Below are 54,267 nucleotides of genomic sequence, written 5' to 3' on the forward strand. Positions count from 1 at the left end.
CCTTCAACAGTTGTGTAGATACCTAGGCTGCGATTGCATCACCTGAGTGTGACTGACACACCACGGCGCCTGCATCGCGGGCAAGCCCGGCTCCCACATAAGCCGCCTTTCAAATTGCAAACGCATGCTGCGTCTGGCCCTGGTGATAACGCAACCGACTCACCTGCCGTTCTGGTTTCAAAAAGCCCACCACCGCGTCCCGGCTGTCCCTGCAGGCCGCCTTGTGCTCCATGTCCAGAAAATGCCCGGTCGCCTGGATGGTGCTGAAGCTGCTGTTGGCCACGTGCTGGCCAAATAGCTTGGCGTCCTCGGCGCTGGTGTACTCATCCCATTCGCCATTCAAAAACAGCACCGGAATGTCGATCTGCCTGGCGGCTTTGAGGTAGCACAGCCGGTCGCTGTTGAGCACATGGCTGATGTGGAAGTGCATCTGCCCGTATTCATGCTCGGCCAGGCCGCTCACATGCTTGTAGTTGAAGCGCTTGAACAGTGACGGCAGGTGTTTGCCGATGGTGCTGTTGACCAGGTGGCCGATGCTGTGGCGATCGAGGTTGCCGAGGTAGTCGACGCCGCGTTCGAGGTAGTCGCGCATGGGCGTGTTGATCACCGGCGAGAATGAGCTGATCACAGCCTTTTCCACCCGGCGCGGCCGGTGGGCGAGGGCGACCAGGGCAGCGGCGCCACCCCAGGAGAACGACAGCACGTGTTCGGCGCCGAAGTGCTCGATGAGTTCCAGCAGGATCTGGCCTTCGGCTTCCTTGGTCAGCATGTGCTCATGACGGTTATGGATTTTGGAACGGCCAGCGTAGGGCTGGTCATACAAAACCACATTGAATTGCGGGTACAGGCTTTTCACGGTTTGAGCGAAGGATGCCGTGGTGGCCATGGAGCCATTGACCAGGATGATGGTCTTTGCAGCAACGTCCGCGCGATAGAACTCCGTGTAAACCCGATACTGACCCTGTATATCCAACACAGCGATTTCTGGCCTCATGTCGTAAGACTCCTGGCAAGCGGGTAGGGCGCGCAGATCACTCTGCACGAGCTTTATGACAGGTAGGCATACGCCTGGAAGATGAGGCCCATGTCGGTCCGAATACGGCTGGCCGACGGCTGTTGTTATGGCGGGCTGTTTGCCTGGGAGGCCCGTAGATCAAGCGCGGGCGGGGCAAGGTGTTTCTTGGAGGTTATGGGGCGACTCGTCAGTCATAATTTGGCTGACGTTTTGATTCAAGCAGCACAGGCGCCAGCTCGCAAGGCGCCAAGCTGGTTTTTTGCCATCACCGGCCGAACGGTCGTCAGACCTGTCGGATTTCTTCGTCGGTCAGTTCCCGATATTCGCCCGGCGCAAGGGTGGCATCCAGCACCAAAGGCCCCATCCGTTCACGGTGCAGGCCGATTACCTTGTTATCAAAGTGCCCGAACATGCGCTTCACCTGGTGGTAGCGGCCTTCGATGATGCTCAGGCGTGCAGTCCTTGGGCCGAGTAGCTCAAGTTCGGCGGGTTGGGTGGTGAGGTCTTCGAAGGCGAAATACAGGCCCGCAGCAAAGGTCACTGCATACTCAGGACCAATGTCCTGCTCGGTTTCAACGAGGTAAACCTTGGGCAGTTTGGTCTGGGGTTGGGTCAGGCGCCGCGACCATTGGCCGTCGTTGGTGATCAGCATCAGCCCGGTGGTGTTGAAATCCAGACGGCCGGCAATGTGCAGCTTGTGTTTGTCCGGTTCATTCAGCCAATCGAGAACGGTGGGGTGCACTGGGTCTGCGGTAGCGCTCACGCAGCCTTGGGGTTTGTGCAGCATGAAATAACGCGCCGGTTTGCCGGCTTGCAGTACCTCATCATCGACACAGACGCGGCTGAATTCTCGCACGTCATGGTGCGGATCACTGACGGCCAGGCCATCGACGGTTACCCGTCGCTCAACCAGCAGCACACGCACTTGTTGGCGATTGAAACGTGGCAGGTTGCTGAGGAAACGATCAACGCGCATTACGGCTGTTCAGCCCCACGCAATTGCGCATCTACCTGCGCACAGCGTGGGCACAGGCAGGCCTTATTGCGCAATTCATCGGGCAGCGCTTCGAGCACCGCCGGGTCGATGGTGACGGTGTAGCACCAACAGGCTTGGTCGGCGGTGCGTGGGTCGGCCAGGGTGCAGTCGTTGCGGGCACCGCAGGCAGGGCAAAGGGCGGGTGTGGTCATGTCGGTTCGGGCTGTATCGCGCAATTCCCTGCACGATACAGCGCCGCCCTGCTATTGCAAGCTGCGCAGGTAGCCGCGCCAGCTGCCGAAGTGGCTGATGTCCACGGCGCCGGTCAAGCCGTAGGGCTCGCAGATGAAGCTGGTTTCCCAGCGGCCATCGGCCAGTTGCACCTTGCCCAAGCCCAACGGTGCCGGGATGCCGGTGAGAAATGAGCCCAATTCACGGCTCGGCAGCTCCCACACTTCCACCTCAATGGCCACACCGCCTTCGCTCACCCGCAGCATGCCGGGGCGATAGGGCGGCCCACCGGCCAACGCGAACAACTGATAGTCGGCCGAGCTGTGGGTGCGCTCCAGCAGGCGCGCACCACGCCGCACTAATTGGCTGTTAAGCGCCAGCCCCTGCAGGTGCGCGCCGCACACCACCAGCCGCGTGAAGTCATGACCCGCGTTACCCACAGGCACAGGCAGCGACGTATCGTGCTGGCGCTGCAATGCATCCGCCACACCCAGCAGGTATTGATCGGTAAATACCCGGCCAAACAACGTCACACCCCAAGGCAAACCGTTGCGCATAAAGCCGCTGGGCACGGCGACGGCAGCGTAATCCAACAGGTTCATGAAGTTGGTGTAGTAGCCCAGTTCGGCATTGCGCAACACCGGTTCGGCGTGCAGTTCTTCCAGCGTCACCGGGCGGCCGATGGTGGGCGTCAGCACGCAGTCGAGCCCCTCGAGCAAGCCATCGCACTGCGCTTTCAAGGCTTGCAGGCGGTACTGCGCGCGAAAGGTGTGCACGCCGCTGACCGCAGGCGCTTGGGCCAGCACCGCACGAATCACCGGCAGCACGGCCTTGGGATTCTGCTCCAGCAGTTCACCGGCCACGCTGTAGCGTTCGGCTACCCACGGCCCTTCGTAGAGCAGGCGCGCGGCTTCAAGGAATGGCGACAGGTCCAGCGTTACCGGCTCGCCACCCAACGCCGTCAAGCGGTCGATGGCCTGCGCAAACAACTGCGGGCCTTGCTCGCAGCCGAAGTACTCCAGGTCTTGCTCGCGCGGCACGCCAAAGCGAAATGCGCGGGGTGCGCCAAACGCCGACGCATCGTTCCACGCCGGATTTGCTCGGCTGTACGCATCCAACGGATCGAGCCTGGCGGTCAGTGCCAATAACTGGCTGGCCTCGCGCGCGGTACGGGTAAAGGTGGTGACGCAATCCAGCGTGCGGCACGCAGGCACTACGCCAGCCGTGGAGATCAAGCCTTTGCTCGCCTTGAGCCCCACCAGGTTATTCAGCGCCGCCGGCACCCGCCCGGAACCGGCTGTGTCGGTGCCCAGGGCAAAACTCGCGACACCCAACGCGACGGCCAGCGACGACCCGGCGCTGGAGCCGCCCGACGGATACTCCGGTACCACGCTGTTGGGGCAGGCGCCATACGGCGAGCGACTGCCATTGAGGCCAGTGGCGAACTGGTCGAGGTTGGTCTTGCCCACTGGCACCGCGCCCAACGCGATCAACTGCTCGACAATGGTCGCGCTGCGTTGCGGCACATAGGCGAACGCCGGGCACGCGGCGGTGGTGGGGATGCCGGCTAAATCGATGTTGTCCTTGATCGCAAACGGCACGCCGAACAATGGCAATTGGGCCGGGTCACGCGCGTTCAATGCGGCCAGGTAGGGCTCCAGTTCCGCTTCGGTCAGCAGGTGGATGAACAGGTGGTAATCGGGGTTCAGGTGCACGGCTTTTTCGCGCAGGTGCCGCAGCACTTCACGGGGCGTGGTATCGCCGCTCAGGTAGGCATTGCGCAGGTTGTCCAGTTGCAGGTTCATGGCTTGTCCGCCTGTAGAAATAAAAGAGTCAGTCACGTTCGAGCACCACCACCCGTTGCCCGGCGCCGATGCCGCAGCCGGGTTGCACGGGGATCTCGCGCACGGTGCCGGCGAACGGCGCCACCACCGGGATTTCCATTTTCATCGACTCCAGAATCACCAGCACATCGCCAGCCGAAACCTGTTCACCCGCAGTCACCTGGACTTGCCAGAGGTTGCCGGCGATAGGGCTGTCGACACTGATCTGGTTGGCCTGTAACGGTGTGTCTGCACCTTGTGGCGCCGCGAGTTCTTCACTGTCGAAATGCGCCTGGCCGCTGGCAATCCAGCGCTCACGCTCGGCATTGAACGCGTGCTGCTGATGCTCACGAAATGCGCCAATGCTTGCGGCTTCGCGCGCGAGAAAATCCTGATACTCCGCGAGGTTCAGCAGGCTGTGTTCGATGTTCAATTCAAAGCGCCCCAGCGGGAAATCGCGCCGGATCTGCACCAGCTCATCGGCCGTCACCGGGTAAAAACGGATCTGGTCAAAGAACCGCAACAACCACGGCTTGCCATCAAACGCCGCGACCTCGCGGTAGCGGTTCCACATCTGCAAGGTGCGCCCCACAAACTGATAACCGCCTGGGCCTTCCATGCCATACACGCACAAATAAGCGCCGCCAATGCCCACCGAATTCTCGGCGGTCCAGGTGCGCGCCGGATTGTATTTGGTGGTCACCAGCCGGTGGCGCGGGTCCAGCGGTGTGGCCACCGGGGCGCCGAGGTAGACGTCACCCAGGCCCATCACCAGGTAGCTGGCATCGAACACCGTGTGGCGCACTTCGTCGAGGTTGGCCAGGTCGTTGATGCGACGGATGAACTCCAGGTTGCTCGGGCACCACGGCGCGTCCTTGCGCACGGTGGTCATGTATTTTTCGATTGCCAGTTGGCACGCCGGGTCGTCCCACGACAGCGGCAAGTGCACGATGCGCGAGGGCACTTGCAGGTTGGGGGTGGCGCACACGGCAGCCCATTGCGTGGTGATCAGCACCAGCAAATCGGCCAACGGCAGTTGTTCGGGCTGGTAGTGGATTTGCAGGGAACGGATGCCTGGGGTCAGGTCGATGACGCCGTGCAGGGCAAGGGTTTCCAAGGCTTGCATCAGCGCGTGGGCACGAAAGCGCAGCACCAGGTCCAGCTCGGGGGCGCCGATTTCCAGCAGTAGGTGAGTGTCGCCGGCGAGGCGGGCGATGAGGCGGGTGTCGCCATGGCCTACATTCAATACCACAGGCGACTCGGTCAAGTGTGGGAGCGGGCTTGCTCGCGAATACGGTGTGTCATTCAACCCATCTGGCGACTGTTCCACCGCCTTCGCGAGCAAGCCCGGCTCCCACATTTGATCCCATTTCAAGGCGAGATTACGCGCGGCTTTTAGGTTCACCGGTTCGAACCGCAGCTTGTCCCCGGCCTTGAGTTGCCCCAACTGCCAAAGGTCCGCCTCGATCACCGTCACCGGGCACACAAACCCGCCCAGACTCGGTCCATCCGGCCCCAGGATCACTGGCATGTCCCCAGTAAAATCCACCGCACCGATGGCATAGGGGTTGTCATGGATATTCGACGGATGCAGCCCCGCTTCGCCACCGTCCGTGCGCGCCCACAAAGGCTTCGGCCCGATCAACCGCACGCCGGTGCGGCTCGAGTTGAAGTGCACTTCCCATTGGGTCGCGAAGAAGGTGTCGATGTACTCAGGCAGGAAGTACTCCGGCGCACCATGCGGGCCATAAATCACCCTTAGCGTACGGACTTCAGGCAGCGTTTCAGTCATCAATTGCTGCCCGGAGCCGACGTCTGTCAGTGGCAGCAAATGCAACACATCGCCCGTACGTAACGCGCGCCCGGCGTGCCCGCCGAACTGGCCGAGGGTGAAGGTGCTTTTGCTGCCCAGGTAATCCGGCACTTGCAACCCGCCGCGCAGGCACAGGTAGCTGCGCGCACCTGCTCCAGCAATAGTGCCAAGGCTCAACGTCGAGCCTGCTTCAACCAACAGCGCGGTGTTCATCGGCACGGGCTGGTCATTCAGCAACAGCGTAATGGCTGCACCGGTAACGGTGACAACCGCCGCGCAATTGAAGCGCAACAGCGGCCCATTCATGGTGATTTCCAGCGCCGCCGCGCCGTCGTCATTGCCCAGCAGGCGATTGCCCAGGCGCAGCGCGCGGCTGTCCATCGGCCCGGAGGGCGGCACGCCGACGGCCCAGTAGCCGAGGCGGCCGGGGTAATCCTGCACACTGGTTTGGGTGCCGGCGCTGAGCACTTCGAAAGTGCTGGCGCTGTAGACCAGCCCTTCCAGGCAACGCGTCCACGGGCGGCCGCTGGCAAACGGCGGGGCCAGCAGGATTTGGCGCAGGTAATCGCGGTTAGTTTCCACGCCGTACAGCTGGCTGTCGCTCAAGGCCTGATGCAGATCCAGGCGCGCCTGTTCGCGGGTCGGCGCCCAGCTGATGAGCTTGGCGATCATCGGGTCGAAGTAGGGCGGGATTTCACAACCGGCTTGCACCCAGGTGTCGATTCGCAAACCTTCAGCCGTCGGGAAGTCCACTTGGGTAAACAGGCCTGGGCTCGGCTGAAAGTCCTTGCCTGGGTCTTCCGCATACAGCCGCGCCTGGATCGCATGGCCTTGAGGGTGCAGTTTCAAGTCGCTTAGCGCGGGTAATTCACCGGCCGCCAATTGCACCATCCAGCGCACCAGGTCGACGCCCCAGACTTGTTCGGTGACGCCGTGTTCAACCTGCAGGCGCGTGTTCACTTCGAGGAAGTAGAAGCGGCCATCAGCGCTGTCAAAGATAAACTCCACGGTGCCGGCGCTGCGGTAGTTGACGGCCTTGGCCAGGGTGATGGCCGCCGAGCACAAGGCTTCGGCCATGCCGTCGGGCAGGTTCGGCGCAGGCGTTTCTTCGAGGACTTTCTGGTTGCGCCGTTGCACGGAACAGTCGCGCACGCCAAGGGCGATGACTTCGCCCAAGCCGTCGCCGAACACCTGCACTTCCAGGTGGCGGGCGTGCTCGATGTATTTCTCGACAAACACACCGGCGTCGCTGAAGTTGTTTTGCCCCAGGCGTTTGACTGCCTCGAAGGACTCGCTCAACTCGGTTGCACTGCGGCACACACGCATGCCGATGCCACCGCCGCCTGCGGTGCTTTTGAGCATGACCGGATAGCCTACGGTTTCGGCTGCCAACAACGCGGTATCGAGGCTGTCGAGCAGCTCGGTGCCTTCCAATAATGGAACCTGATGGTGTTTGGCCAAGGCCCGTGCGGTGTGCTTGAGGCCGAATACGCGCAACTGTTCCGGCGTCGGACCGACGAAGGCGATACCCGCATTTTCACAGGCTTGGGCAAAGGCGGCGTTCTCTGAGAGAAACCCGTAGCCGGGATGAATCGCCTTGGCGCCACAGGCCTTGGCGGTGGCGAGGATTTTTTCCACTGCCAGGTAGGTCGCCGCCGCCGCGCCTTCGCCGAGGCTGTAGGCTTCGTCGGCTTGTTGGATATGCAGGCTGGCTGCGTCGGCTTCGGCGTAGACGGCGATGCCTTTGACCTGCAGCTCGCGCAAGGTGCGCAGGATGCGGCAGGCGATGGCGCCACGGTTGGCGATCAAGAGTTTTTCGAACATGGCAAAACCCTGCGGGCCGTCCCGCAAAGTGAGGGAGCACTGCGGTCGTCCGCAGTCCTAATTCTGAAAGCAATGAAGATCCAAGTGTGGGAGCTAGTGTTTTCGGATGCATTGCCCGGCTCGGGACTGGCACAGGGCGAATAACCACTTACGCAGGCGCTTGAATTTCAGTTCCATACCAATAACTCCGCAGGGGTCGGGTTGTAGCCGTTGCATGGGTTGTTCAGTTGCGGGCAGTTGGAGATCAGCACGATCACGTCCATCTCTGCGCGCAGGTCGACGTACTTGCCGGGCGCGGAAATGCCGTCTTCAAAGGTCAGCCCGCCGTCGGCGGTGACTGGCACATTCATGAAGAAATTGATGTTCGGCCCGATGTCGCCTTTACCCAGCCGGCCGTCGTGGGCGCAGGCGCGCAGGTAGTTGTCGCGGCAGCTGTGCATGTAGCGTTTTTCCAGGGCGTAGCGCACCGTGTTGCTCTCTTGAGCGCAGGCGCCGCCGAGGGTGTCGTGGCGCCCGCAGGTGTCACCGACGATGGTCAGCATCGGCTGGCCAAGGTTGGAATACAGCACGCTGCCGGTGCTCAGGTACACGCGGTTTTGCCGACGCAGAGTGCGCTGCACGTCGTAGCGTTCCTTGGGGTTTTTGCGGCTGTAGAACAGCGTGTCGACAGCCTGGTTGCCCTCCAGGTCGAGGATGCGCAGGGTCTGGCCGGCCTTGACCTCCATCAGCCACGGTTCGCCGGCGGGAATGGTGGCGCGGTACACGGCTGCCTCGGGTTGTTTCAGTGCGATAGACATGGCAGTTCCTCAGGCGAACAGGCGGTCGGTGTTGATAAAGCCGCGCTCGTTTTCCGGGCGCGAAGTGCGGCAGTGTTCCGCCACGCTGGGGTCTGCGTTCATCCAGCTGAGTTTCAGCGGTTGCGGCGCGTAGTTCGGGTTGGGGTCCATCGGGTGTTGCAGCGCGGTCAGCACCACCAGTGTGTCCATCGGCGCGTAGAGTTCGATGTAGTCACCCGCCCTGGAATTGCCCGGCACAAAGTGCAGGCCGCCGCCTTCGTCAACGCTGACCCGGCTGAACAGGTTGAGGGTCATCAACAGATCGGAAAGCCCCAACCCCCACTTGCCCAATTCCACCAGCAGGTTATCGGTGCCGTTGCGGAAGAAGCCGTTGCGCAGTTCCTGATAACGGCCCTGGCCATACTTTTCAGCGACCTCGGCGGCGCACAGCACGCCGCCGATGCTGTCACTCCAGCCGCAGGTGTCGGCGGTGATGGCGGCCAGTACGCGGCCCATGTCCGAGTACAGGCAGTGGCCGCGGGTGAGCTTGGCGGTGTGTTGGCATTTGAGGCTGTCGGGCAGGCTCAGGCGCTCGGTTTTTTCGTTGGCATTGAGCAGGGTCAGGCTGACGTTGGCGCCACCGCGAATATCCGTGAGGCGCAGCAGTTGGCCGCGCTTGAGCACAAAGGAGCGGTGGCCGCCGCCGGGTAGCATTTCCTCGGCGAAAGGTGGGAACAGTTGGGTGGAATCGGTCATTTGGCAGTCGCTCCAAGTTCGGCAGCCAGCGCTTTGCGGCGCTCGCTGTTCAAAGGGATGTCGTAGGTGATGCGCGCGCCATAGGCGCCGGGGGCGTGGGGGTCGACGCGGACTTTGTCGAACACCAGCAAGCGGGTGCCGAGGCTGAAGCCTTCGCTGAGGTCGTGGGTGACCATGAACACCGTCAGCCGGGTTTCGCGCCACAGCGCCAGCAACAGCTGATGCATGTCTTTGCGAATGCCGGGGTCGAGGGCGCCGAAGGGTTCGTCCAACAGCAACACGCGCGGTTTCATGATCAGGGCCTGGGCGATGGCCAGGCGTTGTTGCATGCCGCCGGAGAGCTGCGCCGGGTACTTGTCCAGCGCGTGGCCGAGGCCGACTTTCTGCAGCAGTGCGGTGGCCTGTTCCCGTGCCTCTTGTTTGGCTTTGCCGAACAGTCGACCCAGCAAGCGTGAGCGCGGCAGTTCCAGGCCCAGCGCAACGTTGTCCAGCACAGTCAGATGCGCGAACACCGAGTAACGCTGGAACACCACGCCCCGGCTGGCATCCGGCTCGCCGGCAAGGGGTTGGCCGTCCAGCAGGATCTGGCCTTTGCTCGCGGTTTCCTGGCCCAGCAACAGGCGCAGGAAGGTCGATTTGCCGCAGCCGGAGGTGCCCACCAGGGTGCAGAATTCGCCCTCATCGACGTGCAGGTTGAGCCCTTCGAGCACTACTTGGTCGCCATAGCACTGCCACACATTGTTGACGCTGATAAAACTCATGCGCGCGCTCCTTCGTACCAGGGGAACGCACGCCGTGTGAGGGTTTTGAGGCCCCAGTCCATCAGCCAGGCGAGCAGGGTGATCCACACCACGTAGGGCAGAATCACGTCCATCGCCAGGTAGCGGCGCACCAGGAAGATCCGGTAGCCGAGGCCATCGGTGGAGGCGATGGCTTCGGCGGCGATCAGGAACAACCACGCCGAGCCGAGCATCAGCCGCAACGAGATCAGCAGGCGCGGCAGCAGTTGCGGCAGCACCACGCGCAGCATCAAAGTCCAGGTGGAGGCGCCGAGGGTTTGCGCCTTGACCAGCAGCTCGACGGGGATTTCCCGCGCGCGTTGCTCCAGGTCGCGGGCCAGCGCCGGGGTGATGCCGATGACGATCAGCATCACCTTGGACAATTCCCCCAGCCCGAACACGATGAATAGAATCGGCAATATCGCCAAAGGCGGCACCATCGACAGCACCGTGAGCAGGGGCGACAACGGCGCACCAAACAGCGGCAGTGTGCCGGCGGCAATCCCCAGGCACAGGCCGGCGAGGGCGCTGATGCCTAAGCCGATGGCCAGGCGGCGCAGGCTGGAGGCGCTGTCTTGCCACAGCACGTATTCACCGGTGCGCGTATCGGCACTGAACGCCAGGCGTTTGACCGCGTCGCCCATCTGCAGGGCGCTGGGCAGCAGTTTGTCGTTGGGGTTATCCGCCAGGCGCTCGGCCGAGCCCACAAAGTAGGCGAACAGCAGCAGGGCGAACGGCAGCAGCACCAACAGCAGGCGGCTGGAGCGTTCCGGGTGACGGTTGATCAGGCGCATGGCCGGGTCCTCTTACAGCGTGCCGTCGGCGGCCATCTGCACGTAGCTGGGGTCGAAATGCAGCTTGAGGTTGGTGGTGTCGCCGCTGGTCACGCCCTTGGCGAAGCTCATGCCCACGGCGCTGGTGTCCTTGGCGCCTTCGCCGAGCAGGCCGTGTTCAAACGAGAACTCGGCGACCTTGCGCATGGTGGCAGGCAATTGAGCGCTGGTGGCGAAGGCCAGGGCTTCCTTGGGCGTGGCGAACAGCTTGGTGGTGTCCAGTTGTGCCTGGAAACCCTTGAGGTCGGTGCCCGAGGCCTTGGCCATATGCTCAAGCGCCGCGGTACTGGCGGCGTTTTTGGCGTTCATCAGCGCGACCACTTCAAACCACGCGCCGGTCAGGGCTTTGCCCAAGGCCGGGTAGTCTTTGAGGGTTTGGGTGTTGACCACCATCATGTCCATGATTTCGCCGGGCACTTTGCTGGAGTCGAACACTTGGGTGACGCCCGGTTTGGCCTTGATCTCGGAGAGCATCGGGTTCCAGGTGGTCACGGCTTGCACCTGGTCGGTGTTGAATGCCGCGGCGATGTCGGCGTCGGAGGTGTTGACGACTTTGAGGTCTTTTTCGGTGAGGTCGGCCGACTCCAGCGCGCGGGCCAGCAGGTAGTGGGAGACCGAGAGTTCCACCAGGTTGACGTTCATGCCCTTGAGGTCGGCCACGGTCTTGCCGGTGCCCTTGATCACCACGCCATCGTTGCCGTTGGAGAAGTCGCTGACCACCAGCGCGGTGCTGTCCACACCACCGGCGGCGGGAATGGTCAGGGCGTCCATGTTGGTCATGGTGCAACCGTCGAACTGGCCGGCGGTGTATTGGTTGATGGACTCGACATAGTCATTGAGCTGCACCATGTCGATCTTGATGCCGTACTTCTTGGCCCACTTGTCGAGGATGCCTTGGCTGCCGGCGTATTCCCACGGCATCCAGCCGGCATAGATAGTCCAGCACACACTGAAGTGGTCTTTGGGCGCGGCTTGGGTTTGAACGCTCAGCACGGCGGCGAAGGCGGCGGCGAGCAGGGCGGGTAAACGGATTGCGGGCATGGGGCTTCTCCAGTTGAACATGGGCGAGCAGGAGCAACGCGGCACCGTGAACGGTGGCTTGTCTCCCGGGCTTTTATCCCGCCGTGTAACCTCAACTGGAGGTCGCCAACTCTCGGACCAGCCACTCGCTTTTCAGGCGAGCCGGAACCCTAGTCGGCCATTGCAAATTGTGGTGCCGCGAACCTGTGATGAATCCTGTACAGGCTTGCTAAAGCGAGAGTCGTGCCAAGTGGTCGGCGGGCCTGTAGGACGCAGGTTTGCATGGAGGTGGGTGTGCGTTGAGGCAGTGAAGTGCGTTGTGCTGGTGCGCCATCGCACTGCAATGAGGCGTTCATCTCGTCTGAAACAGGTATTTCAAACTGTGTCAAAAACGCACCAGATTCGGTTTTTGATGTCAGATATTTCGTCATTCATTGAAAGACGAATGCCGCCCTTCAGCGTCGCTGGAGGTGCTCCCCAGCGGTCCAGGAGGCCGCCATGTATCGACGACTGCTGCTTAGTGCTTTATTCGGCCTGACCCTGTCTGCGTGTGTGCCCTATTACGATGGCGGTGCCACTTACTACCGCTCCGAGGTCTACACCGCACCGGCGCCAGCTTATTACTACGGCGGCCCCACCTACCTGTACGGGCGTGGTTACTACGCGCCGCCGCCGCGCTATTACTCGGCGCCGCGTTATTACCAGCCGGCGCCCCGTTATTACCCACGGCCCGGCTACCGGCCGTATCCGAACCAGGGTTGGGGCGGTAACCGTTGGGGCAACGGCGGTGGGCATAACCAGGGCGGCAACCGAGGCGGTGGGCATGGTGGTGGGCACCGTTAGATGTCGGATAAATCCGCCAGCGGGTGCCGGCCTTCCCAAGCCTTGTGAAAATGCGCATCGACCACGGCGTCCGGCACGCTGTTGACATCCGGCCAGTGCCAATGGGGCGTCTGGTCCTTATCGATCAACCGCGCCCGCACACCTTCGGCGAACTCCGGGTGGCGGCAGCAATTGAGGCTCAGGGTGTATTCCATCTGAAACACCTCGGCCAAGGACAGGTGCCGCGCCCGCTGGATCTGCTCCCACACCAGGTGCGCGGTCAGTGGGCAGCCGTCACTCAGGTTTTTGCCGGCGCGGCTGAACAGCGGGTCGGCATGTTCACGTAACAGGCTCAAGGCGCGCCAGGCGCAGCGCACATCACCCACATCCAGCCACTCATCGATCTGCGCACGGCGTGGCAGCCATTGCGCTTCGGGTTGCTGGCCGACGGCTTCCTGGGCGAGCGCCTTGAGCAGGCTGTTGAGCTGCATCGCGGTTTGTTCCTGCCAGTTCAGTTGCAACAGGCCGTCTATCAACGCTTCTTGCTGGTCATCGCGCAGGAAACGGTCGGCCAGGCCCAGGTCCAACGCATCACGGCCGTTGATATGGGCGCCGGTGAGGCCAAGAAATAACCCCAGCTTGCCCGGCAACCGCGACAGGAACCCACTGGCCCCCACATCCGGGTACAGGCCGATGCTGATCTCGGGCATGGCCAGGCGGCTGCTTGGTGTGACGATGCGCACCGAAGCGCTCTGCAGCAGGCCCATACCACCGCCCAGCACATAGCCGTGGCCCCAGCAGATCAGCGGTTTGGGGTAGGTGTGCAGGCGGTAGTCGAGGCGGTACTCAGTGGCGAAGAACTGCGCGGCCAGGGTGGGCACAACGCCGGGCTGTTCACGGCAGGCCTGGGCAAGGCTGCGGACTTCGCCACCGGCGCAAAAGGCTTTTGGCCCATTGCCGCGCAGCAGCACACACACGATATTCGGGTCTTTGGCCCAGGCTTCCAGACGTTCGTCCAAGGCCAGAATCATGGGCAGGGACAGCGCATTGAGGGATTTTTCCGCGTCCAGGCTGGCGATGCCGAGGCGGGCACCGTCGCTGCCGGTCAGCTCTTCGAAGTGCAGGTTCATTGTGACCTCAATCGAGACAGTGAGAGATCAGTATGATCGCTTCGTGGGAAAGTGCCGATGATGTGTCAGATCAATTGACAAGCGGGGTCGGCTTTCCTAGGGTTCGCCCATTCTTTTTTTACACGATGAACTGACCATGACCGAAGGCGACCGTATCAAACTCGAACCCAGCTGGAAACACGCCCTGCGGGATGAGTTCGACAAGCCCTACATGGCCGAACTGCGCGAGTTCCTGCGCCAGGAGCACGCCGCCGGCAAAGAGATCTACCCGCCTGGCCCATTGATTTTCAACGCGCTCAACTCGACGCCGTTGGACAAGGTCAAGGTGGTGATTCTCGGCCAGGACCCCTACCACGGCCCCGGCCAGGCCCATGGCTTGTGCTTCTCGGTACAACCGGGCGTGCCGACGCCGCCGTCGCTGGTCAATATCTACAAAGAACTCAAGCGTGACCTGAACATCGACATCCCCAACCACGGCTGCCTGCAAAGCTGGGCCGACCAGGGCGTGCTGATGCTCAACACCACCATGACCGTGGAGCGCGCGAATGCCAATGCCCATGCGGGCAAGGGCTGGCAGTTCTTTACCGATCGTGTGATCGAAGTGGTCAGCGAGCACCAGCCGCATCTGGTGTTCTTGTTGTGGGGCGCCCATGCGCAAGGCAAGCAAAAGCTGGTGGATGCGACCAAGCACCTGGTGCTGACGTCGGTGCACCCGTCGCCGCTGTCGGCGTATCGCGGGTTTTTGGGGTGTGGGCACTTCGGCCGTACCAACAAGTTTCTTGAGCAGAATGGCGAGACGCCGATTGAGTGGCGGTTGCCGCCCATTTAAGGCCAAACACATTCAAATGTGGGAGCGGGCTTGCTCGCGAAGAGGGAGTGCCAGTTAATGAATGTATCGACTGACACACCGCTGTCGCGAGCAAGCCCGCTCCCACATTTTGAACTGCGCCTGGCTTTATATCTTGTCCGGCTGACGATTCCAGTGCCTGAACAACGGCTCGGCCAAAAACAGCACAAACAACAAACGCATCACCTGCATCGCCGTCACTAACGGCACCGACAGCTGCAAGGTCTCTGCGGTGAGGCTCATTTCGGCAATGCCGCCCGGCATCATGCCCAGGGTGAGTGAGCGCAAATCCAGCTGCGTCAGCGCACTCAAGCCCACTGCCGCCAACGTCGCAAGCGCCATGGTCAGGGCGGTGCCGATCAAGGTACGGCCCATGAACGACGGCGCACGGCGGAAGAACTGACGGTTGAAGTGGCAGCCCAGGCCGCTGCCGATCAGCCATTGGCCGATCTGGCTGCCGCCGTCCGGCAGGCCGTAATGCAAGTCCCAGACAACACTGGCCGTCGCGCTGACCAATAGCGGCCCGAACAGCCACGGGTTGGGCTGACGTAAACGCTGCCAGCCCCAGGCCACCAGCGCGCCCAGCGGGAACAGCAGCGCCAGCCAACCCCAACTCACTGGTGCCGGATGAAACTGCGGTGTGCCGCCTTCGAGCAAGTATTTGAAGATCGCCGGCACACACAGCACCACCACCAGCACTCGCAGGCTTTGGCCCGCCGCGACACGGCTGAGCACCGCGCCATTGCGAGCGCCGAGGTTGACCATCTCACCGGAGCCGCCCGGCATGCTGGAGAAAAACGCGGTGGCGCGATCTTCACCGCTGCGGCGCATCAACCACACGCCGACGACGCTCGACAGGCTGGTGATCAGCGCACCGAAGAAAATCAGGCCGAAGTGGCTCATCACTTGCTCGATCACCACCGGCGTGAAGTGCAGGCCGATGCCGATGCCTACCACCCATTGGCCACATTTGCGCCCGCCGGGAATCTCCGCCAACTGCCACGGCGTCAGGCAGCGCACCAGGATGATCGCCAGCAACGAGCCGACCATATACGGCAAAGGCCAGCCGACGAGGCTGGCCAGGTAACCGCCGGCCAGGCCGACCAGCGGTGTTGCCCACCATTGTTTAAAGGTGACCTCAGACATCGGCCAGGGCACGACGCTGTTGGGCACGTTTACGCCAGATACGCAGCAGCGGTACGAACAACATGATTGCCGTCAGTACCCACACGCCAAAGGTGATCGGGCTGGACCAGAGGATCTCCAGCGCACCGTTGGAGATCGACAGCGCGCGGCGCAGGTTCTGCTCCATCAGGCCACCGAGGATAAAGCCCAGCAGTACCGGCGACAGCGGGAAGTCGAGCTTGCGCAGGATGTAACCGAAGATGCCGATACCGACCATCAGGAACAGGTCGAAGGTGGTGGCGTGAACCGCGTACACACCGATGGCGGTGATGATCGCGATCACCGGCACCAGCGCCCAGTTCGGCACGGCGAGGATGCGCGTGAAGATGCGGATCATCGGGATGTTGAGGATCACCAGCATGATGTTGGCGACAAACAGCGACGCGATCAGGCCCCAGACAATGTCCGGTTGCTGTTGGAACAGCAGTGGGCCAGGGGTGATGTTGTACAGCGACAGCGCGCCGATCATCACGGCAGTAGTGCCCGAACCGGGAACGCCAAGGGTCAGCATTGGCACCAGGGCACCGCAGGCGGACGCACCGATGGCGGTTTCCGGCGCCGCGAGGCCGCGCATGTCGCCCTGGCCGAATTTGCCGCTGGCACCGGCCAGGCGTTTCTCGGTCATGTAGGCAACGGCCGAAGCGAGGGTTGCACCGGCACCCGGCAGCACGCCCATGATGAAACCCAGCAGGCCGCAGCGGATGTTAACTACAAAAACCGCACCGGCTTCCTTCAGATTGAACATCATCCGCCCGGTGGCTTTTACCGCTTCCTGGCCACGGTGGGTTTTTTCCAGCAGCAGCAGGATTTCGCTGATGGAGAACAGGCCCAGTACCAACACCACAAACTGGATGCCGTCGGTGAGGTGGATGTTGTCGCCGGTAAAACGGTACACGCCACTGTTGGCATCGATGCCGACGGCGGAGAGGAACAGGCCGATCAGCGCCGCAACAAACGTCTTCAGCGGTTTGTCACCGGCCATGCCGCCCAGGCAGACAATCGCGAATACCATCAGTACGAAATATTCGGCCGGGCCGAAGGCAATCGCCCATTTGGCCAGCAGCGGCGCAAACAGCACCATGCCGCAGGTGGCGATAAATGCGCCGATGAACGAACTCCATGCCGACAACGACAACGCCACACCGGCCAGGCCTTTGCGGGCCATCGGGTAGCCGTCGAGGGTAGTCATTACGGTAGACGCTTCGCCCGGGATGTTGAGCAGGATCGAGCTGATACGGCCGCCGTATTCGCAGCCCAGGTACACGGCTGCGAGCAGGATCAGCGCCGACTCCGGCGGCAACCCCAACGCGAACGCGATGGGGATCAACAAGGCCACGCCGTTGATCGGGCCCAGGCCCGGCAGTAGGCCGACCACGGTGCCGATCAAGGTGCCGCACAGCGCGGTCACCAGGTTGTAAGGGGTCAGCGCAACGCCGAAGCCCTGGCCCAAATAGCTGAACGTATCCATATCAGTTCTCCAGAACTTCAAGCAGGCCGAGGGGCAGCGGTACATCCATGGCCTTGTCGAACAGCAGGTACAGGCCGATAGCCATGAGGGTGACGATCACTACGCTGGGCAACCAGCGCCCGCCATACAGGCGTGCCATCGGAATGCCGATCAGCATGCTGCTGAGGATGAAACCCAAGGGCTCGAAAGTGCCGGCGAACACGATCAACAGCGCGACGCAGATACTGATCTTGATCAGGGTTTCGCGGTCCAGCGCCGGTTCTTCTTCGGTGTGTTTGGTCGGTTGTGGGCGAAAGATCATGTAGATCAGGCCCAGGCTCATCAGGCCAAGCATCAGCAGCGGGTAGGCACGTGGGCCGACCGGCTCGTAGGAAAACGCCGCCTGATACGGCCAGGCCATCAGCGCAAGACCGGCGCAGAGCAGCAGCATCACCGAGGCGAAAATGCGTTGTAAGAGCATGTGGAACTCCTGGGCCGCACCGCCCGTTGAGGAGGGCGCGGCCGAGCAAAAGAGGGGCGATTACTGGATCAGGCCGAACTCTTTGGCCAGCACTTTGTAGTCAGCCACCTGTTTCTTCACGTAGGTGTCCAGCTCCGGGCCGGTCATGGCGAACGGGAACAGCTCACGCTGGTCACGCAGCTTGGCGAACTCTTCAGAGGCCAGCAGTTTGTCGAACGCTTCTTTCCACCAGGCGTAGTCGGCATCGCTGACTTTTGGCCCAAGGTAGAAACCACGTACCACTGGCCAGACGATGTCGTAGCCTTGCTCTTTGGCGGTCGGAATATTTTTCATTTCCGGCTCGTCCAGGCGCTCCTCGGCGAACACAGCGAGCAGGCGCATGTCACCGCTGAGGATGTGCGGCATGGAGTCGGAGATGTCGGTACTGCCCACCTGGATGTGGCCGCCGAGCAGGGCGGTGGCGATTTCACCGCCGCCTTCGAGGGCGACGTAGCGCAGCTCGCGCGGGTTGATCCCTGCGGCCTTGGCGATCAGGGCGGTTTGCATCCAGTCCTGGCTGCCAACAGTACCGCCGGAACCGATCACCACGCTGCCCGGATCTTTCTTCAGGGCTTTGACGAGATCGTCGAGGTTTTTGTAGGACGAGTCGCTTTTCACTGCGATGGCACCGTAGCTGGTGCCCACCGCTGCCAACCACCGCACAGCGCTTTCATCGAAGCGGCCGAACTTGCCTTGGGCCAGGTTCAACAATGAACCGCTGGACCAGGCCACCAATGTGCCGCCGTCCGCTGGGCGCTGTGCTACCACCGCGTTATAGGCCACCGCGCCCACGCCGCCAGGCATGTAGGTGACGCGCATCGGTTTACTCAGCAGCTTTTCATTGACCAACGCGCTTTGCGCCAGTTTGCAGGTCAGGTCAAAACCACCGCCGGGGGAGGCTGGGGCGATGCATTCGGGGCGCTTGGGTTCGTCGGCGGCCAGCAGTTGCCCGGCGAACAGCATGCAGCCGGCGGCGAGGGCCAATTTACGCAGTGAATAGGTCATTTTTAACTCCGTCTTGTTGTTATGGGGTACGACTACCAAAGAGCCAGGCTGTAACTCACCAGCACGCGCACTTCATCCGCATCACGGGCCGAGTAGTTGGAACGATACGTGGCATTACGCAGGCGAAACGCGACATCCTTGAACGTGCCGCTTTGTACGATGTAGCGGATCTCGCTGTTACGTTCCCACTCCTTGCCGGTTTCGCCGTTCTTGAGCTTGATGTTGTCACCTGACAGGTAACGGCTCATGAAGCTCAGGCCGGGAATGCCCAGCTTGGCGAAATCGTAGTCGTAGCGCGCTTGCCAGGAGCGTTCTTCGGCGCCGGCAAAGTCGTTGATCTGTACGAAGTTGACCAGGTACGGGTCGGCCCCATCCACATACGGAAAGGCGCTGTCGCCGGACATGTGCTGGTAGCCGGCGCTGAGCTTATGGCCATTGAGGGCATAGCTGAACAGGCCGTTGAGGGATTTGTTGTCGATCTTGCCACCATGGGCTGCACCGGTGTCATCACTGATGGCCAGGCGCAGGTCAGTGCCGAAGGTGCCGGGGCCGAGCGGGCGTGAGGCGACCAGGCCGAGGAAGTGCTGGCGGTACACGTCATCGAGTTGGGCGAAGTGGTAGCTGCCGGTGATCTTGTCGGCGAACTTGTAGTCAACGCCGCCGAAGTTAAAGTGCTTGCCGGTAGCACCGCTGACGAAACGGCTGTTCTTGTTGTTGAGGGCGATCTCTTCGTAGTCGGTGGAGTCGCGGTCTTTGGCTTTATCCAGGCGGCCGCCGGTAAACACCAGGTTCTTGAACTCTTTGGAGGTCAGCAAGCCACCGTTGAAGGTTTGCGGCAGGATGCGGCCGTCGTTGGGCTTGAGGATCGGCAGTTCAGGGATCAGCGCGCCGATCTTGAGTTCGGTGGCGGAGATCTTCACTTTGCCGGTCAGGCCGAGTTTGGAGTAGTCGTCGACAGCCCGGCCGTTGTCAGTAGGCAGCAAGCCAGAACCTGTGCGGTCGGGGCTGGAGTCGAGCTTGACCCCAAGCATGCCCAGCGCGTCCACACCAAAGCCGACGGTACCGTCGGTGTAGCCCGATTGCAGATTGAGCATGAAGCCCTGCGCCCATTCGTCGCGCTTGGATTGTTGCGCGCTGGTGCCGTCACGGAAATCGCGGTTGAAATACATGTTGCGGGTTTCCAGCGTAGCGCTGCTGTCTTCGAAGAAGGCAGCCTGGCTAAGCGGCGAAAAGCCGGCAAGGGCGGTGGCACTGGCAAGGGCGGTCTTGGCAAGACGGGAAAAACGCACAGGCGGGCAAGCCTGGGGCTGGGTCGACAGCATTGTGGTGTACTCCGTTATTGTTCTTATTTTGGCGAAAACGCTTCGAGGCGTTTTTCGGGCGCTACGGATCAGGTAGCTCAGCGGGCATTACCCACCGTTGCTGGATGCTAAAGGGCGAAGCTTTCACTAACCTTTCAGTTGTCTTTCAATGTTTTCGGTCTTCACAGGGCAGGCGGCGCCTGTAAACTGCCCGCCAAAGCGTGGCGTCGACCATGCCCGAACGAGGTGAAAATCCATGCGCGTCCTCTTGGTTGAAGACCATCTGCAACTCGCCGAAAGTGTTGCCCAAGCGCTCAAGAGCACGGGTTTGACCGTCGACGTGTTGCACGACGGCGTGGCCGCGGACCTGGCCTTGAGCAGCGAGGAATATGCAGTGGTGATCCTCGATGTAGGGCTGCCGCGCATGGACGGTTTTGAGGTGTTGGCGCGTCTGCGGGCGCGTGGGAAAAATCTGCCGGTGCTGATGTTGACGGCGCGCAGTGATGTTAAAGACCGTGTGCATGGCCTGAACCTGGGCGCTGATGACTACCTGGCCAAACCCTTTGAGTTGACCGAGCTGGAAGCGCGGGTCAAGGCGCTGCTGCGCCGCAGTGTGCTGGGTGGTGAGCGTCAGCAGGCGTGCGGCGTGCTGGTCTACGACCTGGATACCCGGCGTTTCACCGTGGGCGGCGAGCTGATGACGCTGACCTCCCGCGAGCAGGCGGTGCTTGAGGCGCTGATCGCGCGGCCCGGCCGCGTGATGAGCAAGGAGCAACTGGCCTCTCAGGTGTTCGGTCTGGACGAGGAAGCCAGCCCGGACGCCATCGAAATCTACGTGCACCGCCTGCGCAAGAAACTCGACGGCCAGCCCATCGCCATCGTGACGTTCCGTGGCCTTGGCTACTTGCTGGAAGCCCGCGATGCATAAGCCCAGCAGCCTGCGCTGGCGATTGCTATGGAACCTGGCGCTGCTGCTGGTGGTGTTGATGCTCGCCAGCGGCATGAGTGCTTATTGGAATGGTCGCGAAGCCGCCGACACCGCCTATGACCGCACGTTGCTGGCCTCGGCGCGCACCATCGCCGCCGGGTTGACCCAGGTGGACGGCACCCTGAGTGCCAATGTGCCGTATGTGGCGCTGGACACGTTCGCCTACGACAGCGCCGGGCGGATTTACTATCAGGTCAATGACATCGATCGCAAGCTCATCTCCGGTTACGAAAACCTCCCTGGCCCGCCGCCGGGTACGCCGCGCACCGATGATTACCCGGCGTTGGCGAGGTTTTACAACGCCATGTACCAGGGCCAGCATGTGCGGGTGGTGAGCCTGCTCAAGGCGGTGTCGGAGCCGAACATGAACGGCATGGCGGAAATTCGCGTGGCCGAAACCGATGAAGCGCGCGAAAGCATGGCCCGCAGCCTCATGGCCGACACGCTGCTGCGCCTGGGCATGCTGGCGGTCGGTGCGTTGTTGCTGGTGTGGTTTGCCGTGAGTGCGGCGCTGCGCCCGCTGGAGCGCCTGCGCACCGCCGTGGAAGAGCGCCAACCCGATGATTTGCGCCCGCTGCCGCTGGTGGAGGTGCAACATGAATTCGGCCCGTTGGTGCGCTCGCTCAATCATTTCACCGAGCGCCTGCGCGGCCAGTTCGAGCGCCAGGCGCAGTTTATTGCCGACGCCGCCCACGAACTGCGCACTCCGCTGGCGGCGCTTAAGGCCCGGCTTGAGCTGGGCCTGCGCAGCAGTGACCCGGTAACCTGGCGCAGCACCTTGGAAACGGCGGCCCAAGGCACCGACCGTCTGACCCACTTGGCCAACCAATTGCTGTCGCTGGCGCGCATCGAAAACGGCGCCCGCGCGATTGCCGAAGGCGGTGCGCAATTGCTCGACCTCAGCCAGCTGGCGCGGGAACTGGGCATGGCCATGGCGCCACTGGCCCACGCACGAGGCGTTGCCCTGGCGTTAGAGGCGGATGAACCGGTGTGGCTGCGTGGTGAGCCGACGTTGTTGAATGAACTGCTGAGCAATCTGGTGGATAACGCCCTGGCCCACACGCCACCGGGCGGTAACGTGATTTTGCGGGTGACCGCGCCGGCGATCCTCGAAGTTGAAGATGACGGCCCAGGCATCCCGCTGGATGAGCGGGACCGGGTTTTCGAACGTTTCTACCGCCGCAGCCAGCAGGGCATGGGCTCAGGCTTGGGGCTGGCAATTGTCGGCGAGATCTGCCGCGCGCATTTGGCCCAGATCAGCCTGCATGATGGTGAATTGGCGGGGTTGAAGGTGCGGGTGAGTTTTATCGCGGGGTAGTCAATAAAACATTGAGCGCGCTTCATCCAACTCCGCACGCAGCGTCTCGCTGTAGGGGTCGATGCGCAGTTTCTTGAGCGCCGGCAGGCTGGTCACGTCTACGTTGGCCAATGGATGCGCGGTGCCGCGGTGGCAATACAGTGCGGCGATTTGCACCACGTCGATGTAATCCAGGCGTGGGGAGTCGCGCTCCAGGTCCAGGTACTGCCCCGGCAGCTTGGCCAGCATCTCCGGGAAATCCCACACACCCAGCAGTTTATCGCCCAGCAACGGGTGGATGCTGTCGATCACATGGTTGAGGCTGACCGGGTCGGCCAGCAGCTCGTAATGGTCTTCGGCGTAGGTGAGGATCGGCAACACGCCAATCTGATGCACCAGCCCACCGAGGGCGGCCTGGTCTGGCTTGAGTTGGCTATGGTTGCGGCACAGGGCATAACTCACGCCCGCCACTTCCAGGCTGCGGCGCCACACTTCGCGCATTTTCAGTTCGACGACTTCGGAGCGGGCGTGGAAGATCTGTTCCATGACCAGGCCGATGGCCAGGTTGCTGCTGTAGTTGGTGCCCAGCCGCGTGATGGCGGTATGCAGGTCGGTGACTTCCTGGGTGGCGCGCAGCAGCGGGCTGTTGACCACTTTGATCAGGCGTGCCGACAGAGCGGTATCGCGACCGATCACTTTGCTCAAGTGGCTGATGCTGATTTCCGGGTCTTCGGCGGCCTGACGAATGTTCAAGGCCACTTCCGGTAATGTCGGCAGAACCAGGTCATCGTTGTCGATGGCCGTCACCAAAGCCTGTTGGACTTTTTCCGCCAGCTTGTTCATTCATGCTCTCTAGGGTGTTGCAAAAAGGTACGGCGATTAACGCTGGATCTCTTTATCGCGATCCAGTAGGTACGGCAGGTCGAGTAGTTGTAAGCCGGGGCCTTCCAGGGTGCCGACGTGCACATCGCCGCTTTCGGCAGCTTCGGCTTGCAGCACGGCCAGAAGTTCAATTGATTGGTCAGCTTTTGCCGCGATGACGACTTCGCCGATCGCGCTGTTATGGTTGGGCGAGAACAGCGGTGTGCCCGGCTCGGGCAATTGCTCGGCATTGAGGCTCAGGCGATACAGGCGACGCTTGAGTTTGCCCAGGTACTGCATGCGCGCGACGATTTCCTGGCCGGTGTAGCAGCCTTTTTTGAAGCTGACGCCGCCCACGGCCTGCAGGTTGAGCATCTGCGGGATAAACAGTTCGCGGGTCTGCGGCATGACCTGGCCGATGCCGGCGCGGATTTGGCCGAGCAGCCAGGCATTCAAGTCAGCTTGTTGCAGCTGGCTGGCCAATTGCTGGCGTACCGCTTCGGCGTCTTCCGCAGGTACCCAGAGTTCGGCGCGGTTCGGGGAGACACGAATGGCAATCAAAGTGTCGGTGCGCACCACACTGTCGGTGTCGGCCGGCAGCTCAAGGCCGAGGGCGGCCAGGGTGTGGTCCGCATTCGACAAGCCAAAGCGTGCCCAGGCGGCGCTTTCGTCGGTGAGCTTGGATTTGGAGAACACCGCGTATTTCTTCAGGTCTGCCAGTTGCGGTTCGAGCAGCTCGGTGGCCATGGCCAGCAACACGCCGTCACCTTGCAGCAGGATGCGAAAACTCGACTGCATGCGGCCTTTTTGCGTACAACGCGCGCCGAGGCTGGCCTGGGTGTCGCTCAGGTAATTGAGGTTGCAGGTCAGTTGCCCTTGCAGGAACTTGGCAGCGTCGGAGCCGCGGACGGCAAGGACGCCTTCGTGTGTCAGGGGGCAGAAAAATGCAGAGTCGGCCATGGGTCTTCGCAGGTCAAAAAGTCATGGGTGCATCATAGAGGGGCGCCCGGCAAATGGATAGTTTCCGTATGGGGCGACCAAAGCCGAGTGTCCCGCTGCCGTCGGGCCTGTATACTTGCGCGCTATTTGAGGAGCAGTCCATGGTAGAAGAAGTAGAAATCAACCGCCTCTACTGGCACAGCCGCCGTGGCATGCTGGAGCTGGATGTGTTGCTGGTGCCGTTCACTAAAGAGGTGTACGCGACGCTGGATAAGGTAGATCGCGATCTCTACGTGCGGCTGCTGGAGTGCGAAGATCAGGACATGTTCGGCTGGTTCATGGAGCGCGCCGAATCCGAAGACCCGGAACTGCAGCGCATGGTTCGCAAGATTCTGGATCGTGTCCAGCCCAAGTAATACGTTTGAATGCCGCTGGCAGGCCTCTAGGCTGATGCTGGCGGCGTACCTGCTTGCCCAGGCGTTCGCACTGGGTGCCTTGTTGATTATTGATTTGCCCTTCGCAAGCCTCGGCATTCTGGTGTGCCTGGCGCATGCCGCCTGGGTGTTGCCGCGGCATATCCTGCTGACTCACCGTTCGTCGATTCGTGGCCTGCGCCGCGACGAAGATGGCTGGCAGTTGTTCAGTGCCGCGCGCGGCTGGCACAGCGTGCAGTTGCGCCCCGACAGCCTGGCGTTGCCGCTGATCGTGGTGCTGCGCTATCGGGTGAAAGGCGAGTGGTGGGTGCGTTCTGTTTGCGTACCGATGGATTCGCAGGTCGCCGATGTGCACCGGCGCCTGCGGGTACGCTTGAAGTTCAGTCGCCGTAGGTGGCTGGCACCAGAATAGTGTCGCGTGCCTCGGGCAGCATTTGCGGGTAGTCGAGGGTGTAATGCAGGCCGCGGCTTTCCTTGCGCTCCATGGCTGAGCGGATCATCAGTTCGGCAACCTGGGCCAGGTTGCGCAATTCGATCAGGTCGCGGCTGACTTTGTAGTTGCTGTAGAACTCGTCGATCTCATCCAGCAGCAAACGCACGCGGTGTTGCGCCCGCGCCAGGCGTTTGTTGGTGCGCACAATGCCTACGTAGTCCCACATGAAGCGGCGCAGCTCGTCCCAATTGTGGGCGATGATCACGTCTTCGTCCGAATCGGTCACTTGGCTGGCGTCCCAGCGCGGCAGGGCGGCGGGCACTGGAATACGCGGCAATTGCTCAAGGATATCGGCAGCGGCCGAGCGCGCGTAGACGAAACATTCGAGCAACGAGTTGCTGGCCATGCGGTTGGCGCCGTGCAGGCCGGTGAAGCTGGTTTCGCCGATCGCATACAGGCCCGGCACGTCGGTGCGGCCGTGCTGGTCGACCATCACGCCGCCACAGGTGTAGTGCGCAGCCGGCACCACCGGGATCGGGCCTTTGGTGATGTCGATGTTGAACGCCAGGCAGCGCTCGTAGACGGTGGGGAAGTGGGTCTTGATGAAGGCTTCAGGTTTGTGGCTGATATCCAGATACACGCAGTCGATGCCCAGGCGCTTCATTTCGTGGTCGATGGCGCGGGCCACGATATCCCGTGGCGCCAGCTCGGCACGCGGGTCGAAACGCTGCATGAAGCGCTCGCCGTTCGGCAGTTTCAGGTGCGCACCTTCGCCGCGCAGGGCTTCGGTGATCAGAAAACTCTTGGCCTGCGGGTGATACAGGCAGGTGGGGTGGAACTGGTTGAATTCCAGGTTGGCCACCCGACAGCCTGAACGCCAGGCCATGGCGATGCCATCACCGCAGGCGCCATCGGGGTTGCTGGTATAGAGGTAGACCTTGGCGGCACCGCCTGAGGCCAAAATGGTGAAGCGTGCGCCGTAGGTGTCGACTTCGCCACTGGCGCGGTTGAGCACATAGGCGCCGAGGCAGCGTTCGCCGTCCAGGCCCAGGCGCTTTTCGGTGATCAGGTCGACGGCGACGCGTTGCTCCAGCAGTTCGATGTTGGGGCGTTGGCGGGCTTGTTCGAGCAACGTCTTGAAGATGGCGGCGCCGGTAGCGTCGGCGGCGTGGATGATGCGGCGATGGCTGTGGCCGCCTTCGCGGGTCAAATGGAATTCGAATCCGCCGTCATCGCTGCCGGCGTGTTCGTCGCGCGTGAACGGCACGCCCTGGTCGATCAGCCATTGGATAGCTTCGCGGCTATGCTCGACGGTGAAGCGCACCGCCTCTTCGTTGCACAGGCCGCCGCCGGCGTTAAGGGTGTCTTCGACGTGGGATTGCACGGTATCGGTGTCGTCCAGCACGGCTGCGACACCGCCCTGGGCCCAGAAAGTCGAGCCATTGGCCAGGTCGCCCTTGCTCAGGACCGCAATGCGCAGGTGGCTGGGGAGGGTGAGTGCCAGGCTCAAGCCGGCCGCACCGCTACCGATCACCAGAACATCGTGTTGAAACTGTTGGCTCATTTGAAGGATTCCGCAAAAAGCGATCCAAAGGGCTGGCGCAAACAGGACGCCTGGATCGGCGAATCAAAGGGTCACACGGGCCACTAGTATATAGAGGGGGGGAGCGGCACAATAGCCGGGCATTCGTGGCAATGTGAAATTACGGTGCACAGCTGGGGTCATATGGGCCGGCTATTGAGATGGGAACTTTTTGCATGAGCCCCGACTCAATAGCAGGTTGCCCGAAAGCTGGGAAAACGTTGAGTTTATTGGCCCGTCGGGAGCATTGGACGCGTCAGAAAACCGGCGACAAGATTATTCGCGCAGCCGGCCTAGCCCGCGCTGCGTTTTTCGTGTGTGCCAAATCAGTGCATGCCGGAAACTTGCTTGGAGGGGGAGAACTTTTGCGAAAAGTCCTAGTCTATGTTTGCAAGCCTGATCGTTTAGTTATGCAAGCCTCCTGCGAGTACAACGAGGAGTGTTCATGCTAACCCAGGAAGAGGATCAGCAGCTGGTCGAGCGCGTTCAACGTGGCGACAAGCGAGCATTTGATCTGCTAGTGCTGAAATACCAGCACAAAATTCTCGGGTTGATCGTGCGGTTTGTGCACGACACCCATGAAGCGCAGGACGTTGCACAGGAAGCCTTTATCAAGGCGTACCGTGCACTTGGCAATTTTCGCGGTGACAGTGCGTTTTACACGTGGCTGTACCGCATCGCCATTAACACGGCGAAGAACTATCTGGTGTCTCGCGGCCGCCGCCCACCGGACAGTGATGTAAGTTCAGAAGATGCAGAATTTTACGATGGTGATCACGGCCTCAAAGATCTCGAGTCGCCGGAACGTGCTTTGCTGCGCGACGAGATCGAAGGGACCGTTCATCGCACTATTCAGCAACTGCCAGAAGATTTGCGTACGGCGTTAACTTTACGTGAATTCGATGGTCTCAGTTACGAAGACATTGCGAGCGTCATGCAATGTCCGGTGGGGACTGTAAGGTCACGGATTTTCCGGGCCCGGGAAGCCATCGACAAAGCCTTGCAACCGTTGTTGCAAGAAAACTAAAGACAGCGGCGACAGCCAAGAGAGGAACCGCCATGAGTCGTGATGCCCTGCAGGAATCGCTGTCCGCAGTGATGGATAACGAAGCGGATGAACTGGAACTTCGTCGAGTGCTCAATGCATTTGATGATGCCGAAACCCGTGATACCTGGTCTCGTTACCAAGTCGCTCGGGCGGTGATGCACAAGGATCTTTTAATCCCTCGTCTGGATATTGCTGCGGCCGTTTCTGCCGCGTTGGCCGATGAAGCCGTTCCGGCAAAAGCTGCTCGTGGTCCATGGCGTAGCCTGGGTCGCCTGGCAGTAGCTGCCTCGGTGACTGTTGCCGTGCTGGCCGGTGTTCGCCTGTACAACCAGGACGAAATTGCCGGTGCCGAACTGGCCCAGCAGACTCAGCAACCGGTCATGGCCGGTCCGCAAGTCAAAGGCCCAGCGGTACTGGCCGGCTACAAGGAAAGCTCTGATGCCACCGGCCCTATGGCCAACGGCGTACTTCAAGGGCAATCCGGCTGGCAAGACCAGCGTCTTCCAGGCTACCTGCGCCAACACGCACAGGAATCGGCCTTGAAAGGCACTGAAAGCGCTCTGCCATACGCTCGTGCAGCAAGCCTGGAAAACCGCTAAACCGCTAAGGGGCCCTATGCGCGCCATACCGCTCCTTACGCTTTTGCTCAGTGGTTGTTTTGCACTATCCGCCCATGCCGACGAAGCCCAAGATTGGCTGACTCGACTTGGGCGTGCAGAGCAGCAGCAAAGCTTTGCAGGTACGTTCGTCTACGAGCGTAACGGCAGTTTCTCTACCCATGACATCTGGCATCGCGTCCAGGACGGTCACGTCCGCGAGCGGCTTTTGCAACTCGACGGTTCTGCCCAGGAACTTGTGCGGGTAGATGGACGTACGCAATGTGTCAGTGGCACCTTGGTTGCCGGCCTTGGCAACTCACCGGATGCGCCTTCGCGCGCTCTGGATCCGCAAAAACTTACTCAATTCTACGAACTGACCGTCATTGGCAAATCTCGCGTGGCCGGTCGCAATGCGGTGATTGTGTCGATCAGTCCGCGTGATCAATACCGATATGGCTTTGAGTTGCACCTGGATCGTGAAACCGCGCTGCCACTCAAGTCCCTGTTGCTCAATGAGCAAGGCCAGCTCTTGGAGCGTTTTCAGTTCACTCGACTGAACACTTCGGCTGCGCTGACGGATCGTGACCTGCAGCCCAGCAGCGAATGCTCGCCTGTCGCTGTTTCCAGCACCAAAGCCCCCGAGGTGCCCACTACCCACGCATGGCATCTGGACTGGCTGCCTCCAGGTTTTCAGCTCACCAACAGCGTTTCGCGAAAAGACACTCGAACCCAATCCACTGTCGACAGCCTGATGTACGACGATGGCCTTGCACGTTTCTCAGTGTTTCTTGAGTCTACCGACGGTGCGAGTGTGAGCGAAACACGCACGCAACTTGGCCCAACGGTCGCCGTGTCGCGCCGCCTGAACACAGTCGATGGCGAAGTGATGGTAACGGTTGTCGGCGAAATCCCTATCGGCACCGCCGAACGCATCGCGCTGTCGGTGCGCGGCGAAAAGACCGTCGCCAAGCCATGAGCCGTTAATCCTATGTTCATCCTGACCTTTCAATGTGAGCCTTTGCGTGGTTGGGGGCTGAGAGCATGAAATTTCTGGATCAGTATTTTCACTTGCAAAAAATCCCCATGTTTTTTATAGGTCAGAGCTTGTCGGCTCTGACCTTATTTTGTTCGCGGAACAAAAATGCCGGTCGAAGTTTTCGGCGTTTCTTGAACCCTGTCGCTCAACCCTGCTCGTCGTAACGGGAGCTGTATGTCGATACCACGTTTGAAGTCTTACCTAACCATAGTCGCCACGGTATTGGTGCTGGGTCAGGCCGTGTCCGCGCAAGCGGCCGAGTTGCCTGACTTTACCCAGCTTGTGGAGCAGGCTTCGCCTGCCGTGGTGAACATCAGTACCACGCAGAAGCTGCCGGATCGCAAAGTCTCGAACCAGCAGATGCCCGACCTGGAAGGCTTGCCGCCGATGCTGCGCGAGTTCTTCGAGCGTGGCATGCCGCAACAACGTTCCCCGCGTGGCGGTGGTGGCGGGCAGCGTGAGGCACAGTCCCTGGGCTCGGGCTTCATCATCTCGCCGGATGGCTACATCCTCACCAATAACCATGTGATTGCCGACGCTGACGAAATTCTCGTACGCCTGGCCGACCGCAGTGAATTGAAAGCCAAGCTGGTGGGCACCGACCCGCGTTCCGACGTGGCCCTGCTGAAAATCGAAGGCAAAGACCTGCCTGTGCTGAAGCTGGGTAAATCCCAGGACCTGAAAGCCGGGCAATGGGTAGTCGCGATCGGTTCACCGTTTGGCTTTGACCATACCGTGACCCAAGGCATCGTCAGCGCCATCGGCCGCAGCCTGCCCAATGAAAACTACGTGCCGTTCATCCAGACCGACGTGCCGATCAACCCGGGTAACTCCGGTGGTCCGCTGTTCAACCTGGCGGGCGAAGTGGTGGGGATCAACTCACAGATCTACACCCGCTCCGGTGGTTTCATGGGCGTGTCCTTCGCCATTCCGATCGACGTGGCCATGGACGTGTCCAACCAACTCAAAAGCGGCGGCAAGGTCAGCCGTGGCTGGTTGGGTGTGGTGATCCAGGAAGTGAACAAAGACCTGGCTGAATCGTTTGGCCTCGACAAGCCGGCCGGTGCCCTGGTCGCGCAGATCCAAGACGATGGCCCGGCTGCCAAAGGCGGCCTGCAAGTGGGCGACGTGATCCTGAGCATGAATGGCCAGCCGATCATCATGTCCGCCGACCTGCCGCATCTGGTAGGCGCCCTGAAAGCCGGCAGCAAAGCCAAGCTTGAAGTGATTCGTGACGGCAAGCGCCAGACCGTTGAGCTGACCGTCGGCGCGATCCCGGAAGAGGGCGCAACCCTGGATGCACTGGGCAACGCCAAACCAGGCGCTGAGCGCAGCAGCAATCGCTTGGGCATTGCCGTGGTTGAGCTGACCGACGAGCAGAAGAAGAGCTTCGACCTCAAGAGCGGTGTCGTGATCAAAGAAGTTCAGGACGGCCCAGCCGCCTTGATCGGCCTGCAACCAGGCGATGTGATCACCCACCTGAACAACCAGGCGATCAACTCCACCAAGGAATTCACCGACATCGCCAAAGCGTTGCCGAAGAATCGCTCGGTGTCGATGCGCGTGTTGCGTCAGGGTCGTGCAAGCTTCATCACCTTCAAGCTGGCCGAGTAATCCGCTAGCTCAATAAAAAGCCCCGCTTTCGGTTAACGAAAGCGGGGCTTTTTTGTGGGCGATGGTTTTAGCTCATCATCCCTTTCACCAGCCGTTCCTGCTCGATCAGCTCACGCTGGCGCGCGTCGATGCGCGAAGACAGTGGGAAGTTGTTGCCGGCCCGACGCTTGGCAAAGTCCAGTTGCTGAATAGCCTGCTTGAAGTCACCCACCAGTGCAAAGTACTCGGCACGCGCCTGATGCAGGCCGATGATGTTGCCGGACAGGCCGCGAGTCTCGGCAACCTGATACCACACATCCGGATCATCGGGCCGCGACTTGAGCAACCCGTCCAGTGCCTTTTCAGCATCGGCCGTACGGTTCTGCTTGAGCAGCACATCGATGCGTATCTGATTCAGCGGATAGCTGCCGGGGTACTGGGCCAGCATCCGATCAGTCCGTTGCTGGGCATCGGGCAGGCGGTTGCTGTCGATATCCAACTCGATCTGCGCCAGGTTGTAGGTAATGTCGTTGGGCGCCTTGGCCAGCAGCGGCTGCAAGCTTTCCCGCGCTTCTTTGAACTGAGTGCCCTTGATCTGCGCGATGGCCAGGCCATAACGGGCTATATCGTTTTTCGGGTTCTCGTCCAATTGCGCCTGGAAGCGCTTGGCGGCAAGCCCCGGTGTATCTTCGTATTGCAACTGCACCCGTGCGCGAATCAGTTGATAGCGCAAGCTGTCTTCCTTGCCGCCGGGTTTGCTTTGTTCGGCGCGGTTACGGGTGTCGGCAATACGCGATTCGGTCACCGGGTGAGTCAGCAAAAACTCAGGTGGCTTGGCGTCGAAACGGTATTGGCGCATCAAGCGTTCGAACATGGTCGGCATGGAGCGTGGGTCATAACCGGCTTTTTCCAGGTTGAGGATGCCGATACGGTCAGCCTCTTGTTCGTTCTGGCGTGAGAACCTGCGCTGTTCCTGGATAGCTGCCGCCTGGCTGCCCGCAATCGCGGCAATACCGGCATCGCCCGCACCCGCTGCTGCCGCGATAATACCGCCGAGCAGGGCGGCCATCATCGGGATCTGCATGCGCGACTGCGCCTCCACACCCCGCGCAAAGTGACGTTGGGACAAGTGAGCCAATTCGTGAGCGAGTACCGAGGCATATTCGCCTTCGGTCTGGGCATTCAGGAACAGGCCGCCGTTAACCCCGACAATCCCGCCGGGTGCGGCAAAGGCGTTGAGCTGCGGGCTGTCGATAAGGATAAATTCCAGGCGCCGGTCATTCACCTGGCTGGTCTCCACCAGTTTGTACACGCTGGTTTCGACGTAGTCCTTGAGCTGCGGGTCATTGAGTTGCGAGACCTGGCCCCGCAGGTAGGCCAGCCATGCGCGGCCCAGTTGGAACTCTTGTTGCGGTGAGACAATGGCAGAACTGGCGTCGCCGAGTGACGGCAGGTCGTCAGCGAAGGCCGGGGAGGCCAGCAGGCAAGCCAGCGTCAGCAGGGTAGGGCGCAAAAAAGTCATGCACAAAGCCTTTCGACAAAGAGCTTACTGTAGCCGGACACTGAGCTTCGGACCAGATATTCTAAGCACCCCAAACGCATGCCCGGAGCAAACCGATGACCGACGCTGTAGCCTTTGACGCCGAACTTGATGCCAGTGGCCTCAATTGCCCGCTGCCCCTGCTCAAGGCCAAGCTGGAACTCAACCGATTGGCCAGCGGTGCCGTGCTCAAGGTGATCGCCACGGACGCGGGCTCCCAGCGCGATTTCCGCACTTTTGCCAAGCTGGCCGGGCATACGCTGCTGCACGAAGAAGACGCTGGCGGTGTGTACCGTTACTGGTTGCGCAAGGCCTGAACTGTTCGCCCCTACCCCCCGAGGTTGATTGATGTTCAAAGTGTTACGAGACTGGATTCAGCGCTATTTTTCCGATGAAGAAGCGGTGGTGCTGGCTGTCCTGCTGTTTCTGGCCTTCACCGCAGTGCTCACCTTGGGCGGCATGCTGGCGCCGGTACTGGCGGGCATGGTGCTGGCGTACCTGATGCAGGGCCTGGTCACTACCCTTGAGCGTTTGCGTTTGCCCGGCGGCCTGGCGGTAGGGCTGGTCTTTGCCCTGTTCATGGGCCTGTTAGTGGTGTTTATCGTCGTGGTGCTGCCACTGCTGTGGCATCAGTTGATCACCTTGTTCAACGAGTTGCCGGGCATGCTCGCCAAGTGGCAATCACTGTTGCTGCTGTTGCCGGAGCGCTATCCGCACCTGGTGTCGGACGAGCAAGTGTTGCAGGCCATCGAAGTGGCGCGCGGCGAAATCGGAAAATTCGGGCAATGGGCGCTGACGTTTTCCCTGTCCAGCCTGCCGCTTTTGGTCAACATCATGATCTACCTGGTGCTGGTGCCGATCCTGGTGTTTTTCTTCCTCAAGGACCGCGAGATGATCGGCCGCTGGGTCAGTGGCTACCTGCCACGTGAACGGGCGCTGATTACCCGGGTGGCCGAAGAAATGAACCGGCAGATCGCCAACTATATTCGCGGCAAAGTCATTGAGATCGTGATTTGTGGCGGCGTCACCTACATCGCGTTTGTCGCGCTCGGGCTGAACTACGCGGCGCTGCTGGCCTTGCTGGTGGGTGTATCGGTGGTAGTGCCGTATGTGGGCGCGGTGGTGGTGACCGTGCCGGTGATGTTGATTGCGTTGTTCCAGTGGGGCTGGAGCGATCAGTTCATCTACCTGATGGCGGTGTACGGAATTATCCAGACCCTGGATGGCAACGTGCTGGTGCCGCTGCTGTTCTCGGAGGCCGTCAACCTGCACCCGGTGGCGATTATCTGCGCGGTGCTGTTGTTCGGAGGGCTGTGGGGGTTCTGGGGCGTGTTCTTTGCGATCCCGCTGGCGACACTGTTCAAGGCCGTACTGGATGCGTGGCCGCGGCAAGAGCCGGTGGTGGCGCCTTTGCTGTAAACAATTGGGGCGAACTAAAGGTTCGCCCCAATTATGATTCAAGCTTTATTCAATGCCTGCGCCGCCGCCAACACCGCATCCACATGGCCCGGCACTTTCACACCGCGCCATTCCTGACGCAGCACGCCATCCTTGTCGATCAGGAAAGTGCTGCGGTCAACGCCCAGGTATTCCTTGCCGTACAGCTTCTTCAGCTTGATCACATCAAACAGCTGGCAAACCGCTTCGTCCTTGTCGCTGATCAGCTCGAAGGGGAATTCCTGCTTGGCCTTGAAGTTCTCGTGAGACTTCACGCTGTCTCGCGACAGGCCAAACACTTCGGTGTTGGCGGCCTTGAACGCGGCGTATTGGTCACGAAAACCCTGACCCTCAGTGGTGCAACCCGGGGTGCTGTCCTTTGGGTAGAAGTAGATCACCACTTGCTTGCCCTTGAGGGCGGCAAGGCTGAACGTCTGGCCGCTGGTGGCCTGGGCTTCGAAATCGGCCACGGGTTTGTCGATGGCTACCGGCATAGGTACTTCCTTACATTGGGTTCTGTGGGCGCCACGGCTCGATCAGTGCGTCGAGGTTCAGGGCATCGGCGAAATCCAGGAACTGGTCACGCAGCCAGCTGATCTGCACGCCGGCCGGCAAGGTCACGGTGAACGTGGCGTTGAGCATGGTGCCGCCGGTTTGCGGGGCCTGATAGGTGTCGCAGGTCAGGTTTTCCAGCTCGACGTTGTGGTCGATGAAAAACTGGCACAGCTCATTGACGATGTCTGAGCGGTAAGCCGAACTGACATACGCCACATAAGGCAGAGCTTGCGGGCGGTTTTCCAGGGCGGCGCTGCGCACGACGTTGACCGTGAAGTTGTGCTTCTTGGCCAGGCCCGGCAAGCCGGTTTCGAGGCGCGCCAGGGCGTCCCAACTGCCGGAAATTTGCAGAACCAACGCGCTGCACTCGCCGTGGCGGGTGAGGCGGGAGGTCACGACGGCACAGCGGTTCTCATGGCTGGCGCGGCACAGGACGTTGGTCAGCTCCATGGGGTTGGCGCCGAGGGCACTGATAACAAGGAATTGTTCGCGAACTGTGGGGGTGGACATGCAGCCTTCCTAAAGCGATGAGCGGTCGATACCGTGTGGGCTGTATCGATCAAAGGATGAAGGGTAGCGAAAACCATCGCCAAGGGCTAGGAGGTGGCGTTTTCATTACGCGATCGGTCTGATTTCAGCGTGCTTCAAGCCGCGCTTTGGCCCAATGATGGCATTGCCCGTCGTTTAGTTGGCCCAGAACGCATCCTCAGGCGGTACTTCGCTTGTACAAGCATCTTGGCGCCAGTACCATTACGGCTCTCTTTTTCCGGCAGGAGCGGTTGCATGATTGCGGGCAGTATGGTGGCACTGGTCACACCCATGGATGCACAAGGTCATCTCGACTGGGACAGCCTTGGCAAACTGGTGGACTTCCACCTGCAAGAAGGCACCAACGCCATCGTGGCGGTCGGCACCACAGGTGAATCGGCCACCCTTGATGTGGAAGAACACATCCAGGTCATCGAATTCGTGGTCAAGCGCGTGGCGGGCCGCATTGCCGTAATCGCCGGCACGGGCGCCAACTCGACGCGTGAAGCGATCGAGCTGACCAAGAACGCCAAGAAAGCCGGCGCCGATGCCTGCCTGCTGGTAACCCCGTATTACAACAAACCTACTCAGGAAGGTTTGTACCAGCATTTCAAGGCCATTGCCGAAGCCGTCGACATCCCGCAGATCCTCTACAACGTTCCTGGTCGCACGGCCTGCGACATGAAGGCCGAGACCGTTATTCGCCTGTCCACCGTGCCGAACATCATCGGCATCAAGGAAGCCACCGGCGACCTGCAGCGTGCCAAGGACATCCTGGCCGGCGTGAGCAGCGACTTCCTGGTGTATTCCGGTGACGACGCCACGGCGGTTGAGCTGATCCTGCTGGGTGGCAAAGGAAACATCTCGGTGACCGCCAACGTCGCGCCGCGCGCCATGAGCGACATGTGCGCCGCCGCCATCGCCGGTGACGCCGTAAAAGCCCGTGCGATCCACGAGCAACTGATGCCGCTCAACAAAACACTGTTTATCGAATCCAACCCTATTCCCGTGAAATGGGCGCTGTTTGAGATGGGCTTGATGCCGGACGGTATCCGTCTGCCGCTCACCCGGCTCAGCGAAGCCTGTCACGAACCGCTGCGACAGGCCCTGCGCCAGTCCGGCGTCCTGGTTTAATTGAGGAAGCACTACGCATGAAGCGATTGGCCGGACTTTCCGCACTTGCCTTGATTATCTCCAGCACCAGTGGCTGCGGTTGGGTATGGGGCCCGGAAGGCTACTTCCGTGACCGCGGCAGCGATTACCTGGAAGCACAAGCAACCAAACCGATGCAACTGCCGCCAGACGTCAACGTCGCCAAGCGCCTTGACCCATTGCTGCCGATTCCGCGCAACGTCGCCGATGACACCACCAAGGGCGAGTACGTAGTGCCACGCCCGCAGCCGATCTCGGCCGTGGCGGACACCAGCGACTACAGCCTGCAAAAGAGCGGCGACAACCGCTGGATCATGGCTCAGCGCCCACCGGCTGAAGTCTGGCCAGTGGCGGTGCAGTTCTTTCAGGACAACGGTTTCAGCATTGATCAACAACGCCCGCAAACCGGTGAGTTCACCACGGCATGGCAGCACGGCAGCGAACTCTCCGCCAGTATGGCCAAGCGCCTGCAAGCGAGCGGCGTAGCGCCCGACAGCGAAGCCCGTGTGCGTGTGCGCATCGAGCCGGGCGTGCAGCGTAATACCAGTGAAGTCTACGTGGTCAGCGCCGAGCGTCCTGCCGGCAGCACTGCCAACGTCGATTTCACCCCGCGTTCGGTCAACATGGGCGTTGACGCCGCGTTGGTCGACGAGATGCTGGCCAGCATGAGCCGTATCTCCGAGAAGGGCGGTTCGGTTTCCCTGCTCGCCGCCGGTAACTTCGACACGCCTAACCGCGTCAGCCTCACCGAAGACGGCAGCGGTAACGTGGTGCTCACCCTGGGTGAAGACCTCGACCGTGCCTGGGCCAGTGTTGGCCGCGCGTTGGAGCAAGGCCCATGGCGCGTTGAAGACATCAACCGCAGCCTGGGCCTGTACTACATCAACGTAGCGGAAAAGGCCGAGAAGAAAGACGACGAGCCAGGTTTCTTCGGCAAATTGTTCGGCAGCAAGCCGACCAAGGAAGAGATCGAAACCCGTGCCGAGCGTTACCAGGTTCGTTTGAGCAAGGTGGGCGAAAGCGTACAAGTGACCGTCGAGAAGAACATCAACACCGTTGCACCGGCTGAAACAGCGCGCAAAGTGTTGGGCGTGATTCAGGACAACCTGGGCTGATCCGATGCGTTTTGCCGTTCTCGGCAGCGGTAGCCAAGGGAACGGCACGCTGGTCGCACATGACGACACGTATGTACTGGTGGATTGTGGTTTCTCGTTAAAAGAAACCGAGCGGCGCCTGCTGCGCCTGGGGGTTCACCCCGCGCAGCTGAGCGCAATTGTGGTGACCCACGAACATGCCGACCACGTGCATGGCGTGGGTTTGCTGTCTCGGCGCTACAATCTTCCGGTGTACCTCAGTCGCGGCACCTTGCGCGGGATGCGCAAACCCATAGAACCCGCAGGCTTCCTGGCCGGTGGCGAGACGCTGCAGGTCGGTGCGTTAAGCATCGATGTAATTGCCGTAGCGCACGACGCCCAGGAACCGACGCAGTATGTATTCAGTGGCGGCCAGCGGCGTTTCGGCGTGCTCACCGACCTGGGCTCCTACTGCTCCAAGGTGCTGGACGGTTACCGTGACCTCGATGCCTTGATGATCGAGTCAAACCACTGCCGCGACCTGCTTGCACGTGGGCATTACCCCTACTTTCTCAAGCAGCGGGTGGGCGGCGAGCTGGGACACTTGAACAACCACCAGGCGGCGTACCTGGTGTATGAGTTGGGCTGGCAAGACTTGCAACACTTGGTCCTGGCCCACCTGAGCAGCAAGAACAACCTGCCGGCGCTTGCGCGGCAATGTTTTGTCGACACCCTCGGGTGCGACCCGGACTGGCTGCAACTGGCCGATCAAGATTCAGGGCTCGACTGGCGACACATCGCCTAGCCCACCATTTAGCAAGCGGAGCCCATCATGGAAAAACGTGAAGAACTCTACCGCGGCAAAGCCAAGTCGGTATACAAGACCGACGACGCCAACCGCCTGATCCTGCTGTTTCGCAACGACACCTCGGCGTTCGACGGCAAGCGCATCGAACAGCTTGATCGCAAAGGCATGGTGAACAACAAGTTCAACGCCTTCATCATGCAGAAACTCGAAGCGGCCGGCATTCCGACCCAATTCGACAAATTGCTGGGCGACAACGAGTGCCTGGTCAAGAAGCTCGACATGATCCCGGTCGAATGCGTCGTGCGTAACTACGCCGCCGGCAGCCTGGTCAAGCGCCTGGGCGTGGAAGAGGGCCTCAAGCTCAACCCTTACACGTTCGAGCTGTTCCTGAAAGACGACGCCAAGGGCGACCCGTTCATCAACGAATCCCACGTCGTGGCATTCGGCTGGGGCACCGCTGAGCAACTGGTACGCATGAAGGAGTTGTCCCTCAAGGTCAACGACGTGCTGAGCAAGCTGTTCGACGACGCAGGCCTGCTGCTGGTCGACTTCAAACTCGAATTCGGCGTGTTCCATGACGGCACCATCGTCCTGGGCGACGAATTCAGCCCGGACGGCTGCCGCCTGTGGGACAAAGCCACCAAGAAGAAGATGGACAAAGACCGCTTCCGCCAAGGCCTCGGTGACGTCATCGAAGCCTACGAAGAAGTCGCCAACCGTCTCGGCGTACCGCTGTAATCGACGCAAGCATCTGATAGCACGGAAAAAAATCGATTTTTTGGTTTGCTTTCGCGAAACACACTGTTATCATGCGCGCCGTTGGAGAGATGCCAGAGTGGCCGAATGGGACGGATTCGAAATCCGTTGTACCTTCACCGGTACCTAGGGTTCGAATCCCTATCTCTCCGCCATTATTGAATAACGAAAAACCCCCGATAACTTAATTGTTGTTGGGGGTTTTTTGTTTGGGGCAGAAATGTCGAAGTGATTTCTGCTACGGTCATTCATCAGATGACACGTGGGGCGCAACATGAATGTTGAGCAAGTGTTGGCTCGCTTAATGGTCGGTATTCCTGATCTGATGGCGGTTTATGTCTTTGGCAGTCAGGCGACAGGCGAGGCACATGCTGACAGCGATCTGGACTTGGCAGTGCTTGCTGCGGGCTCTGTTGACCCGCTGCTGTTGTGGCGGTTAGCTGGAGAGCTTGCTGACATCGTGGCGGTGCCCGTCGATCTACTCGACCTGCGGGCGGCGTCTACCGTCATGCAATATCAAGTCATAACAACAGGGCGCAGGCTCTGGAGCAAGGACAGCCAGGCAGGTATTTTCGAGAGTTACATTCTCAGCGAAAAAACCGAGCTGGACACTGCAAGGGCAGGGTTGCTGGCCGATATCCAGAAGGAAGGAAAAGTGCATGGTCGATGATGTGCTCATCAACAAAGCGTCGAGTATTGAGCGTTGTGTCGCTCGCGCTCGCGAGGAATACGACAAGGACCCCGCCAGTTTCGCTACTGACTTCACCCGTCAGGATGCGGCGATTCTTAATATTCAGCGTGCGTGTGAGGCCGCTCTGGATATGGGGCAGCATCTAATTCGACGTGAACGACTGGGTGTACCTCAGGGCGCCCGGGACGTGTTTGAGTTGCTATCACGAGGCGGTTGGGTCCAATCGTCTCTGCTGACCAACCTGAAAAACATGGTCGGTTTCCGCAATATCGCAGTGCATGAGTATCAAACGCTTCAGTTGCCGATCACTGTTGCAATCATCACTCAGCATTTAGGTGATTTTCTGGCATTTAGCGCCTTTATCCTGACTAAGGATGCAGGGCAGTCAGCGGTAGTCACAGATACTGGGTTCATTTGACCGAGCTTGACTTGGCCCCCGTGGGCTTTCTGTTCGAGCGCAATCTTTCGAAGGATGTCAGATCTACTGCTAGCTCAAACGCTCGCCCGCTTTACGATAAGCCTGTTCACGCTCCCGTTTATCAATGGCCACCACCACCACCGTGATTTCCAGATCGATCACCTGATAAACCAGCCTGTAACCACTGCTGCGTAGCTTGATTTTGTAGCAGTCGGGCAGGTCATGCAGGCGATTTGCTTCAATACGTGGGTTGTTCAGGATTTCCACCAGCTTCTTTTTGAGCTGCTGACGAATGGTGTCGCCGAGCTTTTGCCACTCCTTCAATGCACGCGCATCGAAATCAAGGCTATAGGTCATCTATAGAAACCTTTACCCGTTGAGGCGATGCCAATCGTTCCCGGACGGTGGCCATCAACGCTTCATCTTCCTCAGTCATCAGAACGGGCTTGAAAGGAAGTTGGCCGCGGTCCGCCACGTATTGCAGGGCTTGGCGCATCAACTCGGAAGGCGTAACGCCGAGCTTTTCCAGTTCGAGATAGGCGCGCGCTTTCAGGTCGTCATCGATACGGATGCTTATAGTCGCCATAGGAAAGATCTTCGTGTAATGACATTGGTCATTACAGTGGATCAAGAGGGGCTTATTGGCAAGCCTGTCGGGACGTATGGCGTTGGCATACTCCCTTGTTACAGCATCACAATGTCCATGTGTCATAGAAGCTCCTCAGCACACCAGCGATCTTTCTGAGGCTAGCCCAGAGGCTTGGGTACACAAGCTTCATTGTGGGAACACTCATTACTGGGCGTTTCCAAAGGCGTGATTAGCGGTGGCATTGGCTTCGCTGCTTCGGCACGGGCTTGCACTGGTCAAGGCAGGACGCTAACCTTCCGCCGTCGCCCTCATGGCGACCGGTTTTGACAGACCGAATAACGTGCGATCTCTGTGCATCCCCAAACTGGTTCCAGATTCTTGTCTGTGCCCATTTGTTATGGCGGCTGTGCGTGGGGCACCTTCGGGTGCGCCGGGTTTCCACGTTTCCGGTCTGTCAACCCGCGTACAGCTGCCACCTAATCCTGTTTGACAGCAGGGAGTGGTAGCTCCTTTTCATAACGTGGAGTTACATCATGAAAAAGATCACCCCCAACCCGACCGACGCTTTCAATGCCGCTTCCGACGGTGAACCTCGCAAAATCTTCCACGTAGGCGCCGACGTCGGCACCGAAGAAGCCCTGGCCAATGCCTCCGAAATCCTCGCATCCGCCCTTCAAACCGCCTACCAGTGCGCCGAAGACCCGGACAGCACGCAGTCACCCGTGATCATGGGCCTGGCGCAATTGATCGAGAATGCTCAGGAACTGGTGGACGCTGCACTTGAGCGTCATGTCCCAACGGATAAACCAGGCAACTAACCCTCTATTCCTGAAACAAAAAAAGCCTGCCGAACTCAATGCTCAGCAGGCTTTTTAGTGGTTACTGAGTCGTATCAGCCAGGCTGCGCCGCCAAGCTATTACTCACATTACGCCCCAACACCAGCACGGTCACAAACCCAAGCCCCACCAGCGCCGTGGCCAGGCTCAACAGCATTGCGCTGCCCATCTGGTCCACGATCCGGCCGCCAAAGAACGAACCCAAGGCGATGATCACCTGGAACAGGGCAACGAAGAGCGGCATGCCGCGTTCCACATCCTTAGGTGCGACCACGAACATCCAGATACTCGCGCAGGCCGGGAAGGCGCCGAAGGCGAAGCCCCAGAGTGCGATGAGCATCGCGGCGCCGGTCATGCCGGTGGCGAAGTGAGGGAACAGCGCGGTGCTGGTGCCGATCATCAGCGCGACCAGCAGCAGGGTGTGGCGCACGCTGCGGTTGGCGGCGAAACCGGCAAAGACGTTGCCCATTACGCCGGCCACGCCATACAGCAGCAACAGTGAGCCGATGGTCGGGCCGTCGAAGCCGGAACTGTTTTTGAAGAACGGCGCGACATAGGTGTAGGCAGCAAAATGCGCCAGGCCGATCAGCAGCACGGCGATCAAGCCGACCCGCGCTTGTGGGTTGATAAACAAGGCCGGCAGGTCACGGATCTGGATGGCTTTTTCCGGCGTGAGTCGCGGCAGCAGGAACACCTGCGCCAGCAGCACCGGCACGCCCACAATCGCGGTCACCAGGAAGGTCATGCGCCAGCCCATCAGGCCACTGAGCCAGGTGCCGACGGGCACGCCCAGCACGGTGGCCAGGGTCACGCCCATCATGATGATCGAGGTAGCCTTCGCTACGCCCACGCCCTTGGGCGCCAAGCGTCCGCTGAGGGCAATCGCCGTGGCCCAGAAGCCGCCGATGCTGATGCCGAGCAGGACACGGCCGAACAGCAGCAGGCTGAAGTCGCTGGCGTAGGCCACTACCGTGTTGGCGATGATCATGATCAGCGTCAGGCCGATCAGCAGGTAACGACGGTCCATGCCACCAATGATGACTGACAGCAAAGGCGCGGCGAGGGCGGCCATGATGCCGGGCAGGGTCACCATCAGGCCGGCGTGACCGGCACTGATGCCCAAGTCGCTGGCGACGTCGTTGAGCACGCCCACCGGCAGGAACTCACTGGTGACCAGGGCGAAGGCACCTACGGCGACCGAGAGAATCGCCAGCCACTGCTGTTTGACACTTTGTTGATTATGTTCGGGACGGCCGCTGTGGGCCTGGCTGGGGCTTGGCATGGTCTTGGGTTCCAGAAGGAATGTCGCCTGAAGCCAGGCGAAGGGGAGGGAAAGTGGAGGCGATTATAGGAACCGGTGCTGGCAATCACACAGGCGCTCGTTTCGATAATAACCATCAGTGCAATCGATTCGACGCTCTGGGGCGGCCTTGATGGCCGGTGAGCCGGCTTGCTATAGCAAGTAGCCTTGTGGCGGGCAGGCTTGTTGTGGCGAGCAGGCTTGCCCTGCGTTGGGCTGCGTAGCGGCCCTAAAACCTGCCACCGTGATTTTACTCCTGGCACTCGGCGCCTGGGATGGGGCGGCTTTGCCGCCCAACGCAGGGCAAGCCTGCTCGCCACAGAGACAGTGTTTACCGTTAAGCGGTGGTCTCTGCTGGCGCATTGCTGCTCTGCGCTGCCATCTGATCATGGAGTTTGCGGGCCACGCCCAAACGCGAGAGCTTGGTCAAGATGCAGAAGACCGCAAATATCGACAGGCAGGCGATGAACAGCAAAAAGCCTTTTTGCTCTTTCAGTCCGGTCTTTACGTTTTCAGCGTAGGTGGGCGAAAGAAATAGCGTGCAAATGGTATTGATGGTGCCTTCAGAGAAGTCCTCGTTATAGAACTTTTCCAGCGCTGTCGGTGATTTGCACTCATCGACCGATAATGTTTCGCTGGGCCAGAAGTGGAATTTGGCGTTGTTTTCCGAAAGATAAAAAGACGGTACATCCGTGGCTTTTTTCAACGACACCATCAGGTAGCTGGAGTCGGCCAATGGCGGAGTGATGCTGATAATGGCCAGGAAGAAGGCGCCCAAACCCAAAAACCAATTACGTTTGAAGGGTGAGAACATTGCCTCTTTAAGCGACAACTGAGTGAAGTCTTTCCAGTCAATGTACTTTCTGATCCTGGCCACATCGTTGTAACTGAAGTGGTTATCTGTGATCCATTTATCGGCCTGCCGCGCGTGTTCCAGGCTTTGCGCGGGGATATTGAATTCGAACCGATAATATTCAACTTCGCGCAGGTCTTTGCGGGTGGCTTCATATTTTGGGTTTTCAAACGTGGTCGAGCCACCAAAAAACCGCCACATCAAGTCACGCAGAAATATCAACGAGCCCGAGCGCGAGTAGATGTACAAAACCAGCGCACATATTGCCAGGCCACTGAGCAGCCCGACGATGGCGGCGTAGTTTTGAAATGTCCATGTGACGATATTGTCGTTGAGTACAGGTTGGGACATACAGGTCATCCTTGAAGGTTGTTAGAGAACCGCGCGTCAGCGAAGTCGCTGTCGCTGGCCGGGCGAGAATCTAATAAAAACAAGGCGATTTTTCAAACTTTATCATTGCGCTGAACATCGAGTTGGGTGGGTACTACATAACTCTGAAACTTTTCTTACGTGCTTTAAAAACAAAGGCTACAGCCAGTTCGTTGCGAAGGAATATTTAACTCACTATCTTCTGACGACGAGTTATTCACTCGTAGGCTTTCCCCTCAAACGCAAAGGAAATGCACCGTGAGCAAAAATACCAAAAAGACTTCCGGCACTATGGCGACGTTGGCCGCCGAAACCTTGAATAACCCAAACGCCTCGGCCATCGCCAAAAGCCTGGCCGCGTCGGCGCTGTCCCAGACCGGTACTGATAAGCAAACGAGCGCGCACATGGAGGAAAAAGCCGGCAAAGCCCTTCAAAGCGATAAATACAGTGAGGAAACCAAGTCCCTGGCGGCATCGGTCCTCTCTCAAGCCAACAAAGAGCGCGGCAACTGAGTCATAAAAAACCGCATAAAAAAGCCCCGTCGCTGAATCAGCAACGGGGCTTTTTCGTTTCCCGATTAGCAAAAATTATTCGCCCCTCACCGAATAACTTTCGCCACTGCGGTGTTCACTCCACAGACCACCCAGGAAACGCCCATGAACACAGCATCCGACCGCTACGACCGCCTCACCCGCAGCTTCCACTGGCTGACCGCCGCCGTGGTGATCTTCATGTTTGCCAGTGCGCATATCTGGGAAAACCTGGAGAAGGGCACGCCGCTGCGCAAGGGCCTGCAATCGGTGCATATCTCATTGGGTATCGCCATGGCGCTGCTGGTTGCCGCGCGGATTGTGTGGCGTGTGTTCGGCGGCAATCGGCCCAACGCCGACAGTCACTTAGCGCTTAACCTGCTGGCGAAATTGGCGCATGGTTGCCTGTATCTGTTGCTGGTGTCGCAGATGGTGTTGGGCTTCCTGTTTCGCTGGGCTCAAGGTGAACCCTTCAGTTTTTTCGGACTGTTTACCGTGCCCGCGCCTTTTGTGATCGATCATGCCTGGCGGGGCACCTTTGGCGGCCTGCATAACAATGTGGCCTGGGCGATCATCCTGCTGGCGGGCGTGCATGCCGTTGCTGCGCTCTGGCATCACTACGTGCTGGGCGACAGCACCTTACGCCGCATGCTGCCGGGCTCACGCAATGCGCTTTAACAGTGATGTTTCCCCCCCTATCGTTACGGAGTAAGACAACCATGAAGGCTCGCCACCAACACCCCGTTACCTACCGCACCGCGCTGTTCTTCGGCGCTTGCCTGGCCGCAGCCATCGCCGCTGCGCCACAGGCTTGAACGCCATCAACCCATCGGCAGGAGGCCGCCATCGTTCGGGACGCTGAGTTTCGCCGCGAGTTGGGCCTGTTGTTGCCACGGTTATGGCGATACGGGTGGGTGTTGTCGCGACAAAAGCACCTGGCCGAAGATTTGGTGCAAGCCACCTGCGTCAGGGCATTGGAGCGTGCCGGGCAATTCGTGGCGGGCACGCGGCTGGATCGCTGGTTGCTGGCGATCATGCACTCGATCTGGCTCAACGAACTGCGCTCGCAACGGGTGCGCCAAGGGCAGGGATTCGTCGATGCCGAACAGGCATTGTCGTTTGATGGTGAAAGCCAGGCACAGGAGCAAGTCCTGGCTGCGCAAGTGATCAAGCGCGTTAACGGCTTGCCCGAAGCGCAACGAGAAACCGTATTTCTGGCGTATGTCGAAGGGCTTTCATACAAGGAAATTGCCGAAATCCTGCAGTTACCTATGGGCACGGTGATGAGCCGGCTGGCGGCCGCCCGCTTGAAGCTGGCCGAAGTGGCCTCCCCAACAGCCCAGCAGGATAAAGCCAACGGAGAACGGCGATGAGCCACACCGACACCCCGTCCGATGAGCAGCTAGTGGCCTATCTGGACGGCGAACTGAGCACCGACCAACATCAACGGATCGCCGACCAGGCCAGCGTTGACCCGGCGCTTGCCGCACGCCTGAACACATTGCGCTGCGCCGACTTGCCGTTCAAGGTCGCCTTCGACGCGGTGCTGGAACACGCCCCGACTGAGCGCCTGCACGCAATGCTCAACGCCTTGCCACCAGCGCCGCGCCAAGCCTGGAGCCGTCGGCGTTTTCTTGCCGTGGCCGCGAGCTTCGCGGTGGCCGGCGTGGCGGCCGATCGCCTGTTCATGGGTTGGCAGCGTGCTGAACCCGGCCAAGGCTGGCGGGCCTCGGTGGCCGAATACATGGCCTTGTACACGCCCGACACTCTGGAAAATCTCAGCCTTGACCCGGCCTCCCACACGGCCCAGTTGACCGCCGTGGGCGCACAACTGGGCGTGTCGTTATCGCCTGAGTCCGTGCGCCTGCCTGGCGCCGAGTTCCGACGGGCGCAGATCCTCGACTATGACGGCGTGTTGATTGGCCAGCTCACCTACCTCGACCCACGCCACGGCCCTTTGGCGCTGTGCATCACCGCCAGTAAAAAGGGCGTGCAGCCGCTGGCCACCGAGCAGCGCCGAGGCATGAACGTGGTGTTTTGGGCCAATCCTGCGCACGCTTTCATGCTGATTGGGCGAAACCCGGTTGAGGATTTGCAGCGCATGGCCAGTGGCGTAGAGCGGCGCTTGCTGGGCTGACCTCAGTGAGTCGTCTGCTGTGCTCGCCAGCGCGCCGGGGTGGTGCCTTCCCAGGTGCGAAAGGCGCGGTAAAACGAATTGGTGTCTTCATAACCGAGCAGGCAGGCAATCTCCTCGATTTCGATACCTGGCTCGCTCAGCAAATGACGCACAACCTCCTGGCGCGTCTCCAGCATCAGTTGGCGAAAACTGCTGCCTTCTTCGTTAATACGCCGCTGCAATGTGCGCTCACTCATGCCCAGTTCGCGGGCTACTTCGACCATCTCCGGGCGACCGCTGGCCAGGATGCGCTTGAGGGCGCCCTTGACCTGATGGCTGATGGTGGCCGCTGCCGTCGCTTCGGCCAAGGCCGCGACCAGGGCCGGGTTCAACAGGTCGAGCAGTTCGGGGTTGTGACTGGCGAACGGCCGTTCCAGATCGGCGATGTCGAACACCATTGCGTTACGCACGGCACCAAAGCGCACAGCACAGCCAAAAAAGTCAGCCAGAGCGTGATTGTCCGGCGCAGGCCGGGCCAACTCGACACTGCGCGGCGTGATGTGTACCCCCGAGCCACGCCGGCCCAACTCCACAAACGTTGCAAAGGCCGCATCGATCAACAACGTGGGTGACTGCTGCTGGGTGCGCAGCCAGTCGACAGTGACGGTGCAGTAATCGCCGTCTTCGATTACCCGTACACGCTCGGGTGTGCATAGCTGCTTGAAGCGCGCGAGACGGTGCAAGCCATCGCGAAAGTCGCGGGCTATAAACGCCGCAAAGCTGGAAGGCGGCAGGGTGCTGCTGTCCAGTTGGGTGACCATTCGCACGGCGGCCGCCGGGTCGTGGTTAAGTACGCCCACGGCCTCCCACAAACGGAAGAATTCCTCGGTATTGACCTGGCGCCTGTCGCGACGCTCACGAAGGTTGAGCGTTACGGGCAGGCGCGCCTGACGCAACACCGTCGCGGGTTCCAGCCCGATCGTTCGCAGGGCTTGCCAGAAAACGTCCGGGATATTGAAACGCGGTTGGCGTGCGTCAGGCATGCAGCACCTATCTCTAATTAATTCGAGGCCGACACACTCAGGTCATGCCATTTTTCGTCACTGGCCGCCAGGTCTGCCGCTGCCCGCGCTGCGTACTGTACCGCGTCACTGCCGATCAGCAGGCGCAACGGCGCGTCCTTGCTCAGGGCCAGCTCCAGCACAATCTCGGCAACCCGCGCCGGGCCCGTCGGCAGAATACCGGGGGAGTTGAGTAGTTCAACCAGCGCACCGACGCTTTGCTGGTAAGGTGCGCTGATGGTCGGGATGGTCATGGAACTGCCTGACCAATCCGTGCGCATGCCGCCCGGCTCCAGCACCGTCACTTGCACACCGAACGGATTGATTTCTTGCGCCAGCACGGTTGAAAACCCACCGACGGCCCATTTCGCACTCTGGTAAGCCGCCAGGCCCGCCATGCCAATCCGCCCGCCCAGCGACGATACCTGAAAGATATGCCCGCTGCCCTGGGCACGCAGCACCGGCACCACGGCCTTGCTCACATACACCACACCGTAAAAGTTGGTATCGATCTGCGCCTTGAAATCTTCCAGGGTCACATCTTCAACCGACGCCAAGTCACCGTAACCCGCATTGTTGACCACCACGTCCAGGCGGCCAAAGTGCGCCACAGCGGCGTCGACTGCCTGCACCACCTGCTGGTGGTTGGTCACATCCAAAGCCTGCGGGTAAACCGCATCACCGAATTCGGCGACCAGATCATCCAGCTGGCGCGGGTTGCGTGCAGTGGCAACCACACGATCACCGGCGCGCAGGGCGGCCTCGGTGATGGCGCGGCCCAGGCCACGGGAACTGCCGGTAATAAACCAGATTTTGGACATGTGAACACCTCTTCGTGTGGGATGGCTGTTGCAGCCAGTGAACGAAGGATGGTCGATGGCGGTTTTTAGGGCACTAGCAGGAAGGCGCCAAGTGACTTGCAAAAGGCGCCAATTTAGGTTGTCAGTAGTCTTCAAAATCTGGAAAGGCGATGCGCCCCAAAATCCACGGCGTCACCACATCGTTATGGATTGTCCGAAACGATCCCCACTCGGCACGACTGTGCGCATCCGGGCCCATGATAGTTAGCAGGAGGTAACTGTCACAATAATCGTCATACGCGTAAATAAACCAGAAGTCGTTCTGTGGGTCATTCAAGGTATTTGTGCGGTAGTACTGACGCTTGATCTTGGCCCATTGGACTTGTGTCCGAGCTGTGCCGGCCAAGTGGATATGATGCATGTCGCTAAGGTCGAGGCTTTCATCTCGACCAAAGATAGAGGGGAGTTCGCCGCACACTTTGTAGTTGAAAAAGTGTGCGGCGAAATTTTCCCAGCGATTGATTGTTAGGAACAGCGGGGAGATTTTGACGGCGGGCATTCAATCCTACTTGGAGATTGGAAACTTGCCCCTGATCACATAGGTGTCGAAGACTTTTTGACCATCACGCGCGGCTTGCCGAACATCAAGGAATGTCAGCTCTTCGCTGACGGCCTTTTTGCGCGACTTGTCGACTTTTTTGGTGGTGGCCATCGGAGCCTCCGAAGGATGTGTGTTCATGGCGTCCAGCTTAAGTGAATAGTGATTACTGATCAAACAGCGCCTTCATGCGCTGGCTCACAAGACTGTATGCGCTGCCTCGGCACCCCTTCAAGGTCTTCACGGAAGGACGCGTCTGGTAAGAGCGTCAGGCAAATCTCTAAATACACGGCAGGTGTTTTTACTGCGCCAATCGAGCCAAAAGACACTCTATAAACACCGTTTCCGCCCGGCTCATCTTCTGCTCCCGATTCCACAGCAGATGAATATCCACATCCGCAATCCCTTCATCCGGCGGTAGCCGCCACAGCAGCCCCTGCTGCACATCGTTGGCCACCACATGGATCGGCAGGCAGCCCAGGCCGTAGCCCGCAATCACCAGCCGGCGCACTTCTTCAAGGCTTGATGAGGACGCCACGATGCGCCCACTGAAGCCTTGCTGGTCTCGAAAAATCGTCAGCGGCGACAACATGCCGCCGATCTGGTCGCTGGTAAAACTGACGAAGTTTTCCGACTGCAAATCGCCCTCGGCCAACCCGGTGCGCCCGAACAGTGGGTGGTGTTTGCCGCAAAAAAACGCATAGCGCTGGCGCAAAAACAGATGCTGTTCCAGGCGTGGTTGTGGGCGACGGTTGAGGCTCAAGCCCAGGGTCGCGGTTTTTTCCAGCAGGGCGGCAACGATGTCCGAGCTGCGCATCACCTCCACTTCAAGGTCCACCCGTGGGTGCTCGCGATGAAAGCCTGCGAGGAAGTCGTCGAAGGTGTCCGAGTTGATGCGGCTGATCATCAGCAGGCGCACTTTGCCGATCACTTCATCGCCTGGCTTTTGCAGGGCGTTGCTCATCTGCGAAACCTGGCCATAGATCTCGCCAGCAATGGCGAAAATCTGCTCACCGGCTTCGGTGAGTACAAAGCGCGGGCCACGGCGGGCAATGAGTTGGCAGTCGAGTTGTTCTTCAAGGCGTTTGAGCGCCTGGCTGATCGCTGGTTGAGTCAGGTGCAGGCGCGCGGCGGCGCGGCTGATGCTCAGCTCCTGGCCGATCACGCGGAAGGTGCGCAGCAGGTTCCAGTCCAGGCGGTCGTTGAGCAGCGGGTGAATGTCGCGGCGCGTCTCGGGCATGCAATCGCTCGATAATAAGCAGGATTTATAATTTGAATAATAAATAGAAAATTGACTAATCATAGCCCCGCGACGATAAATCACCCTTAACAAGCGCCCCTAGAGCGCATCGGTTTGACTTTCTCCTGCCAAAAAAATAACCAAAGGAGCCCGCCCATGAAGCCATCCGCTTCGCCGCAGCCGCGCCGTGCTGCCGCCGCCGCTTTTATCGGCACCATGATCGAGTGGTACGACTTTTACATCTACGCCACCGCCGCTGCGCTGGTGTTCGGCCAACTGTTTTTCCCCTCCGAAGACAAGCTGTTCAGCACCATGGCCGCCTTCGGCACCTTTGCCGTGGGCTTCTTCGCACGGCCGCTGGGCGGCATTGTGTTCGGGCATATCGGTGACCGTATCGGGCGCAAAAAGTCCCTGGTGATCACCTTGGTGATGATGGGCGTGGTCACCGTGTGTATCGGCTTGTTGCCTACCTATGCACAGATCGGCGTCGCGGCGCCGGTGCTGCTGGTCCTGCTGCGCGTGGTGCAAGGCATCGCCGTCGGTGGCGAGTGGGGCGGGGCGGTGTTGATGGCCGGCGAACATGCGCCTAAAGGCCGGCGCAATTTCTTCGCTTCCTTTGCGCAGCTCGGCAGCCCGGCAGGTTTGATTCTGTCGCTGTTGGCCTTCAGTGCGGTCACGCGGTTGCCGGAAGAAGACCTGCTCAGTTGGGGCTGGCGTTTGCCATTCCTGGCCAGTGCGCTGTTGCTGATCGTCGGCTTGGCGATTCGCCTGGGCGTCAATGAATCGCCCGAGTTCCTGGAAGACAAAGCCATCGCCGAAAAGGCGCGGACGATCAAGAAAGACCAGGCGCCCGTCATCGAAGTGCTGAGAACTGCCTGGCGTCCACTGCTGTTGTGCATCGGTGCCAATACCTTGGGCATCGCCGGTGTGTATTTCACCAACACCTTCATGATTGCCTACAGCACTCAGCAATTGGGCCTGCCGCGCTCGCTGATTCTGGAATGTCTGTTCGTTGTCGCCATCATCCAATTCTGTGTACAGCCACTGGCCGCCTGGGTCGCCGAGAAGGTCGGCGCTACGCGTTTTCTCTGCGCCATGACGGTGCTGGCGATGGCCTCGCCGTACCCGATGTTCGTGCTGGTCAGCAGTGGCCAGGCGCCGTTGATCATCCTGGGTATCGCCTTGGCGGTGGTGTGCATGGCGTCGTTTTATGCCGTCATCGCAGGTTTTGTCAGCGGCCTGTTCGAGACGCGCGTGCGCTACACCGCGATCTCGTTGGCCTACCAGGTGTGTGGTGCGCTGGCCGGTGGCTTGACGCCATTGATCGGCACCTGGCTGGCCCATGAATATCAGGGCCAATGGTGGCCGATGGCAGTGTTTTACAGCCTGATCGCGGCGGTCTCGTTGGTGTGCGTGCTGGCATTGTCACGCCGCCATGCCACCGCGCACCGGCTTGAAATGGCACAGGGTGTTTAAGGGAGGTTTTGCAATGTTGAAGATTAATGGCCAGCGCCTGTGGGCCAGTCTGATGGACATGGCCGAGATCGGTGCCACGGCGCGTGGCGGCAGTTGCCGCCTGGCCTTGAGTGCTGAAGACAAGGCCGGTCGCGAGCTGTTCAGCCACTGGTGCACTGCCGCCGGGCTGAGCCTGAGCGTGGACGCCATCGGCAACCTGTTCGCCCGTCGCGCCGGCACCGACCCGGATGCGGCCCCGGTGATGATGGGCAGCCACCTCGACACCCAGCCCGAAGGCGGGCGCTTTGATGGCGTGTATGGCGTACTGGCGGGTCTGGAAGTGATCCGCAGCCTCAATGACCATGGCATTCAGACCCGCAAACCACTGGAAATTGCCGTGTGGACCAACGAGGAGGGCGCCCGATTTACGCCGGCGATGCTTGGTTCGGCGGTATTCACCGGCGCTCTTGCGCTGGAACAGGCGCTGGCTACAGCCGATGTCGACGGTGTCAGCGTGGCCGAAGCGTTGCGCACCACCGGCTACAACGGTGAGCGCGCTTTGGGTGGTGCGGTGGATGCGTATTTCGAGGCGCATATCGAGCAAGGCCCAATCCTTGAAGACAACGCCAAGAGCATCGGCGTGGTCACCGGTGGCCAGGCGATTCGCTGGCTCGATGTACGGGTCGAAGGCATGGCTGCGCACGCTGGCACCACGCCGATGCCATTGCGTAAAGACGCCCTGTATGGCGCCGCGAAAATGATCCAGGCCCTGGAAAACCTGGCGACGGATTTCGCCCCCGAAGGGCTGACCACCGTCGGTGAGTTGAGCATTGCCAAATCCTCGCGCAACACTATTCCCGGCTTGCTGAACTTCACCGTCGACTTGCGCCATCATCGCGATGCCGACATTGAAGCCATGGAGCAACAAGTGCGTGCGCGCTTGCAGGCGATTGCCGAGAAGCGTGGCCTGACGGTCACTATCAGCCCTCACTGGATCAGCCCGGCCACGCCATTCGATACCGAGTGTGTCGCCTGTGTGCAGTCGTCGGTGGATGCCTTGGGTTACAGCCAGCAACGCATTGTCAGCGGCGCCGGTCACGATGCAATTCACCTGGCTCGCTTTTGCCCGACGGCGATGATCTTTATCCCGTGTGTCGGCGGCCTCAGCCATAACGAAGCCGAAGATGTATTGCCCGAGGACGTGCGCCAGGGCACCGATGTATTGCTTAACGCCGTGCTGCAACGCGCCGGCCGCACTAATTGACGACTCACATTTACTAGCCACACCGGATTCAAATGTGGGAGCTGGCTTGCCTGCGATAGCGGGCTATCAGTCGACATCTCTGGCACTGATACACCGCCATCGCAGGCAAGCCAGCTCCCACAGGTTCGGTGTTCAGCCAGGAGCACTCCATGCGTACTTTCTTTCATCCTGAACAACTTTTGCACCACCCGCGTAGCTATTACTCCCGTGGCCAGATGCGTACACCGCAGGAAGTCCCCGAGCGCGCCCGCAACTTGCTGGTGGCCGCGCAGAGTCTGGGCTTTGAGATTCAGCAACCGTCAGACTTCGGTCTTGAACCACTGCTCGCCGTACACGGTGCGCCTTACCTGACCTTCCTTCAGGAAGCCCACCAGCGCTGGAAGGAAATCCCCGAAGACTGGGGCGACGAAGTCATGTCCAACATCTTTGTGCGCGAACCCAACGCCCTGCGCGGCGTCCTCGCCCAGGCGGCGCGCTACCTGGCGGATGGCAGCTGCCCGATTGGCGAACTCACGTGGCGCTCGGCCTATTGGTCGGCGCAAAGTGCTGTCGCCGCCGCCAAGGACATCCTCGACGGCGCACCGGCCGCCTACGCGTTGTGTCGCCCGCCGGGCCATCACGCGCGTTTCGATGCGGCGGGTGGTTTTTGCTATATCAACAATGCAGCCGTGGCGGCGCAGGTGTTACGTGAAGGTTTCCAGCGCGTTGCGGTGCTTGATACCGACATGCACCACGGCCAAGGTATCCAGGAGATTTTCTACCAGCGCGATGACGTGTTGTATGTGTCGATCCACGGTGACCCCACCAACTTCTACCCTGGCGTTGCAGGTTTTACCGACGAGCGCGGCAGCGCTGCCGGTGAAGGGTTCAACCTCAACCTGCCGATGGCCCACGGTTCCAGTGAAGCGGTTTTTTTTGAGCAGCTCGAACTGGCCCTGGCAGCAGTGAAGGCCTTTTCCGCAGACGTGCTGGTGTTGTCCCTGGGCTTTGATATTTACGAGCTGGACCCGCAAAGCAAAGTCGCGGTGACGCGCGAAGGTTTTGCGCGGTTGGGCGAATGCATTCGCGCATTGGAGCTGCCGTGCGTGATCGTGCAGGAAGGTGGGTATCACCTGGAGACGCTGGACAGTAATGCGCAGGCGTTTTTTCGCAGCCCGCAGGCCTGGAAGCGCTAATTCAGCGTCGGCTGCTCCACAATCTCGATATTGGCGGCCATCCACTCTCTTACCCGTTCATAGGTGACGACCTGCCCCTCTCGCAACACCAACCCACTCTGGCGAGAGGTGGTGTTGCGAAAGAAGTGTCCTGTTCAATTTATGACAGGTTTGCGAGCATTCAAATTGGCCCGTACTGCAAAACTTTAAGGCGACAGCGTGCGAGTCG

Annotated in this window: 58 protein-coding genes, 1 tRNA gene and 1 riboswitch (1 of these 60 cut by a window edge); of the genes, 27 read left to right on the forward strand and 32 right to left on the reverse strand. The window is 60.3% G+C overall.

The window, feature by feature from the left end; genetic code table 11:
• Positions 1-109: 109 nt before the first annotated feature.
• The 10 genes from K0H48_RS02155 to K0H48_RS02200 all read right to left on the reverse strand — a co-directional run bounded on the left by K0H48_RS02155 (position 110) and on the right by K0H48_RS02200 (position 11,867).
• Positions 110-994 (reverse strand): alpha/beta fold hydrolase, encoded by an 885-nt coding sequence (locus tag K0H48_RS02155; protein WP_219266227.1) that lies wholly within the window; start codon positions 992-994, stop codon positions 110-112.
• Positions 995-1,298: 304 nt separating this feature from the next.
• Complete coding sequence (locus K0H48_RS02160; RefSeq protein ID WP_219266228.1) at positions 1,299-1,991, reverse strand: 16S rRNA pseudouridine(516) synthase; 693 nt, start codon at positions 1,989-1,991, stop codon at positions 1,299-1,301.
• Positions 1,991-2,203, reverse strand: a complete 213-nt coding sequence (locus tag K0H48_RS02165) for a cysteine-rich CWC family protein (RefSeq protein ID WP_219266229.1) — start codon at positions 2,201-2,203, stop codon at positions 1,991-1,993. The genes K0H48_RS02160 and K0H48_RS02165 overlap by 1 nt, the downstream gene beginning before the upstream one ends.
• A 51-nt stretch (positions 2,204-2,254) precedes the next feature.
• Positions 2,255-4,027, reverse strand: coding sequence for an allophanate hydrolase (atzF, locus tag K0H48_RS02170; RefSeq protein ID WP_219266230.1), 1,773 nt, complete (start codon positions 4,025-4,027; stop codon positions 2,255-2,257).
• Between the two features lie 28 nt (positions 4,028-4,055).
• The gene (gene uca, locus K0H48_RS02175; RefSeq protein ID WP_219266231.1) at positions 4,056-7,682 is read right to left on the reverse strand and encodes an urea carboxylase; all 3,627 of its coding nucleotides are present in this window, start codon (positions 7,680-7,682) and stop codon (positions 4,056-4,058) included.
• Positions 7,683-7,849: 167 nt separating this feature from the next.
• Positions 7,850-8,479: an urea amidolyase associated protein UAAP2 gene (locus K0H48_RS02180; protein WP_219266232.1), complete on the reverse strand. Its 630-nt coding sequence runs from the start codon at positions 8,477-8,479 to the stop codon at positions 7,850-7,852.
• Positions 8,480-8,488: 9 nt separating this feature from the next.
• On the reverse strand, positions 8,489-9,214 hold the full coding sequence (locus tag K0H48_RS02185; RefSeq protein ID WP_219266233.1) for an urea amidolyase associated protein UAAP1: 726 nt from the start codon (positions 9,212-9,214) through the stop codon (positions 8,489-8,491).
• Complete coding sequence (locus tag K0H48_RS02190) at positions 9,211-9,975, reverse strand: ABC transporter ATP-binding protein (RefSeq protein ID WP_219266234.1); 765 nt, start codon at positions 9,973-9,975, stop codon at positions 9,211-9,213. Before K0H48_RS02190 ends, K0H48_RS02185 begins: the two co-directional genes overlap by 4 nt.
• Entirely contained in the window at positions 9,972-10,787 is an 816-nt protein-coding gene (locus K0H48_RS02195) for an ABC transporter permease (protein WP_219266235.1), read from the reverse strand. Before K0H48_RS02195 ends, K0H48_RS02190 begins: the two co-directional genes overlap by 4 nt.
• A 12-nt stretch (positions 10,788-10,799) precedes the next feature.
• Entirely contained in the window at positions 10,800-11,867 is a 1,068-nt protein-coding gene (locus tag K0H48_RS02200) for a putative urea ABC transporter substrate-binding protein (RefSeq protein WP_219266236.1), read from the reverse strand.
• Positions 11,868-11,927: 60 nt separating this feature from the next.
• A riboswitch (guanidine-I (ykkC/yxkD leader) is annotated at positions 11,928-12,031 on the reverse strand.
• Positions 12,032-12,344: 313 nt separating this feature from the next.
• Between K0H48_RS02200 and K0H48_RS02205 the strand changes: the two genes are divergently transcribed.
• Positions 12,345-12,689 carry a hypothetical protein gene (locus K0H48_RS02205; protein ID WP_219266237.1) on the forward strand — a complete coding sequence of 115 codons (345 nt, stop codon included), beginning with the start codon at positions 12,345-12,347 and terminating at the stop codon, positions 12,687-12,689.
• On the opposite strand, the gene K0H48_RS02210 is transcribed toward K0H48_RS02205, so the two are convergent.
• Positions 12,686-13,798 carry an enoyl-CoA hydratase/isomerase family protein gene (locus K0H48_RS02210; protein WP_219266238.1) on the reverse strand — a complete coding sequence of 371 codons (1,113 nt, stop codon included), beginning with the start codon at positions 13,796-13,798 and terminating at the stop codon, positions 12,686-12,688. The genes K0H48_RS02205 and K0H48_RS02210 overlap by 4 nt on opposite strands.
• Before the next feature lie 136 nt (positions 13,799-13,934).
• On the opposite strand from K0H48_RS02210, the gene ung reads away from it, so the two are divergent.
• Positions 13,935-14,627 (forward strand): uracil-DNA glycosylase, encoded by a 693-nt coding sequence (gene ung, locus K0H48_RS02215; RefSeq protein WP_138816321.1) that lies wholly within the window; start codon positions 13,935-13,937, stop codon positions 14,625-14,627.
• Between the two features lie 126 nt (positions 14,628-14,753).
• Here the strand turns inward: ung and K0H48_RS02220 are convergent, their stop codons facing one another.
• From K0H48_RS02220 to K0H48_RS02240, 5 genes are read right to left on the reverse strand one after another with little or no spacing between them, the layout of a single operon-like run.
• Positions 14,754-15,791, reverse strand: a complete 1,038-nt coding sequence (locus tag K0H48_RS02220; protein WP_219266239.1) for an AbrB family transcriptional regulator — start codon at positions 15,789-15,791, stop codon at positions 14,754-14,756.
• On the reverse strand, positions 15,784-17,298 hold the full coding sequence (locus K0H48_RS02225) for a tripartite tricarboxylate transporter permease (protein ID WP_065929105.1): 1,515 nt from the start codon (positions 17,296-17,298) through the stop codon (positions 15,784-15,786). Before K0H48_RS02225 ends, K0H48_RS02220 begins: the two co-directional genes overlap by 8 nt.
• A gap of 1 nt (position 17,299) precedes the next feature.
• Positions 17,300-17,758: a tripartite tricarboxylate transporter TctB family protein gene (locus K0H48_RS02230; RefSeq protein ID WP_219266240.1), complete on the reverse strand. Its 459-nt coding sequence runs from the start codon at positions 17,756-17,758 to the stop codon at positions 17,300-17,302.
• Between the two features lie 60 nt (positions 17,759-17,818).
• Positions 17,819-18,802, reverse strand: a complete 984-nt coding sequence (locus tag K0H48_RS02235; protein ID WP_219266241.1) for a tripartite tricarboxylate transporter substrate binding protein — start codon at positions 18,800-18,802, stop codon at positions 17,819-17,821.
• A 32-nt stretch (positions 18,803-18,834) separates the two neighbouring features.
• Positions 18,835-20,124 carry an OprD family porin gene (locus tag K0H48_RS02240; protein ID WP_138816317.1) on the reverse strand — a complete coding sequence of 430 codons (1,290 nt, stop codon included), beginning with the start codon at positions 20,122-20,124 and terminating at the stop codon, positions 18,835-18,837.
• A 235-nt stretch (positions 20,125-20,359) separates the two neighbouring features.
• Between K0H48_RS02240 and K0H48_RS02245 the strand changes: the two genes are divergently transcribed.
• Positions 20,360-21,031 (forward strand): response regulator, encoded by a 672-nt coding sequence (locus K0H48_RS02245; RefSeq protein WP_017137322.1) that lies wholly within the window; start codon positions 20,360-20,362, stop codon positions 21,029-21,031.
• A complete protein-coding gene (locus K0H48_RS02250) occupies positions 21,024-22,409 on the forward strand; it encodes a sensor histidine kinase (protein WP_219266242.1) in 1,386 nt (461 codons plus the stop codon). The genes K0H48_RS02245 and K0H48_RS02250 overlap by 8 nt, the downstream gene beginning before the upstream one ends.
• Here K0H48_RS02250 and K0H48_RS02255 read toward each other — a convergent pair whose 3' ends face one another.
• Both K0H48_RS02255 and K0H48_RS02260 read right to left on the reverse strand, forming a co-directional pair.
• Complete coding sequence (locus tag K0H48_RS02255) at positions 22,410-23,231, reverse strand: HDOD domain-containing protein (protein ID WP_219266243.1); 822 nt, start codon at positions 23,229-23,231, stop codon at positions 22,410-22,412.
• 36 nt (positions 23,232-23,267) lie between these two features.
• Positions 23,268-24,209 carry a folate-binding protein YgfZ gene (locus K0H48_RS02260; protein WP_219266244.1) on the reverse strand — a complete coding sequence of 314 codons (942 nt, stop codon included), beginning with the start codon at positions 24,207-24,209 and terminating at the stop codon, positions 23,268-23,270.
• A gap of 140 nt (positions 24,210-24,349) precedes the next feature.
• Between K0H48_RS02260 and K0H48_RS02265 the strand changes: the two genes are divergently transcribed.
• Positions 24,350-24,604 carry a succinate dehydrogenase assembly factor 2 gene (locus tag K0H48_RS02265; RefSeq protein WP_219266245.1) on the forward strand — a complete coding sequence of 85 codons (255 nt, stop codon included), beginning with the start codon at positions 24,350-24,352 and terminating at the stop codon, positions 24,602-24,604.
• Complete coding sequence (locus K0H48_RS02270; RefSeq protein ID WP_219266246.1) at positions 24,588-25,034, forward strand: hypothetical protein; 447 nt, start codon at positions 24,588-24,590, stop codon at positions 25,032-25,034. The genes K0H48_RS02265 and K0H48_RS02270 overlap by 17 nt, the downstream gene beginning before the upstream one ends.
• Here K0H48_RS02270 and nadB read toward each other — a convergent pair.
• Positions 25,003-26,619 carry an L-aspartate oxidase gene (nadB, locus tag K0H48_RS02275; protein ID WP_219266247.1) on the reverse strand — a complete coding sequence of 539 codons (1,617 nt, stop codon included), beginning with the start codon at positions 26,617-26,619 and terminating at the stop codon, positions 25,003-25,005. The two genes, K0H48_RS02270 and nadB, sit on opposite strands and share 32 nt — an antisense overlap.
• Positions 26,620-27,082: 463 nt before the next feature.
• Here nadB and rpoE point away from each other — a divergent pair, with 463 nt between their 5' ends.
• From rpoE to K0H48_RS02295, 4 genes are all read left to right on the forward strand, one after another.
• Positions 27,083-27,664, forward strand: a complete 582-nt coding sequence (gene rpoE / locus K0H48_RS02280; protein WP_003172477.1) for an RNA polymerase sigma factor RpoE — start codon at positions 27,083-27,085, stop codon at positions 27,662-27,664.
• Between the two features lie 32 nt (positions 27,665-27,696).
• Entirely contained in the window at positions 27,697-28,284 is a 588-nt protein-coding gene (locus K0H48_RS02285; RefSeq protein WP_034096393.1) for a sigma-E factor negative regulatory protein, read from the forward strand.
• 16 nt (positions 28,285-28,300) lie between these two features.
• Complete coding sequence (locus K0H48_RS02290; RefSeq protein WP_219266248.1) at positions 28,301-29,260, forward strand: MucB/RseB C-terminal domain-containing protein; 960 nt, start codon at positions 28,301-28,303, stop codon at positions 29,258-29,260.
• Positions 29,261-29,494: 234 nt separating this feature from the next.
• A complete protein-coding gene (locus K0H48_RS02295) occupies positions 29,495-30,934 on the forward strand; it encodes a DegQ family serine endoprotease (protein ID WP_138816307.1) in 1,440 nt (479 codons plus the stop codon).
• Positions 30,935-31,001: 67 nt separating this feature from the next.
• On the opposite strand, the gene K0H48_RS02300 is transcribed toward K0H48_RS02295, so the two are convergent.
• Positions 31,002-32,435, reverse strand: a complete 1,434-nt coding sequence (locus K0H48_RS02300; RefSeq protein ID WP_219266249.1) for a M48 family metalloprotease — start codon at positions 32,433-32,435, stop codon at positions 31,002-31,004.
• A gap of 95 nt (positions 32,436-32,530) precedes the next feature.
• Between K0H48_RS02300 and K0H48_RS02305 the strand changes: the two genes are divergently transcribed.
• Together K0H48_RS02305 and K0H48_RS02310 are read left to right on the forward strand one after the other, a co-directional pair.
• Positions 32,531-32,770, forward strand: a complete 240-nt coding sequence (locus tag K0H48_RS02305) for a sulfurtransferase TusA family protein (protein ID WP_200623288.1) — start codon at positions 32,531-32,533, stop codon at positions 32,768-32,770.
• A gap of 31 nt (positions 32,771-32,801) precedes the next feature.
• Positions 32,802-33,872, forward strand: coding sequence for an AI-2E family transporter (locus K0H48_RS02310; protein WP_200430689.1), 1,071 nt, complete (start codon positions 32,802-32,804; stop codon positions 33,870-33,872).
• Between the two features lie 38 nt (positions 33,873-33,910).
• On the opposite strand, the gene K0H48_RS02315 is transcribed toward K0H48_RS02310, so the two are convergent.
• Both K0H48_RS02315 and K0H48_RS02320 read right to left on the reverse strand, forming a co-directional pair.
• Complete coding sequence (locus K0H48_RS02315; protein WP_017137335.1) at positions 33,911-34,384, reverse strand: peroxiredoxin; 474 nt, start codon at positions 34,382-34,384, stop codon at positions 33,911-33,913.
• Between the two features lie 10 nt (positions 34,385-34,394).
• On the reverse strand, positions 34,395-34,955 hold the full coding sequence (locus K0H48_RS02320; protein WP_017137336.1) for a glycine cleavage system protein R: 561 nt from the start codon (positions 34,953-34,955) through the stop codon (positions 34,395-34,397).
• A 273-nt stretch (positions 34,956-35,228) separates the two neighbouring features.
• Between K0H48_RS02320 and dapA the strand changes: the two genes are divergently transcribed.
• The 7 genes from dapA to K0H48_RS02355 all read left to right on the forward strand — a co-directional run bounded on the left by dapA (position 35,229) and on the right by K0H48_RS02355 (position 39,871).
• Positions 35,229-36,107 carry a 4-hydroxy-tetrahydrodipicolinate synthase gene (dapA, locus tag K0H48_RS02325; protein WP_017137337.1) on the forward strand — a complete coding sequence of 293 codons (879 nt, stop codon included), beginning with the start codon at positions 35,229-35,231 and terminating at the stop codon, positions 36,105-36,107.
• Between the two features lie 17 nt (positions 36,108-36,124).
• Positions 36,125-37,240, forward strand: coding sequence for an outer membrane protein assembly factor BamC (gene bamC, locus K0H48_RS02330; protein WP_017137338.1), 1,116 nt, complete (start codon positions 36,125-36,127; stop codon positions 37,238-37,240).
• Between the two features lie 4 nt (positions 37,241-37,244).
• Entirely contained in the window at positions 37,245-38,003 is a 759-nt protein-coding gene (locus K0H48_RS02335) for an MBL fold metallo-hydrolase (protein WP_219266250.1), read from the forward strand.
• 27 nt (positions 38,004-38,030) lie between these two features.
• Entirely contained in the window at positions 38,031-38,744 is a 714-nt protein-coding gene (gene purC / locus K0H48_RS02340) for a phosphoribosylaminoimidazolesuccinocarboxamide synthase (protein WP_017137340.1), read from the forward strand.
• Positions 38,745-38,827: 83 nt separating this feature from the next.
• A tRNA-Ser gene (locus tag K0H48_RS02345) sits at positions 38,828-38,917 on the forward strand.
• A gap of 119 nt (positions 38,918-39,036) precedes the next feature.
• Positions 39,037-39,432, forward strand: a complete 396-nt coding sequence (locus K0H48_RS02350; protein ID WP_219266251.1) for a nucleotidyltransferase domain-containing protein — start codon at positions 39,037-39,039, stop codon at positions 39,430-39,432.
• Complete coding sequence (locus K0H48_RS02355) at positions 39,422-39,871, forward strand: DUF86 domain-containing protein (RefSeq protein ID WP_200430632.1); 450 nt, start codon at positions 39,422-39,424, stop codon at positions 39,869-39,871. Before K0H48_RS02350 ends, K0H48_RS02355 begins: the two co-directional genes overlap by 11 nt.
• 69 nt (positions 39,872-39,940) lie before the next feature.
• On the opposite strand, the gene K0H48_RS02360 is transcribed toward K0H48_RS02355, so the two are convergent.
• Positions 39,941-40,228 carry a type II toxin-antitoxin system RelE/ParE family toxin gene (locus K0H48_RS02360; protein ID WP_219266252.1) on the reverse strand — a complete coding sequence of 96 codons (288 nt, stop codon included), beginning with the start codon at positions 40,226-40,228 and terminating at the stop codon, positions 39,941-39,943.
• Positions 40,218-40,457 (reverse strand): type II toxin-antitoxin system RelB/DinJ family antitoxin, encoded by a 240-nt coding sequence (locus tag K0H48_RS02365; protein ID WP_026013721.1) that lies wholly within the window; start codon positions 40,455-40,457, stop codon positions 40,218-40,220. The genes K0H48_RS02360 and K0H48_RS02365 overlap by 11 nt, the downstream gene beginning before the upstream one ends.
• A 536-nt stretch (positions 40,458-40,993) precedes the next feature.
• Here K0H48_RS02365 and K0H48_RS02370 point away from each other — a divergent pair.
• Entirely contained in the window at positions 40,994-41,278 is a 285-nt protein-coding gene (locus tag K0H48_RS02370; RefSeq protein WP_219266253.1) for a DUF3077 domain-containing protein, read from the forward strand.
• Between the two features lie 74 nt (positions 41,279-41,352).
• Here the strand turns inward: K0H48_RS02370 and K0H48_RS02375 are convergent, their stop codons facing one another.
• On the reverse strand, positions 41,353-42,579 hold the full coding sequence (locus K0H48_RS02375; RefSeq protein WP_017137346.1) for an MFS transporter: 1,227 nt from the start codon (positions 42,577-42,579) through the stop codon (positions 41,353-41,355).
• A gap of 355 nt (positions 42,580-42,934) precedes the next feature.
• Positions 42,935-43,801, reverse strand: coding sequence for a DUF6216 family protein (locus K0H48_RS02380; protein WP_219266254.1), 867 nt, complete (start codon positions 43,799-43,801; stop codon positions 42,935-42,937).
• A 276-nt stretch (positions 43,802-44,077) separates the two neighbouring features.
• Here K0H48_RS02380 and K0H48_RS02385 point away from each other — a divergent pair, with 276 nt between their 5' ends.
• The 4 genes from K0H48_RS02385 to K0H48_RS02400 all read left to right on the forward strand — a co-directional run bounded on the left by K0H48_RS02385 (position 44,078) and on the right by K0H48_RS02400 (position 46,487).
• The gene (locus K0H48_RS02385) at positions 44,078-44,332 is read left to right on the forward strand and encodes a hypothetical protein (RefSeq protein WP_219266255.1); all 255 of its coding nucleotides are present in this window, start codon (positions 44,078-44,080) and stop codon (positions 44,330-44,332) included.
• Positions 44,333-44,476: 144 nt separating this feature from the next.
• Complete coding sequence (locus K0H48_RS02390) at positions 44,477-45,028, forward strand: cytochrome b (RefSeq protein ID WP_219266256.1); 552 nt, start codon at positions 44,477-44,479, stop codon at positions 45,026-45,028.
• A 197-nt stretch (positions 45,029-45,225) separates the two neighbouring features.
• A complete protein-coding gene (locus K0H48_RS02395) occupies positions 45,226-45,723 on the forward strand; it encodes an RNA polymerase sigma factor (protein WP_219266257.1) in 498 nt (165 codons plus the stop codon).
• Complete coding sequence (locus tag K0H48_RS02400; RefSeq protein ID WP_219266258.1) at positions 45,720-46,487, forward strand: anti-sigma factor; 768 nt, start codon at positions 45,720-45,722, stop codon at positions 46,485-46,487. Before K0H48_RS02395 ends, K0H48_RS02400 begins: the two co-directional genes overlap by 4 nt.
• Before the next feature lie 2 nt (positions 46,488-46,489).
• Here K0H48_RS02400 and K0H48_RS02405 read toward each other — a convergent pair whose 3' ends face one another.
• The 5 genes from K0H48_RS02405 to K0H48_RS02425 all read right to left on the reverse strand — a co-directional run bounded on the left by K0H48_RS02405 (position 46,490) and on the right by K0H48_RS02425 (position 50,165).
• Positions 46,490-47,509 (reverse strand): AraC family transcriptional regulator, encoded by a 1,020-nt coding sequence (locus tag K0H48_RS02405; RefSeq protein WP_219266259.1) that lies wholly within the window; start codon positions 47,507-47,509, stop codon positions 46,490-46,492.
• Between the two features lie 17 nt (positions 47,510-47,526).
• On the reverse strand, positions 47,527-48,348 hold the full coding sequence (locus K0H48_RS02410; protein ID WP_219266260.1) for an SDR family NAD(P)-dependent oxidoreductase: 822 nt from the start codon (positions 48,346-48,348) through the stop codon (positions 47,527-47,529).
• Between the two features lie 121 nt (positions 48,349-48,469).
• Complete coding sequence (locus K0H48_RS02415; protein ID WP_219266261.1) at positions 48,470-48,886, reverse strand: type II toxin-antitoxin system YafO family toxin; 417 nt, start codon at positions 48,884-48,886, stop codon at positions 48,470-48,472.
• Positions 48,887-48,892: 6 nt separating this feature from the next.
• Positions 48,893-49,039, reverse strand: coding sequence for a hypothetical protein (locus tag K0H48_RS02420; RefSeq protein WP_219266262.1), 147 nt, complete (start codon positions 49,037-49,039; stop codon positions 48,893-48,895).
• Between the two features lie 187 nt (positions 49,040-49,226).
• Positions 49,227-50,165 carry a LysR family transcriptional regulator gene (locus K0H48_RS02425; RefSeq protein ID WP_219266263.1) on the reverse strand — a complete coding sequence of 313 codons (939 nt, stop codon included), beginning with the start codon at positions 50,163-50,165 and terminating at the stop codon, positions 49,227-49,229.
• Positions 50,166-50,321: 156 nt separating this feature from the next.
• On the opposite strand from K0H48_RS02425, the gene K0H48_RS02430 reads away from it, so the two are divergent.
• From K0H48_RS02430 to K0H48_RS02440, 3 genes are all read left to right on the forward strand, one after another.
• On the forward strand, positions 50,322-51,641 hold the full coding sequence (locus K0H48_RS02430) for an MFS transporter (protein WP_219266264.1): 1,320 nt from the start codon (positions 50,322-50,324) through the stop codon (positions 51,639-51,641).
• 13 nt (positions 51,642-51,654) lie between these two features.
• On the forward strand, positions 51,655-52,884 hold the full coding sequence (locus K0H48_RS02435) for a Zn-dependent hydrolase (RefSeq protein WP_219266265.1): 1,230 nt from the start codon (positions 51,655-51,657) through the stop codon (positions 52,882-52,884).
• A gap of 149 nt (positions 52,885-53,033) precedes the next feature.
• Positions 53,034-54,059, forward strand: a complete 1,026-nt coding sequence (locus K0H48_RS02440) for a histone deacetylase family protein (protein WP_219266266.1) — start codon at positions 53,034-53,036, stop codon at positions 54,057-54,059.
• A 185-nt stretch (positions 54,060-54,244) separates the two neighbouring features.
• Here the strand turns inward: K0H48_RS02440 and K0H48_RS02445 are convergent, their stop codons facing one another.
• Positions 54,245-54,267, reverse strand: partial view of a hypothetical protein gene (locus tag K0H48_RS02445; protein ID WP_219266267.1) — the 3' end only. Its footprint extends 856 nt past the window's final position; the window shows 23 of its 879 coding nt (coding positions 857-879); its start codon lies beyond the right edge, outside the window — the gene reads right to left on this strand; its stop codon occupies positions 54,245-54,247.

The sequence above is a fragment of the Pseudomonas sp. Xaverov 259 genome (genome assembly GCF_019352915.1).
In the GTDB taxonomy this organism is placed as follows: domain Bacteria; phylum Pseudomonadota; class Gammaproteobacteria; order Pseudomonadales; family Pseudomonadaceae; genus Aquipseudomonas.

What these genes read in the sequence shown, in the direction of transcription:
- K0H48_RS02155 (WP_219266227.1), bottom strand. Translation starts at nt 994, where the DNA reads ATGAGGCCAGAAATCGCTGTGTTGGATATACAGGGTCAGTATCGGGTT.
- K0H48_RS02160 (WP_219266228.1), bottom strand. Translation starts at nt 1,991, where the DNA reads ATGCGCGTTGATCGTTTCCTCAGCAACCTGCCACGTTTCAATCGCCAA.
- K0H48_RS02165 (WP_219266229.1), bottom strand. Translation starts at nt 2,203, where the DNA reads ATGACCACACCCGCCCTTTGCCCTGCCTGCGGTGCCCGCAACGACTGC.
- atzF (WP_219266230.1), bottom strand. Translation starts at nt 4,027, where the DNA reads ATGAACCTGCAACTGGACAACCTGCGCAATGCCTACCTGAGCGGCGAT.
- uca (WP_219266231.1), bottom strand. Translation starts at nt 7,682, where the DNA reads ATGTTCGAAAAACTCTTGATCGCCAACCGTGGCGCCATCGCCTGCCGC.
- K0H48_RS02180 (WP_219266232.1), bottom strand. Translation starts at nt 8,479, where the DNA reads ATGTCTATCGCACTGAAACAACCCGAGGCAGCCGTGTACCGCGCCACC.
- K0H48_RS02185 (WP_219266233.1), bottom strand. Translation starts at nt 9,214, where the DNA reads ATGACCGATTCCACCCAACTGTTCCCACCTTTCGCCGAGGAAATGCTA.
- K0H48_RS02190 (WP_219266234.1), bottom strand. Translation starts at nt 9,975, where the DNA reads ATGAGTTTTATCAGCGTCAACAATGTGTGGCAGTGCTATGGCGACCAA.
- K0H48_RS02195 (WP_219266235.1), bottom strand. Translation starts at nt 10,787, where the DNA reads ATGCGCCTGATCAACCGTCACCCGGAACGCTCCAGCCGCCTGCTGTTG.
- K0H48_RS02200 (WP_219266236.1), bottom strand. Translation starts at nt 11,867, where the DNA reads ATGCCCGCAATCCGTTTACCCGCCCTGCTCGCCGCCGCCTTCGCCGCC.
- K0H48_RS02205 (WP_219266237.1), top strand. Translation starts at nt 12,345, where the DNA reads ATGTATCGACGACTGCTGCTTAGTGCTTTATTCGGCCTGACCCTGTCT.
- K0H48_RS02210 (WP_219266238.1), bottom strand. Translation starts at nt 13,798, where the DNA reads ATGAACCTGCACTTCGAAGAGCTGACCGGCAGCGACGGTGCCCGCCTC.
- ung (WP_138816321.1), top strand. Translation starts at nt 13,935, where the DNA reads ATGACCGAAGGCGACCGTATCAAACTCGAACCCAGCTGGAAACACGCC.
- K0H48_RS02220 (WP_219266239.1), bottom strand. Translation starts at nt 15,791, where the DNA reads ATGTCTGAGGTCACCTTTAAACAATGGTGGGCAACACCGCTGGTCGGC.
- K0H48_RS02225 (WP_065929105.1), bottom strand. Translation starts at nt 17,298, where the DNA reads ATGGATACGTTCAGCTATTTGGGCCAGGGCTTCGGCGTTGCGCTGACC.
- K0H48_RS02230 (WP_219266240.1), bottom strand. Translation starts at nt 17,758, where the DNA reads ATGCTCTTACAACGCATTTTCGCCTCGGTGATGCTGCTGCTCTGCGCC.
- K0H48_RS02235 (WP_219266241.1), bottom strand. Translation starts at nt 18,802, where the DNA reads ATGACCTATTCACTGCGTAAATTGGCCCTCGCCGCCGGCTGCATGCTG.
- K0H48_RS02240 (WP_138816317.1), bottom strand. Translation starts at nt 20,124, where the DNA reads ATGCTGTCGACCCAGCCCCAGGCTTGCCCGCCTGTGCGTTTTTCCCGT.
- K0H48_RS02245 (WP_017137322.1), top strand. Translation starts at nt 20,360, where the DNA reads ATGCGCGTCCTCTTGGTTGAAGACCATCTGCAACTCGCCGAAAGTGTT.
- K0H48_RS02250 (WP_219266242.1), top strand. Translation starts at nt 21,024, where the DNA reads ATGCATAAGCCCAGCAGCCTGCGCTGGCGATTGCTATGGAACCTGGCG.
- K0H48_RS02255 (WP_219266243.1), bottom strand. Translation starts at nt 23,231, where the DNA reads ATGAACAAGCTGGCGGAAAAAGTCCAACAGGCTTTGGTGACGGCCATC.
- K0H48_RS02260 (WP_219266244.1), bottom strand. Translation starts at nt 24,209, where the DNA reads ATGGCCGACTCTGCATTTTTCTGCCCCCTGACACACGAAGGCGTCCTT.
- K0H48_RS02265 (WP_219266245.1), top strand. Translation starts at nt 24,350, where the DNA reads ATGGTAGAAGAAGTAGAAATCAACCGCCTCTACTGGCACAGCCGCCGT.
- nadB (WP_219266247.1), bottom strand. Translation starts at nt 26,619, where the DNA reads ATGAGCCAACAGTTTCAACACGATGTTCTGGTGATCGGTAGCGGTGCG.
- rpoE (WP_003172477.1), top strand. Translation starts at nt 27,083, where the DNA reads ATGCTAACCCAGGAAGAGGATCAGCAGCTGGTCGAGCGCGTTCAACGT.
- K0H48_RS02285 (WP_034096393.1), top strand. Translation starts at nt 27,697, where the DNA reads ATGAGTCGTGATGCCCTGCAGGAATCGCTGTCCGCAGTGATGGATAAC.
- K0H48_RS02290 (WP_219266248.1), top strand. Translation starts at nt 28,301, where the DNA reads ATGCGCGCCATACCGCTCCTTACGCTTTTGCTCAGTGGTTGTTTTGCA.
- K0H48_RS02295 (WP_138816307.1), top strand. Translation starts at nt 29,495, where the DNA reads ATGTCGATACCACGTTTGAAGTCTTACCTAACCATAGTCGCCACGGTA.
- K0H48_RS02300 (WP_219266249.1), bottom strand. Translation starts at nt 32,435, where the DNA reads ATGACTTTTTTGCGCCCTACCCTGCTGACGCTGGCTTGCCTGCTGGCC.
- K0H48_RS02305 (WP_200623288.1), top strand. Translation starts at nt 32,531, where the DNA reads ATGACCGACGCTGTAGCCTTTGACGCCGAACTTGATGCCAGTGGCCTC.
- K0H48_RS02310 (WP_200430689.1), top strand. Translation starts at nt 32,802, where the DNA reads ATGTTCAAAGTGTTACGAGACTGGATTCAGCGCTATTTTTCCGATGAA.
- K0H48_RS02315 (WP_017137335.1), bottom strand. Translation starts at nt 34,384, where the DNA reads ATGCCGGTAGCCATCGACAAACCCGTGGCCGATTTCGAAGCCCAGGCC.
- K0H48_RS02320 (WP_017137336.1), bottom strand. Translation starts at nt 34,955, where the DNA reads ATGTCCACCCCCACAGTTCGCGAACAATTCCTTGTTATCAGTGCCCTC.
- dapA (WP_017137337.1), top strand. Translation starts at nt 35,229, where the DNA reads ATGATTGCGGGCAGTATGGTGGCACTGGTCACACCCATGGATGCACAA.
- bamC (WP_017137338.1), top strand. Translation starts at nt 36,125, where the DNA reads ATGAAGCGATTGGCCGGACTTTCCGCACTTGCCTTGATTATCTCCAGC.
- K0H48_RS02335 (WP_219266250.1), top strand. Translation starts at nt 37,245, where the DNA reads ATGCGTTTTGCCGTTCTCGGCAGCGGTAGCCAAGGGAACGGCACGCTG.
- purC (WP_017137340.1), top strand. Translation starts at nt 38,031, where the DNA reads ATGGAAAAACGTGAAGAACTCTACCGCGGCAAAGCCAAGTCGGTATAC.
- K0H48_RS02350 (WP_219266251.1), top strand. Translation starts at nt 39,037, where the DNA reads ATGAATGTTGAGCAAGTGTTGGCTCGCTTAATGGTCGGTATTCCTGAT.
- K0H48_RS02355 (WP_200430632.1), top strand. Translation starts at nt 39,422, where the DNA reads ATGGTCGATGATGTGCTCATCAACAAAGCGTCGAGTATTGAGCGTTGT.
- K0H48_RS02360 (WP_219266252.1), bottom strand. Translation starts at nt 40,228, where the DNA reads ATGACCTATAGCCTTGATTTCGATGCGCGTGCATTGAAGGAGTGGCAA.
- K0H48_RS02365 (WP_026013721.1), bottom strand. Translation starts at nt 40,457, where the DNA reads ATGGCGACTATAAGCATCCGTATCGATGACGACCTGAAAGCGCGCGCC.
- K0H48_RS02370 (WP_219266253.1), top strand. Translation starts at nt 40,994, where the DNA reads ATGAAAAAGATCACCCCCAACCCGACCGACGCTTTCAATGCCGCTTCC.
- K0H48_RS02375 (WP_017137346.1), bottom strand. Translation starts at nt 42,579, where the DNA reads ATGCCAAGCCCCAGCCAGGCCCACAGCGGCCGTCCCGAACATAATCAA.
- K0H48_RS02380 (WP_219266254.1), bottom strand. Translation starts at nt 43,801, where the DNA reads ATGTCCCAACCTGTACTCAACGACAATATCGTCACATGGACATTTCAA.
- K0H48_RS02390 (WP_219266256.1), top strand. Translation starts at nt 44,477, where the DNA reads ATGAACACAGCATCCGACCGCTACGACCGCCTCACCCGCAGCTTCCAC.
- K0H48_RS02400 (WP_219266258.1), top strand. Translation starts at nt 45,720, where the DNA reads ATGAGCCACACCGACACCCCGTCCGATGAGCAGCTAGTGGCCTATCTG.
- K0H48_RS02405 (WP_219266259.1), bottom strand. Translation starts at nt 47,509, where the DNA reads ATGCCTGACGCACGCCAACCGCGTTTCAATATCCCGGACGTTTTCTGG.
- K0H48_RS02410 (WP_219266260.1), bottom strand. Translation starts at nt 48,348, where the DNA reads ATGTCCAAAATCTGGTTTATTACCGGCAGTTCCCGTGGCCTGGGCCGC.
- K0H48_RS02415 (WP_219266261.1), bottom strand. Translation starts at nt 48,886, where the DNA reads ATGCCCGCCGTCAAAATCTCCCCGCTGTTCCTAACAATCAATCGCTGG.
- K0H48_RS02420 (WP_219266262.1), bottom strand. Translation starts at nt 49,039, where the DNA reads ATGGCCACCACCAAAAAAGTCGACAAGTCGCGCAAAAAGGCCGTCAGC.
- K0H48_RS02425 (WP_219266263.1), bottom strand. Translation starts at nt 50,165, where the DNA reads ATGCCCGAGACGCGCCGCGACATTCACCCGCTGCTCAACGACCGCCTG.
- K0H48_RS02430 (WP_219266264.1), top strand. Translation starts at nt 50,322, where the DNA reads ATGAAGCCATCCGCTTCGCCGCAGCCGCGCCGTGCTGCCGCCGCCGCT.
- K0H48_RS02435 (WP_219266265.1), top strand. Translation starts at nt 51,655, where the DNA reads ATGTTGAAGATTAATGGCCAGCGCCTGTGGGCCAGTCTGATGGACATG.
- K0H48_RS02440 (WP_219266266.1), top strand. Translation starts at nt 53,034, where the DNA reads ATGCGTACTTTCTTTCATCCTGAACAACTTTTGCACCACCCGCGTAGC.